Annotated in this window: 83 protein-coding genes (2 of these 83 only partly in view); 71 read left to right on the top strand and 12 right to left on the bottom strand. The window is 50.4% G+C overall.

The genetic code is table 11. The features are described 5' to 3' along the window. The 4 genes from BQ5591_RS20375 to BQ5591_RS20360 all read right to left on the bottom strand — a co-directional run. A protein-coding gene (locus BQ5591_RS20375; RefSeq protein WP_004303972.1) for a hypothetical protein crosses the window boundary here: on the bottom strand, positions 1-421 show its 5' portion. 284 nt of this gene lie to the left of the window's left edge; only the first 421 of its 705 coding nucleotides appear in the window; it begins with the start codon at positions 419-421; the stop codon falls past the left edge of the window. After that, complete coding sequence (locus BQ5591_RS20370) at positions 418-996, bottom strand: hypothetical protein (RefSeq protein WP_004303971.1); 579 nt, start codon at positions 994-996, stop codon at positions 418-420. Before BQ5591_RS20370 ends, BQ5591_RS20375 begins: the two co-directional genes overlap by 4 nt. Then, the gene (locus BQ5591_RS20365; protein WP_004303970.1) at positions 977-1,612 is read right to left on the bottom strand and encodes a phage minor head protein; all 636 of its coding nucleotides are present in this window, start codon (positions 1,610-1,612) and stop codon (positions 977-979) included. The genes BQ5591_RS20370 and BQ5591_RS20365 overlap by 20 nt, the downstream gene beginning before the upstream one ends. A gap of 224 nt (positions 1,613-1,836) precedes the next feature. Further along, the gene (locus BQ5591_RS20360) at positions 1,837-3,159 is read right to left on the bottom strand and encodes a phage portal protein family protein (RefSeq protein WP_004303969.1); all 1,323 of its coding nucleotides are present in this window, start codon (positions 3,157-3,159) and stop codon (positions 1,837-1,839) included. 288 nt (positions 3,160-3,447) lie between these two features. Between BQ5591_RS20360 and BQ5591_RS20355 the strand changes: the two genes are divergently transcribed. From BQ5591_RS20355 to BQ5591_RS20330, 6 genes are all read left to right on the top strand, one after another. Next, positions 3,448-3,900 carry a hypothetical protein gene (locus BQ5591_RS20355; protein WP_004293612.1) on the top strand — a complete coding sequence of 151 codons (453 nt, stop codon included), beginning with the start codon at positions 3,448-3,450 and terminating at the stop codon, positions 3,898-3,900. A 10-nt stretch (positions 3,901-3,910) separates the two neighbouring features. Beyond that, positions 3,911-4,249, top strand: coding sequence for a hypothetical protein (locus BQ5591_RS20350; protein ID WP_004303967.1), 339 nt, complete (start codon positions 3,911-3,913; stop codon positions 4,247-4,249). Then, positions 4,236-5,369: a phage antirepressor KilAC domain-containing protein gene (locus tag BQ5591_RS20345; RefSeq protein WP_004303966.1), complete on the top strand. Its 1,134-nt coding sequence runs from the start codon at positions 4,236-4,238 to the stop codon at positions 5,367-5,369. Before BQ5591_RS20350 ends, BQ5591_RS20345 begins: the two co-directional genes overlap by 14 nt. 2 nt (positions 5,370-5,371) lie before the next feature. Continuing rightward, positions 5,372-5,809, top strand: coding sequence for a hypothetical protein (locus tag BQ5591_RS20340; RefSeq protein WP_004293615.1), 438 nt, complete (start codon positions 5,372-5,374; stop codon positions 5,807-5,809). Positions 5,810-5,965: 156 nt separating this feature from the next. Beyond that, positions 5,966-6,205: a hypothetical protein gene (locus tag BQ5591_RS20335; RefSeq protein WP_004293616.1), complete on the top strand. Its 240-nt coding sequence runs from the start codon at positions 5,966-5,968 to the stop codon at positions 6,203-6,205. Further along, positions 6,192-6,635, top strand: coding sequence for a hypothetical protein (locus BQ5591_RS20330; RefSeq protein ID WP_004293617.1), 444 nt, complete (start codon positions 6,192-6,194; stop codon positions 6,633-6,635). The genes BQ5591_RS20335 and BQ5591_RS20330 overlap by 14 nt, the downstream gene beginning before the upstream one ends. A 151-nt stretch (positions 6,636-6,786) precedes the next feature. On the opposite strand, the gene BQ5591_RS20325 is transcribed toward BQ5591_RS20330, so the two are convergent. The 3 genes from BQ5591_RS20325 to BQ5591_RS20315 form a co-directional block, all read right to left on the bottom strand. Continuing rightward, complete coding sequence (locus tag BQ5591_RS20325) at positions 6,787-7,419, bottom strand: RloB family protein (protein WP_004293618.1); 633 nt, start codon at positions 7,417-7,419, stop codon at positions 6,787-6,789. Continuing rightward, positions 7,394-8,641 carry an AAA family ATPase gene (locus BQ5591_RS20320; protein WP_004293619.1) on the bottom strand — a complete coding sequence of 416 codons (1,248 nt, stop codon included), beginning with the start codon at positions 8,639-8,641 and terminating at the stop codon, positions 7,394-7,396. Before BQ5591_RS20320 ends, BQ5591_RS20325 begins: the two co-directional genes overlap by 26 nt. Before the next feature lie 534 nt (positions 8,642-9,175). Next, the gene (locus BQ5591_RS20315; protein WP_004303962.1) at positions 9,176-9,967 is read right to left on the bottom strand and encodes a hypothetical protein; all 792 of its coding nucleotides are present in this window, start codon (positions 9,965-9,967) and stop codon (positions 9,176-9,178) included. Positions 9,968-11,890: 1,923 nt separating this feature from the next. Here BQ5591_RS20315 and BQ5591_RS20305 point away from each other — a divergent pair. The 65 genes from BQ5591_RS20305 to BQ5591_RS19985 all read left to right on the top strand — a co-directional run bounded on the left by BQ5591_RS20305 (position 11,891) and on the right by BQ5591_RS19985 (position 51,045). Then, complete coding sequence (locus BQ5591_RS20305; protein WP_004293623.1) at positions 11,891-12,463, top strand: hypothetical protein; 573 nt, start codon at positions 11,891-11,893, stop codon at positions 12,461-12,463. Positions 12,464-12,528: 65 nt separating this feature from the next. After that, complete coding sequence (locus BQ5591_RS20300) at positions 12,529-12,900, top strand: hypothetical protein (protein WP_004293624.1); 372 nt, start codon at positions 12,529-12,531, stop codon at positions 12,898-12,900. A 270-nt stretch (positions 12,901-13,170) separates the two neighbouring features. Then, a complete protein-coding gene (locus BQ5591_RS20295; RefSeq protein ID WP_004303960.1) occupies positions 13,171-13,563 on the top strand; it encodes a hypothetical protein in 393 nt (130 codons plus the stop codon). 16 nt (positions 13,564-13,579) lie between these two features. After that, positions 13,580-13,837, top strand: a complete 258-nt coding sequence (locus tag BQ5591_RS20290) for a hypothetical protein (RefSeq protein WP_004303959.1) — start codon at positions 13,580-13,582, stop codon at positions 13,835-13,837. Between the two features lie 149 nt (positions 13,838-13,986). Continuing rightward, positions 13,987-14,199 (top strand): hypothetical protein, encoded by a 213-nt coding sequence (locus BQ5591_RS20285; RefSeq protein ID WP_004293628.1) that lies wholly within the window; start codon positions 13,987-13,989, stop codon positions 14,197-14,199. 4 nt (positions 14,200-14,203) lie between these two features. Beyond that, a complete protein-coding gene (locus BQ5591_RS20280; protein ID WP_004293629.1) occupies positions 14,204-14,443 on the top strand; it encodes a hypothetical protein in 240 nt (79 codons plus the stop codon). Positions 14,444-14,448: 5 nt separating this feature from the next. After that, positions 14,449-14,976 (top strand): hypothetical protein, encoded by a 528-nt coding sequence (locus tag BQ5591_RS20275; RefSeq protein ID WP_004293630.1) that lies wholly within the window; start codon positions 14,449-14,451, stop codon positions 14,974-14,976. 40 nt (positions 14,977-15,016) lie between these two features. Beyond that, positions 15,017-16,114 (top strand): hypothetical protein, encoded by a 1,098-nt coding sequence (locus BQ5591_RS20270; RefSeq protein WP_004293631.1) that lies wholly within the window; start codon positions 15,017-15,019, stop codon positions 16,112-16,114. 10 nt (positions 16,115-16,124) lie between these two features. Beyond that, positions 16,125-17,015 carry a hypothetical protein gene (locus BQ5591_RS20265; RefSeq protein WP_004293632.1) on the top strand — a complete coding sequence of 297 codons (891 nt, stop codon included), beginning with the start codon at positions 16,125-16,127 and terminating at the stop codon, positions 17,013-17,015. Beyond that, on the top strand, positions 17,012-17,470 hold the full coding sequence (locus tag BQ5591_RS20260) for a hypothetical protein (protein ID WP_004293633.1): 459 nt from the start codon (positions 17,012-17,014) through the stop codon (positions 17,468-17,470). Before BQ5591_RS20265 ends, BQ5591_RS20260 begins: the two co-directional genes overlap by 4 nt. Positions 17,471-17,485: 15 nt before the next feature. Further along, the gene (locus tag BQ5591_RS20255; RefSeq protein ID WP_004293634.1) at positions 17,486-17,761 is read left to right on the top strand and encodes a DUF3846 domain-containing protein; all 276 of its coding nucleotides are present in this window, start codon (positions 17,486-17,488) and stop codon (positions 17,759-17,761) included. A gap of 4 nt (positions 17,762-17,765) precedes the next feature. Continuing rightward, the gene (locus tag BQ5591_RS20250; RefSeq protein ID WP_004293635.1) at positions 17,766-18,245 is read left to right on the top strand and encodes a hypothetical protein; all 480 of its coding nucleotides are present in this window, start codon (positions 17,766-17,768) and stop codon (positions 18,243-18,245) included. Positions 18,246-18,250: 5 nt separating this feature from the next. Further along, complete coding sequence (locus BQ5591_RS20245) at positions 18,251-18,571, top strand: hypothetical protein (RefSeq protein WP_004303957.1); 321 nt, start codon at positions 18,251-18,253, stop codon at positions 18,569-18,571. 10 nt (positions 18,572-18,581) lie between these two features. Then, positions 18,582-18,761 (top strand): hypothetical protein, encoded by a 180-nt coding sequence (locus tag BQ5591_RS20240; protein ID WP_004293637.1) that lies wholly within the window; start codon positions 18,582-18,584, stop codon positions 18,759-18,761. Positions 18,762-18,773: 12 nt separating this feature from the next. After that, positions 18,774-19,019 (top strand): hypothetical protein, encoded by a 246-nt coding sequence (locus BQ5591_RS20235; RefSeq protein WP_004293638.1) that lies wholly within the window; start codon positions 18,774-18,776, stop codon positions 19,017-19,019. Positions 19,020-19,047: 28 nt separating this feature from the next. Then, the gene (locus BQ5591_RS20230) at positions 19,048-19,695 is read left to right on the top strand and encodes a hypothetical protein (protein ID WP_004293639.1); all 648 of its coding nucleotides are present in this window, start codon (positions 19,048-19,050) and stop codon (positions 19,693-19,695) included. A 43-nt stretch (positions 19,696-19,738) separates the two neighbouring features. After that, a complete protein-coding gene (locus BQ5591_RS20225; RefSeq protein WP_004303954.1) occupies positions 19,739-20,377 on the top strand; it encodes a hypothetical protein in 639 nt (212 codons plus the stop codon). After that, positions 20,370-21,632: an RNA-directed DNA polymerase gene (locus BQ5591_RS20220; protein WP_004303952.1), complete on the top strand. Its 1,263-nt coding sequence runs from the start codon at positions 20,370-20,372 to the stop codon at positions 21,630-21,632. The genes BQ5591_RS20225 and BQ5591_RS20220 overlap by 8 nt, the downstream gene beginning before the upstream one ends. 869 nt (positions 21,633-22,501) lie before the next feature. Then, complete coding sequence (locus BQ5591_RS20210; RefSeq protein WP_004293642.1) at positions 22,502-22,981, top strand: hypothetical protein; 480 nt, start codon at positions 22,502-22,504, stop codon at positions 22,979-22,981. Continuing rightward, entirely contained in the window at positions 22,978-24,066 is a 1,089-nt protein-coding gene (locus tag BQ5591_RS20205) for a hypothetical protein (protein WP_004293643.1), read from the top strand. The genes BQ5591_RS20210 and BQ5591_RS20205 overlap by 4 nt, the downstream gene beginning before the upstream one ends. Before the next feature lie 202 nt (positions 24,067-24,268). Continuing rightward, the gene (locus BQ5591_RS21020) at positions 24,269-24,454 is read left to right on the top strand and encodes a hypothetical protein (protein ID WP_074042456.1); all 186 of its coding nucleotides are present in this window, start codon (positions 24,269-24,271) and stop codon (positions 24,452-24,454) included. Continuing rightward, positions 24,429-24,608 (top strand): hypothetical protein, encoded by a 180-nt coding sequence (locus BQ5591_RS20200; protein ID WP_004293644.1) that lies wholly within the window; start codon positions 24,429-24,431, stop codon positions 24,606-24,608. Before BQ5591_RS21020 ends, BQ5591_RS20200 begins: the two co-directional genes overlap by 26 nt. A gap of 12 nt (positions 24,609-24,620) precedes the next feature. Further along, a complete protein-coding gene (locus BQ5591_RS20195; RefSeq protein WP_004293645.1) occupies positions 24,621-24,908 on the top strand; it encodes a hypothetical protein in 288 nt (95 codons plus the stop codon). A gap of 13 nt (positions 24,909-24,921) precedes the next feature. After that, positions 24,922-25,647: a hypothetical protein gene (locus tag BQ5591_RS20190; RefSeq protein WP_004293646.1), complete on the top strand. Its 726-nt coding sequence runs from the start codon at positions 24,922-24,924 to the stop codon at positions 25,645-25,647. Between the two features lie 11 nt (positions 25,648-25,658). Then, the gene (locus BQ5591_RS20185) at positions 25,659-26,243 is read left to right on the top strand and encodes a hypothetical protein (RefSeq protein WP_004303947.1); all 585 of its coding nucleotides are present in this window, start codon (positions 25,659-25,661) and stop codon (positions 26,241-26,243) included. 33 nt (positions 26,244-26,276) lie between these two features. Beyond that, positions 26,277-26,513 (top strand): hypothetical protein, encoded by a 237-nt coding sequence (locus BQ5591_RS20180; RefSeq protein WP_004293648.1) that lies wholly within the window; start codon positions 26,277-26,279, stop codon positions 26,511-26,513. Continuing rightward, complete coding sequence (locus BQ5591_RS20175) at positions 26,494-27,426, top strand: hypothetical protein (RefSeq protein WP_004293649.1); 933 nt, start codon at positions 26,494-26,496, stop codon at positions 27,424-27,426. The genes BQ5591_RS20180 and BQ5591_RS20175 overlap by 20 nt, the downstream gene beginning before the upstream one ends. Before the next feature lie 100 nt (positions 27,427-27,526). Beyond that, complete coding sequence (locus tag BQ5591_RS20170; RefSeq protein WP_225982485.1) at positions 27,527-27,772, top strand: hypothetical protein; 246 nt, start codon at positions 27,527-27,529, stop codon at positions 27,770-27,772. Between the two features lie 51 nt (positions 27,773-27,823). After that, positions 27,824-28,042 carry a hypothetical protein gene (locus BQ5591_RS20165; RefSeq protein WP_004293651.1) on the top strand — a complete coding sequence of 73 codons (219 nt, stop codon included), beginning with the start codon at positions 27,824-27,826 and terminating at the stop codon, positions 28,040-28,042. Between the two features lies 1 nt (position 28,043). After that, the gene (locus BQ5591_RS20160; RefSeq protein WP_004293652.1) at positions 28,044-28,253 is read left to right on the top strand and encodes a hypothetical protein; all 210 of its coding nucleotides are present in this window, start codon (positions 28,044-28,046) and stop codon (positions 28,251-28,253) included. Between the two features lie 59 nt (positions 28,254-28,312). Beyond that, a complete protein-coding gene (locus BQ5591_RS20155) occupies positions 28,313-29,335 on the top strand; it encodes a hypothetical protein (RefSeq protein ID WP_004293653.1) in 1,023 nt (340 codons plus the stop codon). 2 nt (positions 29,336-29,337) lie between these two features. Further along, positions 29,338-29,874 carry a hypothetical protein gene (locus tag BQ5591_RS20150; RefSeq protein ID WP_004293654.1) on the top strand — a complete coding sequence of 179 codons (537 nt, stop codon included), beginning with the start codon at positions 29,338-29,340 and terminating at the stop codon, positions 29,872-29,874. Between the two features lie 15 nt (positions 29,875-29,889). Next, positions 29,890-30,105: a hypothetical protein gene (locus BQ5591_RS20145; protein WP_004303944.1), complete on the top strand. Its 216-nt coding sequence runs from the start codon at positions 29,890-29,892 to the stop codon at positions 30,103-30,105. A 21-nt stretch (positions 30,106-30,126) separates the two neighbouring features. After that, on the top strand, positions 30,127-30,939 hold the full coding sequence (locus BQ5591_RS20140) for a hypothetical protein (protein WP_004293656.1): 813 nt from the start codon (positions 30,127-30,129) through the stop codon (positions 30,937-30,939). Beyond that, positions 30,918-31,703, top strand: coding sequence for a hypothetical protein (locus BQ5591_RS20135; protein ID WP_004293657.1), 786 nt, complete (start codon positions 30,918-30,920; stop codon positions 31,701-31,703). Before BQ5591_RS20140 ends, BQ5591_RS20135 begins: the two co-directional genes overlap by 22 nt. Before the next feature lie 69 nt (positions 31,704-31,772). Further along, positions 31,773-32,672 carry a DUF932 domain-containing protein gene (locus tag BQ5591_RS20130; RefSeq protein ID WP_004293658.1) on the top strand — a complete coding sequence of 300 codons (900 nt, stop codon included), beginning with the start codon at positions 31,773-31,775 and terminating at the stop codon, positions 32,670-32,672. An 11-nt stretch (positions 32,673-32,683) separates the two neighbouring features. Then, entirely contained in the window at positions 32,684-33,274 is a 591-nt protein-coding gene (locus tag BQ5591_RS20125) for a tyrosine-type recombinase/integrase (RefSeq protein ID WP_004293659.1), read from the top strand. 81 nt (positions 33,275-33,355) lie between these two features. Beyond that, the gene (locus BQ5591_RS20120) at positions 33,356-34,024 is read left to right on the top strand and encodes a hypothetical protein (RefSeq protein WP_004293660.1); all 669 of its coding nucleotides are present in this window, start codon (positions 33,356-33,358) and stop codon (positions 34,022-34,024) included. 130 nt (positions 34,025-34,154) lie between these two features. Then, positions 34,155-34,745: a hypothetical protein gene (locus BQ5591_RS20115; RefSeq protein WP_004293661.1), complete on the top strand. Its 591-nt coding sequence runs from the start codon at positions 34,155-34,157 to the stop codon at positions 34,743-34,745. Continuing rightward, positions 34,732-36,636: a hypothetical protein gene (locus BQ5591_RS20110; RefSeq protein ID WP_008143046.1), complete on the top strand. Its 1,905-nt coding sequence runs from the start codon at positions 34,732-34,734 to the stop codon at positions 36,634-36,636. The genes BQ5591_RS20115 and BQ5591_RS20110 overlap by 14 nt, the downstream gene beginning before the upstream one ends. Then, positions 36,633-37,505: a DpnD/PcfM family protein gene (locus tag BQ5591_RS20105; RefSeq protein ID WP_004293663.1), complete on the top strand. Its 873-nt coding sequence runs from the start codon at positions 36,633-36,635 to the stop codon at positions 37,503-37,505. The genes BQ5591_RS20110 and BQ5591_RS20105 overlap by 4 nt, the downstream gene beginning before the upstream one ends. A gap of 140 nt (positions 37,506-37,645) precedes the next feature. Continuing rightward, positions 37,646-38,317, top strand: a complete 672-nt coding sequence (locus BQ5591_RS20100; RefSeq protein WP_004293664.1) for a hypothetical protein — start codon at positions 37,646-37,648, stop codon at positions 38,315-38,317. Further along, a complete protein-coding gene (locus tag BQ5591_RS20095; protein ID WP_004293665.1) occupies positions 38,314-38,664 on the top strand; it encodes a hypothetical protein in 351 nt (116 codons plus the stop codon). Before BQ5591_RS20100 ends, BQ5591_RS20095 begins: the two co-directional genes overlap by 4 nt. Further along, on the top strand, positions 38,665-38,985 hold the full coding sequence (locus tag BQ5591_RS20090; RefSeq protein ID WP_004293666.1) for a hypothetical protein: 321 nt from the start codon (positions 38,665-38,667) through the stop codon (positions 38,983-38,985). A gap of 19 nt (positions 38,986-39,004) precedes the next feature. Further along, positions 39,005-39,424 carry a hypothetical protein gene (locus BQ5591_RS20085; RefSeq protein WP_004303935.1) on the top strand — a complete coding sequence of 140 codons (420 nt, stop codon included), beginning with the start codon at positions 39,005-39,007 and terminating at the stop codon, positions 39,422-39,424. A gap of 32 nt (positions 39,425-39,456) precedes the next feature. Then, on the top strand, positions 39,457-39,975 hold the full coding sequence (locus BQ5591_RS20080; protein ID WP_004293668.1) for a hypothetical protein: 519 nt from the start codon (positions 39,457-39,459) through the stop codon (positions 39,973-39,975). 34 nt (positions 39,976-40,009) lie between these two features. Further along, positions 40,010-40,189, top strand: coding sequence for a hypothetical protein (locus BQ5591_RS20075; RefSeq protein ID WP_004293669.1), 180 nt, complete (start codon positions 40,010-40,012; stop codon positions 40,187-40,189). Then, complete coding sequence (locus tag BQ5591_RS20070) at positions 40,170-40,433, top strand: hypothetical protein (RefSeq protein WP_004293670.1); 264 nt, start codon at positions 40,170-40,172, stop codon at positions 40,431-40,433. The genes BQ5591_RS20075 and BQ5591_RS20070 overlap by 20 nt, the downstream gene beginning before the upstream one ends. An 11-nt stretch (positions 40,434-40,444) precedes the next feature. Beyond that, a complete protein-coding gene (locus tag BQ5591_RS20065) occupies positions 40,445-40,948 on the top strand; it encodes a hypothetical protein (RefSeq protein WP_004293671.1) in 504 nt (167 codons plus the stop codon). A 17-nt stretch (positions 40,949-40,965) separates the two neighbouring features. Beyond that, entirely contained in the window at positions 40,966-41,670 is a 705-nt protein-coding gene (locus BQ5591_RS20060) for a radical SAM protein (protein ID WP_008672671.1), read from the top strand. Between the two features lie 20 nt (positions 41,671-41,690). Beyond that, positions 41,691-42,593, top strand: coding sequence for a hypothetical protein (locus BQ5591_RS20055; RefSeq protein WP_004293673.1), 903 nt, complete (start codon positions 41,691-41,693; stop codon positions 42,591-42,593). 101 nt (positions 42,594-42,694) lie between these two features. Next, on the top strand, positions 42,695-43,171 hold the full coding sequence (locus BQ5591_RS20050; RefSeq protein ID WP_008143055.1) for a MutS N-terminal domain-containing protein: 477 nt from the start codon (positions 42,695-42,697) through the stop codon (positions 43,169-43,171). Positions 43,172-43,209: 38 nt separating this feature from the next. Further along, positions 43,210-43,656: a hypothetical protein gene (locus BQ5591_RS20045; protein ID WP_004293675.1), complete on the top strand. Its 447-nt coding sequence runs from the start codon at positions 43,210-43,212 to the stop codon at positions 43,654-43,656. A 124-nt stretch (positions 43,657-43,780) separates the two neighbouring features. Continuing rightward, entirely contained in the window at positions 43,781-44,185 is a 405-nt protein-coding gene (locus BQ5591_RS20040; protein WP_229120435.1) for a hypothetical protein, read from the top strand. Positions 44,186-44,197: 12 nt separating this feature from the next. Beyond that, entirely contained in the window at positions 44,198-44,791 is a 594-nt protein-coding gene (locus BQ5591_RS20035; RefSeq protein ID WP_008143060.1) for a hypothetical protein, read from the top strand. Beyond that, complete coding sequence (locus tag BQ5591_RS20030) at positions 44,767-45,102, top strand: helix-turn-helix domain-containing protein (protein WP_004293678.1); 336 nt, start codon at positions 44,767-44,769, stop codon at positions 45,100-45,102. Before BQ5591_RS20035 ends, BQ5591_RS20030 begins: the two co-directional genes overlap by 25 nt. A 3-nt stretch (positions 45,103-45,105) precedes the next feature. Next, positions 45,106-45,762: a hypothetical protein gene (locus BQ5591_RS20025; protein WP_008143063.1), complete on the top strand. Its 657-nt coding sequence runs from the start codon at positions 45,106-45,108 to the stop codon at positions 45,760-45,762. Between the two features lie 22 nt (positions 45,763-45,784). After that, on the top strand, positions 45,785-46,093 hold the full coding sequence (locus BQ5591_RS20020) for an LPD28 domain-containing protein (RefSeq protein WP_008143065.1): 309 nt from the start codon (positions 45,785-45,787) through the stop codon (positions 46,091-46,093). A gap of 13 nt (positions 46,094-46,106) precedes the next feature. Beyond that, a complete protein-coding gene (locus BQ5591_RS20015; protein ID WP_008143066.1) occupies positions 46,107-46,517 on the top strand; it encodes a hypothetical protein in 411 nt (136 codons plus the stop codon). A gap of 154 nt (positions 46,518-46,671) precedes the next feature. After that, positions 46,672-46,995, top strand: a complete 324-nt coding sequence (locus tag BQ5591_RS20010; RefSeq protein ID WP_004293682.1) for a MutS N-terminal domain-containing protein — start codon at positions 46,672-46,674, stop codon at positions 46,993-46,995. Continuing rightward, on the top strand, positions 46,967-47,623 hold the full coding sequence (locus tag BQ5591_RS20005) for a hypothetical protein (protein WP_008143069.1): 657 nt from the start codon (positions 46,967-46,969) through the stop codon (positions 47,621-47,623). Before BQ5591_RS20010 ends, BQ5591_RS20005 begins: the two co-directional genes overlap by 29 nt. 162 nt (positions 47,624-47,785) lie before the next feature. Beyond that, positions 47,786-48,316 carry a hypothetical protein gene (locus tag BQ5591_RS20000; protein WP_004293684.1) on the top strand — a complete coding sequence of 177 codons (531 nt, stop codon included), beginning with the start codon at positions 47,786-47,788 and terminating at the stop codon, positions 48,314-48,316. Next, a complete protein-coding gene (locus tag BQ5591_RS19995; RefSeq protein WP_008143073.1) occupies positions 48,313-48,711 on the top strand; it encodes a ribonuclease H family protein in 399 nt (132 codons plus the stop codon). The genes BQ5591_RS20000 and BQ5591_RS19995 overlap by 4 nt, the downstream gene beginning before the upstream one ends. Before the next feature lie 10 nt (positions 48,712-48,721). After that, positions 48,722-48,925, top strand: coding sequence for a hypothetical protein (locus BQ5591_RS19990; protein WP_004303920.1), 204 nt, complete (start codon positions 48,722-48,724; stop codon positions 48,923-48,925). Positions 48,926-49,389: 464 nt separating this feature from the next. Beyond that, positions 49,390-51,045: an IS1182 family transposase gene (locus BQ5591_RS19985; RefSeq protein WP_071148211.1), complete on the top strand. Its 1,656-nt coding sequence runs from the start codon at positions 49,390-49,392 to the stop codon at positions 51,043-51,045. A 73-nt stretch (positions 51,046-51,118) separates the two neighbouring features. Here BQ5591_RS19985 and BQ5591_RS19980 read toward each other — a convergent pair whose 3' ends face one another. The 5 genes in view from BQ5591_RS19980 to BQ5591_RS19960 are tightly spaced (at most 56 nt apart) and all read right to left on the bottom strand, a layout consistent with a single transcriptional unit that may run on beyond the window. After that, entirely contained in the window at positions 51,119-51,466 is a 348-nt protein-coding gene (locus BQ5591_RS19980) for a hypothetical protein (RefSeq protein ID WP_007560866.1), read from the bottom strand. Further along, positions 51,466-51,771, bottom strand: coding sequence for a helix-turn-helix domain-containing protein (locus tag BQ5591_RS19975; protein ID WP_004326306.1), 306 nt, complete (start codon positions 51,769-51,771; stop codon positions 51,466-51,468). Before BQ5591_RS19975 ends, BQ5591_RS19980 begins: the two co-directional genes overlap by 1 nt. After that, on the bottom strand, positions 51,755-52,090 hold the full coding sequence (locus BQ5591_RS19970) for a type II toxin-antitoxin system RelE/ParE family toxin (RefSeq protein ID WP_071150669.1): 336 nt from the start codon (positions 52,088-52,090) through the stop codon (positions 51,755-51,757). Before BQ5591_RS19970 ends, BQ5591_RS19975 begins: the two co-directional genes overlap by 17 nt. Positions 52,091-52,146: 56 nt before the next feature. Beyond that, positions 52,147-52,905: a hypothetical protein gene (locus tag BQ5591_RS19965; RefSeq protein ID WP_071150668.1), complete on the bottom strand. Its 759-nt coding sequence runs from the start codon at positions 52,903-52,905 to the stop codon at positions 52,147-52,149. Positions 52,906-52,907: 2 nt separating this feature from the next. Further along, a protein-coding gene (locus tag BQ5591_RS19960) for a hypothetical protein (protein WP_071150667.1) crosses the window boundary here: on the bottom strand, positions 52,908-53,017 show its end. It continues 1,825 nt past the right edge of the window; 110 of the gene's 1,935 nt are visible here — the last part of the coding sequence; its start codon lies off the right edge, out of view; it ends in the stop codon at positions 52,908-52,910.

Below are 53,017 nucleotides of genomic sequence, written 5' to 3'. Positions count from 1 at the left end.
CCTGTATGGCTACATTGAGCCGCTGGAAGACCAGAAACGCCTCGCATTCCTTGTCTTCGTCCGCATTGTTGAGCGTATTCAGGATAAACCGCACGCGCATGGTGGCGCGTCCCTCACCGATACGCTGTTGCTGTACCAGGTACCTCACGTTGATAAAGTGGATGAACACGGCAGGGAACACAGTCTCATACTCCGTGTTATCGTCACGAACAATGCGGGCGAACTGGCCGTTGTCGATAGCGACGGTTTTGAACAGGGGCGGCGACAACGGGTCGTCCGGATTCTCCCGCAGGGTCAGGACAGCCCGCTTAACGGCCCGGTATATCTCCACGAAAGGGTTCGCGGAAACTTCTTCAGGCAGGCTCTCCGCCGGTGCCGACGGTTGTGCGGGCTGTGGTGCGGGGTGTTTGTCTTTTATCATAGCGGCTGGTGTGGAAATCCTTTAAAAATCATATCTATGAAATGGACGGCGATATAGTCGTCCGTTTTCGGTGAGAATCCGATGAACTGCCGGTGTACGGGACGGCGCGTGGAATACTGGTTTACCGTGTACAGCCCGAACTTCGGATCGGTATTGTGTATGGCGGCATAATGCCCGTAACGCTCCTTGCTGCGTCCCCGCTTGCCCTTGACTGGAAAGCTCTTTTCCGTAGTCCACATGCAATACCTGGCGCCTTTCCGGAAGATGCGCGTACGGTCCGAACGCCGTCCCACTATGTCTGTCCGGCCGGCTTCCGACTGTATGCTCCGGGCCAGAGTCCCCGTATCGTTCATGAGAGGATGGGTGAACCTCTTTCCCCATTTGGAGGTACGAGGCGCCCATTTGCTACCGTTGAATCCCCCCGAAGCGAATGAGGACAGGAACTGCTGCCTGGTATAGTCACCGGCAGCAGTTGCGAAGTCGAATACGTTGAACTCTAGCCGGCTGGCCATGACGCGCGTACTGGTCCTGCTTACCCAGTGGCTGCAAAACTCATCAAGCGTTATCTTGGGCATAGGCGAACTTTCCTTTAATGCGTTTCACAATATCATTCATGTAACCCGGAAGCGGGACGGAGAAATAGCGGTGCGCATCGGAAAAGATACGCCCGCCGGTTGCCAGGCTCTCCCGGAAGACCGGATCCACCTTTTCCAGATAGTCTCCCTTATCCGGCAAAGCCGCCCGGACAGCGGCGAACCCCTCCGCGACCAGAAAGCAGCGGCATCCCCATTCGATCGGCGGTATCAGTTCCGGAGGAAACTCGGATTTGCGGAAGGAAATCCCTTCCAATGAAAGATGCCAGGCACGTACCCGTTCATCGCCTTGTGTCATGTAGGTAAGCACGGTATCCATATCCACCGCCATCCACCATGCGGCCATCGAGGCCGCGAAGAATACCTGGTTGTTCTCTTCCTCCGCATGGACGAGGTTATACCTGCGGCATATCTTTTCGTGTGCTTCCATGTCCTGTTCATCCGCTGTCTCGGGCAGTTCCCCGAGCATGGAATACTCCTCTGCCGCGGCAAAATCCACCAGGTTGTCTATGGCTGCAATCAGGATGTCACGCTGCTGCCGTTCCCTCTCTGTTGTAAAGGAGTTGTGATTTTTCAGTATCTCCAATGCCCGGTCCATGTCGATTCGCAGACCTGTCAGCGCACGGTCTATGAGGAAAGAGGCACGCAGGGTGATGATGTCCTCTATAATGTCGAGACGTTCCGCGCTGTTCTCCCAATAGAGGATCAGCCTGCGGAATGCATCGAAAATGACACGATACTCCTTTTCCGTATCGGATTCCGTGGTTGCAGATGCCCTGACAGCTCTGAACGGAGCGTTGTCCGGGAGCGGAAGACGGGCTTCTATTCCGCTCCCCGCAGAAAATTTCCGACCTTCGCCCCCCGGGGGCGTCCGTAACGCCGGAAATACTCCTCGTCCGACATGATGCCCCGGTCGTTGTGGCTGAGACCGGATGAGCCGCCTTCGGCTCCGAAACCTAATCCCGGGATAACATTGAGCTGCCGGCCCACATTGATACCGAACTCTTTCTCGATCTCATCGGCCGCCACTTCATATTTGTCCGTGATCAGCGAATAGAGCTTGATGCGGTCCTCGTTGCTCATCTCTATCCGGTTCGAATACCGGAACTCCAATCCTCCGGGGATATACCCGATAGCCACCAGGCGGGGGATTATCTCCTCGTTCATGATGTTTTCGATATACCGACGGTAGACTTCGATACGGTCGCGGAAAATGTCCTGGTGTGCTTTCGTGGAACCCACGTACGACTGCATCCCTCCGGCCATCGACTCGGAGCCGAGCACGAGGTTGGCAACTTCCTTGTTCACAAACTCGATAAGCCCGGTATATATCTTTTCCGAGTTGGACATGGTGAATGTCTTGATATCGACCTCGTCCTCAATGCCGGTAACCACCACCTTGTTCTGTGCCGCGTTGGCTATCTCGTTAGCCAGCCTCTTGCGGTCGGCGTTGCTCTCGCTGACCGTCTTTCCGTGGATAATCGGCTGTCCGTAAGTATGGGAAAAGTTCACATAGTTGGCCACCGTGAATTTCTTGGCCAGTATCAAAGGGGTCGTGGCGGAAAAAAGTCCCAAGTCGCCGGAGTTTACCAGTACATAACAACGGTAATATGCCGGGTCATGTAAATCCCAATGCGGCTCCCACAGTCCCTGCCGCTTCAGTACCGTTTTCTGGTCCGGTAACACATTACGCCGTTCGATGATGTTGACTTCCGCCAGCCTGCCCGTTCTGGGGTCAGTATGCGGCATGATTTCAAGCAGGGTGTACCCGTAGAGTTTGGATTCCACTATGCCCTTGATTATCTTGTCGAACTGCGAACCCTGTATCTTCAGGGAGTTCGCCACGTCCTTGATGTATTTTCCCTTTTCGTTTACACGGGCAAGCATATAGCGGTCGCCGAGAATCTGGCTTTCCAGTGTCTCGACAACGGAACGTATATGAGCGTCCTGTTGCAGGCAGGCTTCATACAGGTCAATGAGCCGGGCGCGGTCATCGAGAATATATCCCGAACCGGTATCCTGACGACATGAACGGTAGCGGTTGTTGCGCTCGATTTCGCGAACATACTCCTGAATTGTCTTTTTGGAGGTCTTAAAAATACTCTCCAAGAGTTCCCCGTTAAATGATTTGTCCGATGTAGCCATAATTTTTTTGTTTCTTGTTCAAAGAGTAGAGACAATCCTCAAGAGAGGTTTTTACGGCTAAAAGAATATATGGAGAACGGGACTCTTAATGCTTGATTTACAAACCGAAATATGCAACTTAAATATATAGATATTTCGGTTTTATTTGCGTTGTAAATATCTTATTATCAGTAATTAACAATTTATTAAAAGTGTAATTTATGTATATATTTATAGTGTATTTCATATTAAAAAGATATATCTTTGCACCACGTTAGATACAAATCCAAGAACAATGAAAAAGAGAACATGAAAGAAGAAAAGATTCCCTGCCGGATAATCCGGTACAGGGAGTTCCCCGATCTGCTTTTCGGAACGTTACGGGAAGACGGACCGGTCTATTTCGACGCGACACGCTTCATCCAGGCCAAAGGAGATGCACGCCGGCATAATGTCCGTGATTTCCGTGTCGCTTTCCATCACTGGGCAACGGCGTTGGCAGACGCCTACGGAATAGACAGGGAAAAGATGATCATCCGTGACGAGGCGTCGGGACACCTGTTAATTGATGAATGTCTGGCTCTATTATTTGTCGTTTACATCGATCCCGCGTTCGGTGTCTACCTTCTGGAGCGCGTGGACGAACTGCTGTCCGGTGGATTTACGGTTTCAGACACTTGGCTGGTACAGGCTGCCGGTCTTAGATTTACAAAGGAGGAATTAACGCAAATTTTAGAACAACATGAGACGCAGCACATTTAAACGACCCAAGATGGTGCTCATCTTCAACGGGGCACAGGTTCTTGTAGCGGTCACGCGCTCGCTGCACAGCGCGGCGGAATTGACAAAAGGCAACTTGCAGGCTATCTCATTCTGTTGCACGGGCAAGTATGTATGCAGCGGCGGACTCTATTTCAGGCATCTGCATCCGGATGTGGAAATCGAGCTGGCCGACCTCGGCACACTGATGCTGAAAGATTATGACGCCCTTTGCGGCGAGAAACGCACGTACTATCCGGTGCGCAAGATGGCACATAAGAGAGCCTTGCTTGAAAACAAACGTAAGTCTGATAACCAAAAGAAAGGAGGAAATACCTATGAGGGAAAATAGGAATGTTCCGTTCCGGGACTGGAACATAAGGGTTTCCCGGAACCATAACGGCCAGCTCCATATCTGCGCCGTGGATATATGCGATATACTCAAGCGGGACGAACTGCTTGAAAACGGCGCCATCGCCCGTGTTTGCCCGACGGCATTGAAAATCAGTTTCCGGAAAAACGGCAGGGAACAGTGGGGTTTCCGTCCCATCGATATGCGTCGGCTTTTACAACTGGTACGCAAGGAGACTATTATACCCCGTGACCTGCTTGATGAATTGGAAGTGTGGGGCAACAAGCTTCTGGAACTGGAAGCCGGGGAGCTGCACGCCGTCCCGCAGGACGACATCGTCATGCACTTCGAGGAAGGGTTCCCCGTCACGTTCCGGCGTGTCGGCGACAAGCTGATGGTCAACGCCACGCAGATCACGATGCACTTCGGGAAAATCCCGTCTGAATGGCTACGCATCGCTTCCACGGATATGCTCCGCAGGGAAATGGCCGGCAACGGACATACCGGGAAATACGAGTCGCAAGTCTTCACCACACGGGGGCGGGGGCACGGTGCGACCTGGTTGGAATCACCGCTTGTCATACCGTTGGCCAGATGGATCGCCCCTGACCTGTCTTTGGCGGAATGGTTGGGCGAGGCTATCGGCAAACTCTCCGTGAAACGAGGGAAGACAATCGTACGCGAACGCCCCAGGGTGGCGGCACCCGGTCTGCCCTGTATGGATTGTCCCATGCCGCAGGATATGGAATCGGCGACGAGACTGATTCTGGAACTGCGGAAGGTGGTGAGTGAATCCCTGCCGAAAATCGTATTCTACGAGGAGTTTATCGAGAACAGGGACTGGTTCAAGAGCACGCGCATCGCTGACGAACTCGGCATATCGCCGCGACAGTTGCACCAGTTCCTTGCCGAAGAGGGCATCTGCAAGTACGAGAAGCGGCAATGGGTGGTCTTTCCTTCCTGCCGGGCCTGGCAATGCGATGTGCCTTACACGTGGGAGAACAGCCGGGGCAAGGTATATACTTTCGGATCCACCAAACGATGGACACAGGCCGGACGGGAGTGTATCATAGAACTGTGGCGCAAGAGGAACCCTGAATACTGCCCACCGGGTGCATAGCGATGGAAACGGCATTACAGCGGATCATCCGCAAGACAGGAAGACGGCCGGTAGAGTGCCGTTGCCGTCTGTGCAGGCAGCAATGCCGGATACCGTGCCTCGGTACGCCGGAAGACATCCTCCGGTTGCTGAAAGCCGGATACAGGGAGCGTCTTGCACCCACTCGGTGGGCGGTAGGCCTGCTGTTGGGAAAAATCCCGTATATCGTGCCGATGGTACAGGCGAAACAGGAAGCAGGCGGGTGCACGTTCTTTCAGGACGGACTGTGTGAACTGCACGCGGCAGGGCTCAAGCCCACTGAAGGCAGGTTGTCGCACCATACCATCACCATGGAGAACCTGAAGTTCGGAATGTCGCTCTCGTGGAACGTGGCCAAAGAATGGCTGGACGAGCGGAACTTCGACACGATACGGGAGATTGTCCGGATAATGGGAAAATAGATGAGGGACGGTTTCATGAATGAAGTATCAGTATAACCGGTTGATTCCTCCTTTGCCGATTTCATGGAACCGCCTCTTATTAATTCATACCATTTGCAAACAGTTCGTATTAGTCGCGGCTATCCTTTATCAGGAAAACATTTAAACGCGAATGATATGAAACTGAAAAGCAGAATGACCGTCGGGGAGATGTCGGAACACCTGACGGAACATACCGGCAAGTTCGCCAACCGCGTATCCGTGGGGCGTTACGCCAAAAAACTGGGATACGCCGTGTATAAACCGATGATAAACGGCAGGATATGCCAGTTCTATGTCAATCCGTCGATTAAGGATGACGGGGAAGCGGAAACATTACGGACGAACGAACGCGAAAACGGACATGAAAGGGAATGACGACAAAAGGCAACACGTGATACCGTTTATGAAATGCTTCACCGGGCTGGTCGGCGCGTTCACCCCGGAAGAGGTCATCTTCATGCTGTACATGGCAGACCGTACACGCCTGCGTGAAAAAGGTTACGACACCTTGCGCAGCAAGCGGTACTACATGGAGAACATGGAGATGGGTTCGCGGATTTTCGACAAGTGCGTGGAAAAGACAACGCGTATGGGATTGCTTGAACGGGTGCCGGTCAGCGGGATGTACGATTACCTGTGGCACATGGATTCCTACAACCGGCTTGTAGGGATATTGGCGGAACTTGGAAATCCTTTTTCTACCAGGGCATTCTGTCATCGGATGTTCGATGTGGAAAAAAGGACCGTGGCATCCGTCTCTGACGAAGAGGTCAGCCAATGGAAAGAGAGACACCGAAAAGTTTGAGCGTATCTGTCCACGGAACGTAAATGAATAAAAACAGACGGCATCGTTGTGATTTGCCGTCTGTTTTTGTGTTTTTGCGACATAAAATCCGATAAAACCGGAAGGAGGTGGTAGCCGGGTACAATATTATCCGGGCAAACGACAGAATATGCTAAATATACTTATTCAGTTCTTCCACAAGAAGATGCACCGTTGTCGAAGATTCCGCTTGTGCCGGCGGTATTCCCTCCATTCGGCGCAATACGGCTTTTGCGTTCGTGATGGCCTGAGCCTGTTTACCGCCCAGCTCCCTGAAAACACGACCGCCTGTACCGGCTTCCTTGTTGTAGGAGAAGCCCAACAAGCCGGATAGCTTTGTTTCATATTGATTTCTGTGCATCGGGCCTTGTACCAGGTTATAGTGCAGCAAGAACCAATACTCGAAAGCCTGGTTGCTGTATGCCACCCTCATGCCACCGGCTTCCGCCATACCGATAGCCCGGTTGAAATCCCGATCGGGAAAGTCATCCTTGTCAAATACCACCCAGCACTGGTCATACTCGCGTCCTTTCTTCCGCTCTTCTTCTTTCATCCGTAAAGCCTTTTGGACAAGACCTACCGTATTGAGTCCCTGGCCTACCGCTTTAATATTGGCGGAGGTCAGGCGAAACGCATTGAAATAATCCGGTTCCGTATTTACCCCCTCGCAGATGATCAGGAAGGATTGTTTGACCTCACGGACAAAACTGATACGCCTGAGTGTCCGTGCCGCGCGTGGATCACGCTTGTTCGTCCGTGCTGCCATATTCTTCCTCCCTCAGGTCAAATAACCGTTCAAACTGGCCGATGACAGGGATACCGCCATATTTCCCCATCAGGTACTCCTTTTCGAAAGGTGCACTGTTGCGAACCTTGTATTCCGCCAACGAATAGAGTTCCGAGGCTCCAAACGAATCTTTCTGTGTAAACCAGATCTGATCCCTGCGGAACAGGCTTGCATTAAGCAGGTTGGTGTCATGTGTCGTGAAAATCAACTGTGCATTCCTGGGATTTGTCACTCTGGAATTGAACAGCCCGATGATGCGACTGGTCAACAGAGGGTGCATTTTCGAGTCGAACTCGTCGACAACCAGCCTTTTGCCATGATCCAACGCGTCGATTATAGGATAAGCCAGCGAGAAGTATTTGATCGTACCCTCCGACTCGTTTACGCGGAACGGGAAAGTGACCGTCTTCGTGGCGTTGCCCTCCTCGTCATATTGCTGGTGTGAACTGATGACTGTATTGTCAACCTTGCGTATGTCGTCGATTCCGAAGTCTGCAAACCGGGCAAACTCCACAATACGCCTTTTCATGGACGGATCATCGATCTGGGCTATCGCCATTTCCCAAATCCGCTCGTCGCTGCTGCCAAGAACAATCGTGGTGTTGGCCAACCATCCCATGATTTCCACCGAGACGCTTTCGTTGAACTGTGCTGCCACGGAAAGAAGCAGCGCATTGTCGCGCACCATTTTTTTGGCGACAACCTCTTTGCCGACCGAAAATTTGGGATGCAGTTCATACTCATCGCCGTCACGCAGGAACAGTTCCACCTCCTTTGCCTTGCGCTTGTTGCCCTTTTGATAAAGCCACTCCCGGTGTACACGTTTTTCATCGACTTCAAACCCATAGCGGTATTGGACCGTTTCGTCGGCAAAGACCGCCTCAAAATAACTGGGCTCCTGTTCCGTCCTCCGGTTGAGACGGAAACTTTCCACCCGTATGCTTTCGCCGGACTGCACGCCTTTGGAGGAATTGATGACAAACCATTTGAAGAAATCGAGCGCTTTGACTAGATTCGATTTCCCGCTGGCATTGGCCCCGTAGATGACCGCACTCTTCAGCAAAGAGAGGTTCGTACCTTCAAGCTCAAAAACAATCTCATCGGACCGGGTCTGTTTTTCTTTCAGCGCGGAAGCAGCCAAAGACAAGGTCGCCGGCTCCTTGAACGAAAGGAAATTTTCGACTGTGAACTGAATAATCATATTATATCGCAGTTATATGTAAATTTTATGCAAATATAGGGGATATTTTTCATATATAGATGTTTTATCGGATCTCTTTTTGCGGTTATTTTCCTGCACGTGAAAATCAGACCGTTTTCGTTCTTGCAATGCTGCCCTGCAAAAGGCGACTGCAATTTTCCGAAGCGGCAACATCGGCTTGCGATTCATGCTCCCGATAGTGGAATTTGGGTGGAAAGACGCGAAATTCGCCACATCTTTCCCCTCAATGTGGTACAAATGTACCGTGTATCTGACAGGAGGGGTGTTACAAATGTAGCAACAATACTATAAGTAGTATTATACAAGAAGAAAGAAGAAAGATGTACTTTTTTCTTTGACGCAAAGAAAAAAGATACCAAAAAAGAAACAAATCATGACAGACGGCACGCCGTCTGTTTTTTTGTTTTTTTGAATCGGAAAGTGTTGAAAACGGATAAGATGAGGATTAAAGGACCACTTCCTCCCCAGATACAAGAGAGAGAAACAGAACGAATACCTTATACCGTCACCCTCTTACCGTCTGGCATCCTTGTCGCGGTTCAGCCTTACGACAGAGCGCACGCAGTCACGTACCAGTTCGGCATCCCTCCGCTCCATGAAATAGTTCCCGCATTCCAACCGTTTCCTGTCCGCCGGCCTGTTGTTGTCCCTGCATTCACGGATTTCCAGTATGTCATTCAGGTAATAGTACTTGTCACCGCGTCTGACACGTGTTGCCAGCCGTTCGAGTTCCTTCAGCCGTCCGTTCCATGCAAGCCCTTTCTGGCGTAGAGCATCGGAAAGCCTGCTACGGCCACTGGTTCCGATAGGCAGTATCTGGAGATTCACCGCGTACCCGACTGTTTCATGCAGGGAATAGCGCAGGCTCCCGTCTTCGTCCAGCAGGCAATACAGCACAACACGTCCTTTTGCGTCGATTTCCTTGAAAGCCCCCAGTATTACATGCTCATCCAGGATACTGAGTTTTACCAACTGTCCGTCTTTGGGAGCATAGAGAGATTCCGAACATACACCCCGGCGCTTGTCCCATGCAAGATGGCCTTCGTTCAGCAGGCGTTGGAGGGCAATCTTTTGCTCTGCGCTCGCTTCCCGGCAATCATTCAGAAACATGACCGCGTCATCGGTAACGAGTTCTTTGCCCGCAGTCATCCTTACCGGAACCGACACGCAATTACCCGTGACATCTCCCACAAGTCCGGTTTCCGATGTCCCACCGTTGAAGACGACCATTCCCTTGCGAATGGACGACCCACCCGTGCTGTCTTTCGGAATACTCCCGATTTTCTTCTTATGATATGATTCCATTCTTTCGATTCTTTATCCAGATATTTCCTGTAACAGCAAAATGCCATACTTCATACATAAGTGGATACAATACGGCAAATATACGTATAATTCACCAAAAAGGCAGGTAACTGAACCCCATTTCTTCTGCATTTCCACGGTTTCCTGTATAAAGTCACAAAAACCGTACAAATAAGTCGGAATCCATGTGGATAGCTTCGTTCTGTATATTCTATATGATTAAGGAACAAAACATTACAAGATTGTCCGATTGTGAAAAGCATATCCGAACATACTGAATGACAGGAATACACATCCTCCTTTTCCGTCGTCCAATCCGGTTAAGAACAGTCAATATACCGACGTGTCTCTATATATTTTTTGATACGTTTTCAGCGTATCTAAAAAACAGCTTCAAGCCGGAACCCGGAAATCGTGCAGAAAGTCTGTACACCCGTGAAAATTGAAAGGACAGGCATCCACAAATGAGAATATTTCAAAAATATGGGACATGGTGAACACCAGCACCTTAAGCAACCATGATAAATACAAGTACTTTACTGTATATTTTTTGATACCTGCTTACAGTTTCAATCCGAAAGCCGCATTTTGAGCCGTTTTGGAAAACCGGACTTGAAAAAACGGCCCGAGGACAGAGACCGAATCCGCACCCGAGGGTACACCCTCCCCAATCTTTTTATTTTTATTACACCATTGAATATCAATAATTTATTAGGTTTACTTTTGTATAAAGTAAGCCTAAAAACGTCTTTTACATTATCTTTGCTTACAAATTGAAAGTAAAAAAATCTTTTCAGTCCTATTTTATCCATTTTAAGCAGCTAATAATCTGATAATCAATAGACAAAACTGATTTTGATTTTATACATACGTTGAAACGGGGCTTTTTTGATTTTTGCAAAGGAAAAATTTTTTTCAAAGAAAATCATTTTTTCTATTTTATTGATATTCAACTATTTACAAATTCACTTCGCGCGCGTGCGTTCCATATTCGCAAAAAGGCTGTTTTTGGAACGTTCCAAATTTTTTTTCTCAAAAAGTTTTGCAGTTCTGAAAAACGGTTTTATAATAGTCATGTACTCGAAAGCCAAACAAACGGCAAACAAGTACGGAGAAAAACGAATAAAAAAATAGATAGTAAAAAACAGAATTAAAAAACAGAAAAGCAAAGACCGCCGAGAGCGAGAAACAAAAACGGCGTTTACACGAAAGTGAGTTGTTGAGCCGTCAAAGGGTAACACCCGAAACAACACCGTGTGCGTTTAGGTACGCTTAAAGAGTGCGTTAAATAACCACGCTTCGCACGGGGCAATAATACCAGTATTGCCAACCTACGAAAGTAGGGAAATTTATGGAACGGGATAAATCGTATTTATTCCGAGTGCCGGAAATACGTCAAGACTTTTGCAAGTCGCTGGGAGTATTGAGAATACCGCCACTGAAAAGGACGTGCAAGAATAATGCCATAATTGCGCCCTTGTGCGCACGGAGATAAAATGCACGGTAGCGGAAAAACAGTCCGCACGGAGCTTGAGAAAAGAGCATTGCCAATGTTATGCCCATAATCACCAGCCGCCCACCGCCTTACTGTTAGCTGTCGGATTGGAAAAGATCCGGAACGTGCCAGAGAAGCGTCTTGCCGAAATTGGAGTAAAGCAGCGCAGAGCCACGACACGATGAGTAGAACTCGTGCAAAGATACGATATGCCGAAAATGCGCTCATTTGGATAGCTCTGCTATGGGGTACGTTTTAAGTGCGACAAAGTTACGAAAAATTTTGCCGTGCAGGGTGAAATGCACGGCAAATTTTTGGGCGCGTGGCAGGAAATGCCACACTTTGCGCTATGGTGCAAAGTTCGGGGTTCGACTCCCCGAGTGCCCGCAATGCGTGATTTTGCGCAGTGTTTCTAAAATTTTATCATTATGGCAACTTCTAAATTGAACAAGGAACAGTATGCAAACATCGGTTCGTTTGCAGGTATCATGTTGGTTTACAACTCTACCAACAAGGACGGTGAACTCGTGCAGACGGCACAGCACTTTTTCGGTGCGGACTTTGAGCCTGCCGACAAGTCGGACAACGAGATTTTCCGTGTGATTAAAAACATGGTCGCAACTATGTGGCACACCATTGCGGAGGAAAAGAAACTGCGTGCCGATGCCGACGGCATACGCTCGAAATTCCGTGCCACAACCCCTGCGGAAATCATCATCTGCGAGAAGTCGGGAAATCGTATCAAGAAGTACGACCTTACCGACAGCGTTTGGGCGCGTATCGGTCTTGTGCCGACCAAAGTAGACCTCGAGAAGTCAAACCGTGATTTCCAAAAGACAATCCATGCCGCTGCAAAGGCTATCCGCAACGCCATGGATTTCGCCCCGAACCTCGCCAGCCTCGAAAAGCCAACCGAGAAAACGACCAAGACCGGCAAGGCTGAAAAGGTGGCGGAACAGCCTGCCGGAACGGTTGCCGACGAAAGCAAAAAGGCGGCATAAGGGCAACGGAGTAACTGAAACCTGCCCGAAAAAGGCAAAAGGACGGCAGGCAGCCCGCTGAACGTGTGGGACTGCCTGCCCTTTTCGTATCTGCCGTCGTAAGCGCGTGTTCTTGTGACGTATGCCACGGATACGCGCTTTTCATTTCGGGCGAAAGCAACTGTAACGTGATAGGCGAAAAGAATTTCCCGGCAAAAAACGGTGCCGGGACTGTACCTCCGCCGCAGGACGGGGAGTACACCGTGGACGACCTGAAGACCGCTCTGGAAGAGTCCGAGCGGTCGCTGCATGATGCCGTCTTCATAGCCCGCCAAGTGTGGGAGAAGGACTGCGATGCCGTGAAGTTCGACATCGACGACCTTGTGCAGATAGAATCGGCATTGCAGGAGATATGCAACATCACCGCAGGAATTGACAGCGGGGACGATGGCGAGTGACATGACGCGCACACGTGCTGCGGAAACTGCGGGGCGTGCGCGCTTTTTCGGGCATTGATATACACTGTGTCAGGATTGCACCCTGAAATGCCCGCACTTTTCTAAAATTCCCTCCGATATGACTTCCTTGCGCCGTGAGGCGTTGTGCCTACCTTGTATATAACACGGTTAAGCACGGTCTGGCGTTCTGCGGAACCGCCTGCCGTGCTTCCGCTGTTATCCTGTGCGGGGAAGCGGAGAACGGATGTGCCAATAATAAAACGAATAAATATGATAGAAGTGTTTGACGCAAAGCGCACCCGCAGTTACGGGTGCTTTGCCAGTTTCAAGGCTGCCACCGATACGCTTGACAGCCTTGCCGCGACGGGACAGCTCGGAAGTGTGCCCGCTGTCAGCGTGGCGGCGTATTGCAGCGGCGTGTTACAACGGGAATATGAAGCGGTGTTTGTCGGTGGGAAATGGCGTGTGCCGAAATCTCCGAAAAGGCGGATGCCGGAAACGAGACCTGCCCGTGGGAGACGTCGGCGGAAATGGTGCAAGGAGTACGCTACGGCGGAGCTGATGTTCCGAGAAGGGTTTCCCGACCATTTGAACCGCAGTTATCCGCTCTCGGCGGACAGCCTGAGACGGTGCAACCGGAAATGCAGAATTTATATGCAATAATAAAAACGCAATGAGTATGAAAACATTAGCAGACGTGAAACGGAAAATGACGCTTGGCTCGAAGTGGCGGTGTGTCCGGCTGTTCGAGGGCGGAAAAGACCTCGGCGTGCGTGAGGTCGGGAAAGTGCAGGGTAATGCCGTGGCATTCCTCAAACCCGACGGGAAACTCTCGTGGCTATGGTGGCCAAAGGCAAAGGACGTGCAGGTGGAAGAAAACGCCTTCACCGTGCTCCAGAACGGAGTGCCCAAGCTCAAGTACATCTATGCCGGATAGGTGTTCCGGAAAAAATCATGCAAAATAATATGAATTAATAACAACTATGGGGGCGGAATGCCCCTATGCTTTTATAAACGGATAAAGAAAATGACAGAAATAACGAGAAAGCAGATATCTGGTCTGCGGGTAAAGATGTATTAACGGCTATGGGAGAGGAACATAGAATCAACGAGATAAAAGGTGTCATCATCAGCCGTGCCCTGCTCAAGGAATACGGGTATGATGGCGATATGCCCACCGACAAACAGATGCAGGTCATCGGCAACGGGTTACTTGAATACTGGGGCGTAAGCGACGGTTTCAAGGAAGCCCTCGCCAGTACAATGGAGAACATGTTCGGTGTAAAAGCAAAAGATTAGGTCTATGGAAACGAAAGAACTTACTACCCACCAGCGTGGTGTTATTCTACGCGGCATCTGCGGCGGGGCTGCATTGAAAGACAAGTCGCCGCAAATATCTGAAAACAATACCGTCATAACCTGCGCCGGAGGGTTGGAGATTTGGGACATCTGCTGCATCAGCAGTGATGCCGAAGCCTTCGGCCTGAAACCGTCCTTCGGTTATGACGGGCACACGAGAATCACTTTCACCCCCAAAGAATAAGCGGAATGAAATCATATTACTACTTGGACTACCTGCACCGTGAAATCTTCCTTGAAGAGGAGGATATTCAGACCGTTCCGGAATCAGGCAGGGCGGACGATGCCTGTTCCGCCATTGCCGAAAAGCCGTATGTCGTGGAGCAGTTCATGGCGGACTCTTTCCGGACACTCAAAGATGTGGCCAGCCGCCTGTGCGATTCCCCTGATATTAAAAGCCGCCACGATGCGCTGATGTATATCGTGTGGAGGGTGGCACTGGACATCAAGGAGTGGCGGACTCTGAGCCATAGCGAAGCCGCCGTCAAGGTAACCCGTGAGGACGGTTTCGTGTGGCTGCTTGTATCGGCGGAAAATGCCCGGAAGCTATGGGAGGCAGACGTATTCTCCCTGTACAGGCTTTATGCCGATGATTCGGAATCCCTGATCGAAAGCGAGGCGGAGCTGGAATCGACCATCAAGGGCGGATACCAGATAGGTATCGAGGTGGGGTTCGCCTCTGTAATGGACCATGCCGCCCGGATGAAGCAACAATAAAAATCGGAAACAATCAAATAACGAAATCAAGAAGAAAGGTATGGAAACAACATTATTGACAAAGGAAAATGCCCATCGTGTGACCATGGTGCGGCGTGTGGATGCCCCGGAAAGCGAACCGGTAGCGTTTCTTTTCAGGGGAAAGAGACACGGGTATTGCAGCTATTCCCATCTTGTAGGGAATCCGGGCAAGGAAGAAATCCTCGCCCCGGCGGACTTCAAGGACTGGGAAGTTGTGGAAGTGGCGCACCCGGGCTATCTGGAAGAATATTTCAAGCAGGCGTGCAGCTCCTACAACCTCACCTCCTTCTCACCCGACGAGCGGGGTGAGTCAGACATCGCCTCGCACGAAAAGGAACTGCACGAGGATTTGCAGTCGATGCCCGAGCAGCAGCGGGAACGTTACATGGAAAACTACAAACGCTATTTCTCTGCCATGATCGCCGCCAACAGCCGTTGTGCCAGCGCGATGATTACGGGACCTGCACGCTTCAACACGGGCCGCAACGAAAAGGCCTGCAACAGCCACGCCAAGAGCGTCACGGCGTTCCGGGAATGGCGAGAACGTGCACTCGAAGCGATTCGCAAGGCTACCGAAGCGGCCAAGCCCGAAGAACAGCGTCTCGAGGAGGAGTGGCAGAAGGTCAAAGCCTTTATCGACGATGCCGCCTCGACCATTCACGGTATCGATACGGGTACGGCACGAGGCTATAGCCGGGCTCTCTTCGTCAGCAACCTCGCCGGGCGACTCTCCACCTATGTCAACCATGGCAACGTGGAAATCATCGACCGTGCCGTCGCTCGTCTGCGAGAGTGGAACGACAAAGTCAAGAAACCTGTCGTCACGGCACGCCATTCAATCTTCAAGTATCCCGAACTCGTCCGCAAGGTGCGGGAAAAGCAGCAGGAACGGGCAAGCCGTGAAAATCGTGAGATTCCGTTCGATGGCGGCAAGGTGGTCTACAACTTCGAAGAAGACCGCCTGCAAATCCTCTTCGACAAAATACCCGATACCGATATGCGTACGACCTTGAAGCGTAACGCTTTCAAGTGGGCGCCACGCAACCAGGCATGGCAGCGCCAGCTCACCCGCAATGCCGAATATGCCGCCGGTCAGGTGTTGAAAATAACCATTTAATCCAGTGCCCATGAGATACATCATCGATTCACGTTATTTCGACGGGACATGCCTCACGTCGATGTCGGATGACATGCACAGCGACTACGGCGGCGAGACGCTGGAAGCACTGCGCGAAAGGGAGAAGAACCCGTACCTGGTCGCTGTATCACCGGTACGCATGACACTGCTTGTGAAGCGTTATACCCGGGCACTTTGCAAGCCCTTCCATGAAATTACGGAGGAACGTTATTACGAACTGCTGGAATGCCTGCCTCCGGCCCGCATGCAGAGCGACTGGTTCTTTGTCGGGGAACCGTATTACCGAAACCTGTACGCGCTCTGTTTCGAGTCGGACGGCAGGTATTTCCGGGCGGAACGTCCCGTACGTCTTTCCAATGTGGAAATCTACCGCCAGATTCGGGAACACATGGAGAAAGTAAACCTGCATCCCGCCATCGTCAAGAAGGCTTCCTTTGTCAAATATGTCAATTGGTACAAAAAGACGGTCACCTACATACCGTACTATTTCGAGTATGGAGGTAAAATATATTTCCTGAAGAACCTCGCCACTCGGACGGGATCCGAATTTGGCGACCGCCGGGAACGGAACGAGATGGCGGCATTGCTGAGGAACCTGCGCGGAAACCGCTACGAATACTGTACTTTCTACTCCCAAAAGAAGGACATCTTCGAGTTTTTTGACTGGCTACGGAAGAACAAATACACGCTGGAAATCCAGGGCGACTTGTTCGACTTTGCGGATGACCGCTCCCACGTGGACTTTCACGGCAATGTATGCGAGTATTCGGCTGTGTTCCATTACCGCATCTATTCACGCAAGCTTTTTGGCCATATCATTAACCAGCTACGCACCGTGAAACGGTATCACGCGTGGCATAAAAGGAGGGAAATACGATGAAAATCTCAAATGAACCTACCCCATACCTCCTGCTCAAGGCAGGAACTGACAGTGCATGGGATTGCTGCGACTTTGCAATCGTGTACCTGTCAAAAGAGTGGAGACAGACACAGTCCGGCAGGCTGGAAGCCGTCAAGCCATTCAAGGATGACATCAGTTTCCAGTCTTTGAACTTTTATGACATATCGGTTGGTTTTTACCAGCCGGACGAGGACGGGATACTGGGCAGCGAGGACTTGCCGGAAGACAATAACTGGTGCTTCGTGGAACTGACCGAAACGGAACTGGAAAGGTTGGTTCCGCCGGACAATGTGCTGGTCAGCCATATCTTGGCGGTATTTGCAAACGGGGAAGCCAGATACCGGGCGTACGGCAAACATACCGACGAGCGATTCTGGACTGAAAAATTCCCTTTGCAACAGATTTTGGATATACTGGCGAGTCATGAATCTTAAAATTTCAAAGCAACTATGACAGAAATCATCAAAACGGACGGAACACGCCAACCCGTGCAGCCAGCCAATGGCTCAGACTTCACGCTGGAGGAGATGCAGGCGATTGTCGGCGGCTACATCGAACTGGTGGAACTGGACGGGAACACGACAATGGTCGTCAACGAGGAAGGCAAATTTATCCCTCTGTCCCTCAATCTTGAAGCGAGCAGGATATTCCGTGCTCATCACCCGGCGTCGAAAGACTTCATCGTTGGGGACGTACTTGTGTGCAATAACAATCAAATCAGATAAAATTATGGATAAAGAGAAAGCAAAAGCGCTCAGCAAGACCCTCGCATGCTACAAAGAATTACAAGAGAATAACAGTGTAAACCTGATCGAGTTCCATACCGCTGACGGGCAGAAACACGGTATCGGCAACCCGGAAGCCATCAAGCTGTTGCTTTCGGTGGCCGTCATCGAACTGGAACGCCAGCTCCGGACCGCACAGTTCGGTGATATTCCGGAAAGCCTGGAGAACAGCCGCGAGTACAAGGCGGCCAAACAGCTGGAATACGCCATGAACGATTTGGGATTCAAGTCCGAACGTTTCGCCCAGGCTCTTCCTTATTTCCACAAGACACTGGAACAGACATTCTTCAGAACGGTAAAGGCTTCCATTACCGCTATGGCAGGGCGTGATTCACGCTGCATTGACGACCGCAACCGTGCTTCATACGAGATGTGTCAAATGCTGGCCTCCATGCTGGAAGATACCCGTCTGCCCTTTATCTAAATGCCATGTTCATAGACGAGAGGACACAAAACCGCCTCCATGCCGTGCCGGGAGAGAGTATCTCCCACGGCACGATGCGCACGCAGGACCTGATTCCGGCGTTCTTGGACGTTATCCGTGACACACCGGAGTACGTGCAGGTGATGAATGCCATCCCCGCCCATGCCATGGAGGACAAAGAAGCAGACTGGTGGAACAGCGATGACGCGGCGGGATTGCTGGAATCGCTGTTCGACACGCTCGATAGTTACTCACCGGAGGGGTACTATTTCGGTGCTCATCTCGGTGACGGGTCCGATTACGGATTTTGGAAAATGGACAAGTGAATGTCGGAACATGGTACGGATTACAAAAGACAAGCGGCATGACATTCTCAAAGACGGGATTCGTATCGGGCAAATCTATCTTGCCCGTGCCGAAAGCAGGAAATTAAGATACTGGGCAATCTCTTGCATGAGTGGAATCGGCTTCAACACTTTCAATGAAGCCCGCAGTTATGCCAAGGATTTCCTTTAATAAAAGAATCGCATGAAAAATTGGATACAACAGATGCTTTTGTGGCGTAAAAAGACGGACAAGGGCAGAATGACACTCGGAAAGGTGCAGAAAGAGTATCGCGAGAATGACGTATGCATGGGAGAACTCCTTGATGCCCTTCCCGCCGACGGCCTTTCCATAGAGGAAGCTTTCGAGCTGGCTATCACCGCCAAGAAGTGGGCGGACGGAGACCGTTTCTACCGGAGTATCAACGATGGAGAACCGGAAGAATTGTAAGGTAAATAACAATAAACAATAATGACAAATGAGCAGATATGATTTTATAAGATTCGGCGGCTTTGTCAACTGGGCGGACGAGGACACGGACACGTTCCGGAAAATGAAAGTCTGCCTGCCGGTAAAGGAGCCTGTCGAAGATGACACGAAAATAGGACTGATTTCCACGGACGAGGACAATCCGGAAGAAATCGCGGTTTCCTATTCCGTCAGGGCAGCCGAACTCATCCCTTGGACGGACTCATTCCAGGAAGGATACTGGAAAGCCCTGATAGTGGCAGAGGCAAACGGAGCAGGCACGGACGTATTGCTGCCCATGCTCAAAGATGCCGGACTATGCCTGATGGAATGTGTCTTCCTGATGCTCCGGAGCGATGCCTGCAAACTGTTTCCGGTCCTGTGCCGGCTGTTCCCGGAAGTGGAGGAAATGTTTGAGATTATCACATGGAATGACAGGGAATATTTTGTCAGGGAACTGACGCTGTTCCGTGGAACGGGCGGGGAATACAAAACCCTGGTCTCTGTAACGGGTCTGCAAGACGTGCTGGTCGGCAAAGACGGCGCACCCATATCGGACGAGGCGGAGGCCGTGGACCGGAAAATCTGCTATTACTTCACGGACGAGGAGTTCCTGCTGCCGGAAGAGCGGCTTGTGGCCCTTGCGGAGGATGCGTGAGAAATCATAATGTATGTACAAAGACCAGAAAATGAATAAAAGAATGAACAAACAGCAAACCACTCCCGTTACCGACACTTTTAAGGGGATGCTACTTATGTCAATGGGTGTCCCTGTAGGAAACATCCGTCCCTACCGTTTGAAGTCGGCACCTTCCTGCCTCGGCGGTTTCGAGCGCATGAGCGTAGCGGCAGCACGAGCCTCGGGAATGGATATCCCGGAGACGGAGAAAGAGAACGATGAAGTTTACATATGCCGCTTGGGACCCGCCGTCTTCCATAAATGGATGCCTGTCTGGATGTTCGAAACCGCTTTCGAACCGGTTCCCGAGCAGAGACGCGGTGACCGCATCCGAACACTTACGGAAGAGATGAACAACCATCACGTGGCGGAGAAAGCCCTGAATGAAAAATGTTACGCCCTGTCCGTGAAGCTGCTTTCCGAGTGTGGCGGCAGCCTTGATGACAACGGTGAACAATCCTCGACCTATCTCCATGTTGTGGACCGTGACCCCGTGGAACTGGTCATCACGAACGCGTCGCTCCGGAAAGACGGGAAAATCTTCATCATGGGTTACAGTTACTACACGGGCGAGGAGTACGAGCAGGAATGTGACGTAGAATCCGGCATGGACATACTGAATTTTATCCTTTCCCAAAAAAGTTTTGAGTGCCATGAATGAAGACAAGATATTGCAAATGTTCTTCGACATAGGCCGGTGGACGAAGGCCATTGAGAAAGGCGTGCTGAAAGACATTAGGAAAGACCAACTTATTCGGCTGACCGACGAGCATACCCGTATGGCGATGGCCTATGCCATGCGCCGGGGAAAGTACGAGATTTCCCCTCCCCACACGGCGCAGATACCCAAGGACAACGGTGAGTTCCGCACAGTGTACGTAAACGAGCCGATGGACCGCGTAGTACTGGGTATCGCCAACGACCTGCTCTTCGAGTTGATGCCGGAGATGCTGCACTCTTCGTGCAAGTCCTACCAGACCGGTATAGGGTGCGGCAAGGTAGTTACGGAAGTCAGCCACCGGATGACAGAAACCGGCAATAGCGGCTGTCTGGGCTGGAAGTCCGACCTTTCCAAATACTTCGACAGTGTTCCGATACGGTTCATCGACGAGGCGTTCGACAAGGTGGAGGCCAAACACGGCCAGTCTGCCCTGATAGACGTACTTAGGAAATATTACCACTCGGACCTCTATTTCGATGAAGATAACCGGTTGCAAAGCAAGTATCAATCCTTGAAACAGGGTTGTGCTGTGGCTAGCTGGCTGGCGGATGTACTGCTCTACGACCTAGACAGGGAACTGTCACAAATGAACGGCTACTACGTCCGGTATTCCGACGATATGCTTTTTATCGGCAAGGATTATGAAAAAGCGATGGACACACTCCAAAAACGCCTGGAAGATAAATCCATGAAGCTAAATCCCAAGAAAGTGGAATACCTGGCAGCCGATGTCTGGTTCAAGTTCTTAGGATTCAGTATCAAGGGCGGCATGGTCTCGCTCTCGTCATCACGCATCAAGACCTTCCAGCACGAGATCGAGCGGCGGACAATCCGCTGCCGGGACACGACACTGGCAAAAGCCGTGGACGCCGTGAACCGTTACCTGTACAAGGGCGAGTTCAGCTGGGCGATACAGGTATTGCCGGTCTGTAATGTGAAGAGTGACCTCAACGAGCTGAACAAGTTCGTGATGGACTGCTTTAGAGCCGTTCAGACGGGCAGGTGCAAGATCGGCGGTCTGGGATATGTCCGAACCAAACCGGATGGCTGCATCGTCCGGGGACGGGGACGCAACGTGAAGGCCAACCGCGATAAAACAGACCGGGACATACCGGGTTACCTGACTGTCGGCTGCATGCGTAACGCCCTTCTGACCAGCCGGGCGGTGTACAACACGCTGGTGGCATCGCTATAAGTTACGCCGGGCACACGGCAGAACGGGTGGACGGGCAGGCTATTCAACGTTACAGGCTTATAACCAGAATCCATATCGAGATTAACCGGTCTAACACCCGGTTAATCCCATCTCGATTCTGGCTGCGCCTGTAATGTATCGGGAAATTAAAGTCATGTGCCGTCTGTCCCGTACCCGTTACCGGAGCACACCGGGAAAGTTCAAGGAATAGGTTTGGGCATCCCGCGTACCAACGTCTTCTTTCCGAGTCTGAAGGCGGCTGACCGTCGCCTTCGGACTCCGCAGAAGACCCATACGCGGGATACATCGGAAGCATAAAGCCATGTGCCGGTATTATGAGAACTTTCAGTCTTTTCCAGCACGGGAACGTGCGGTTCGGGGGAATGGATTCAGCCTGCTGTCCCCGATAAGCCCGTCTCGCGCCGTCGTATCCCTAACGTTATACGACGGCGCCATTCCGGCTTCCGCCACAGCAGACATCGGACCTGTAAAGGAACGTGCCGGCATTCCGGGAACCGCAAAAAGAACAGCACAGGGCAAAGGGGGCAAGGCCGGGATTTCAACAGAGCCGCAATTCACACGGCTGGAGCCTGTGTTATCTCCTGCTAACACGACAGATGACACAGGTTCCAGCTGTACTCGCGGCCCGTATCAGGTTTTTAAAGGGATGTACCGTCCGGATGAGTCCCCTGAACAGAAGGTAGCGCGACCGCATATGCACGAGGGACCCAAATTCAAGATACAGTATTCAAGCTTGGTCCTGAGCCAGGCAACTACCTGGTTCAGGACCGAAGTCCTACTGTATTTATCAGGACTATAAAGATACGCGCCAGGGGTTTGAGTGCCATTAATTGTAAACAGGTGAGAAAATGGAAGATATTTACCGAGAAACCGTCACCGCCATAGAGAACGGCGCAAATTTCCGGATTGATTTCCAGTCCAGAAGTTTAAAAGTAAACGGGAGACACATGATACGGAACGGCAGGTATGATGGCGCTCCGTGGTTGCCGGAGTACGGCTGCGGGGATTTTTTCACGGATGTGGAGGAGCTGTACCGCCGCTATAAACATTCGATACCATCGGAGCGCAGCCAGAGCAAGTCCCGCCGGTATTTCATGGCATTGCCCGAAAGTGACCTCGAGGACGGGGACATGCTGTACGGGCAACACCGGGATACCGCGCAATTCGAGCTGGAATTCTATATCCTCTGCCGGATTATAGGCGGGTTCACATGGAATCCCGAAACGATGGGCAAATGGTTCTGGCAAAGCGAAAAAGACAAGGACCTGGTGATACTCAGAAAATGGGTGGAACCCGGAAGTAATCAATTATTAACAAATTCACAATGAGTAGAAAGAAACAAGAAACAAAAGTCCTGTGCCCCGGATGCGGCACGGAATTCGCCATCGCGGACAAGGAATTTGCCGCCACGGGCACCGTTATCGGCAAGAATTCGGATTTGGGCACCGTCTATCCGGTGGTGGCCGGCCATAATTCTCCTGCCGGACTTCCCAAAGGGGCGCGGGAGCGTATCGAGGCACTCCGCGGTGCCGGTGTGGACGTGAGCTGCCTGTTCGCCATGCAGGGAGCCGAGGGCGGCGAGTATATCGCCTCCAACAAAGACGGGAAACTTACCATCCTGGATGACAACGACCCGATATTCGGCAGCATCATGGCACAGGGTACCGTTCCCAACAACCGACTCTTCCGCCGGTGGGTCATGGCACAAATGTTCCATATGATGTCATACACGCATTACCGTGAAAAAGAGCCGGCAGGGGTGACCGAGATGATTCACCGGAAAGGCTATGATTACCAGTGGAAAATGCTCTTGAACGAGCTGCACGCCCAGATGAAGATGGAACACAAGGACATCACGGGTTTTGCCGAGAGAAACCGCTGGTTCAACCGTGATGTGGTTTTGGCCATCGCGAGCGACTATGTCAACGCGCTGAAAAAACACGTGGGCAACCTGGAAACAAGAAAATGCAAGGGAGTTCCCTACAAGCGTATACACGGCCGTAATATTTTCGTGGAGGACCTGCAATCCAAACTGTACTACCCGCTTTCCATCGCGATAACCCACATCAGGCACGCGTTGGACGCCACACAGCTTTACAACGCGGTCAGACAGTTCAATGACCGTCGTATCCGGCTGCCATGGGGCACTCCTCAAAGCAAGGCATGGATGGATGCCTATAAGGGAGCCGGGGCGTTCTTTACCATGCAGAACCTGATTCGTTTCCACGGTTGCACGGCTGTCAATGACCGGGGTCGGCGTCTGGACAAGTACCAGTCACTGACGTTCCTGTCAGCCAAGGCGGAAGAGTATAAAAACGGAGAAGGCTGGCGGTTGCTGGCAGTCCTGAAAAAAATGCTGGCGGACAACAATATCAACATCAAAAAGAAGATGGCGGCATGGCGTAAGAAATAGGCCGTCATCACCATCCGCCCGGTAGGCGGCGCGGTGTGGCGGGTCAGAATAAATTAGTACTCCCTCCATTGAAATGATGCTCATCCCTGTTAACACAAGATGAGCATCTTTCAATGGAGGCATTACATCGAAAACGTAAAGAGATGCCCCTGTTTGACGACCACACCGCTATTCTAATCAAAACGACATAATCCTTTATACGATGAGCAAGAAACAACTACGACGCAGGGCCTACCTGCTGTACCGGTTACGAAAACAGGGTATCCGATGCCTGACACGTTGCCGGACCATCTTCTACCTTTACGGGGAGGATCCTAAATCAGTACCGCAGATTTGCAGCCTGATAAGCGAATTCCATTTCCATGTCCAGTTTGAAATACCCGCCTGACATGAAACCGGGAGACATTGCAACGCTGAAAGTGCCCTACAAGGGCTATCGCCGTATAGAACTGTTGGAACGGCTCCAATACACCTGGCTGGTACGCATCTGCGAGAGCAGGAAGGAGATCGAGGTCTATGAAGACGAGTTCGAAACGGATTAAAGGCACGGAACAATGAAAGGAGAACAACAGGAAGAACGCGTACCGAACTTCATCGGCAATGCCGTCATTATCCTCACGGCCAGCCATCTGGGCTGCGAGGTGGAGATGCTCGCCACCGCACAGGAGGTGTGGCGGACGAAACGCCTGCCCGAGGCGGTACTGCTGGGCATGTACGAAAAGGCCGCACGCGATGCCGTGTCGGCTGTCCGGAAGAGAGGTCTGGCGGAACAGGCTGACCGTCTCGGAGAGATATTTTACAGGACGGGGGAATTTCCCCCGCCGGAAGAAGACAATACATAAAAAGGAGTAACAAATGAAAACAAGGACTTTTCAGGAAATATATGATTTCTGCCGTACGGACGATACCTACCGGAGCTATTTCGAGGCATCGGACGAGTCCCGCATTACCGGAGCAAGGGCAAGAAAGTACTATTACGGCGACATCCGCCGAGGCCAGTGCCGCGTGGGGACATTCATCTACCGCCAGTCGATGCGGCAGCTTGAAAGGTTCCTCGGGGGCGCAAGGCAGGACCACTACATCCATGTTGACCCGCCGGCCTGCCGGGGAGTGAGCCTCAAGGACGATATGTTCCCCGGCCAGACCGCCTATATCGTGGTACATGTCAGGAGGCAGGGTGTGCAGATTGAAATCGAACACCCGTTGCATGGTGGATGGGTGCATTTCACGGCACGCTCCCACCGTCCCTTCACCAGGGAGGGAATCATAGCCGAGGCGAAGTCCTACATTGACAGCCACATCCTGCTGGCACCGGGAAGATACCGGGACTTGCAGCTGGAAAATATGGTTTCCAAGGAACAGTTCCCCGCATGGTACAGGCTGTATAAAATGAGGCTGCACGACCGGGCGGAAGCCGAACATCGGGACATGGTGGACAGATACAGGCACAGGAACGACCTTACCTACGGGGAAGCCCGTGACATGCTCGCGGCTTCGGGTATATTCTTCGACCTGAACTGCGACGAGTTCGAGCGGGACGAGATTACGGAACAATTTGTAAGACTTTGTAACAAGACATAATACCCAGGCAAATGAATCTATATAATCAAATCAAATATAACGGGTACCGCATCAACATCTATTATGATGATGACGCCCGAAGCCCGCGTGAAGCATATGACAATCTCGGTACGCTTTATACGGCACATCGTCGCTACCGCCCGGAGAAGGAGTTTGATGACCACTTCGATATCGACAAGGTTTTTGAAGGGCATATCGGAAATTTCCGGGAATCGTTCCTGAAGGAATATATCGCCCTGCCGGTCTACCTCTACGACCATGGCGGCATTACAATATCCACCTCGCCGTTCAGCTGCCCGTGGGATTCCGGATTTTTCGGAATCATCGCGGTACCGTTGGACAAGGTGCGCCGGGAATACGGGTGGAAGAACATCACCGCGAAACGCAGGAAGCGGATCGAGGGATACCTGCAAGACGAAATCAGTACCCTTGACAACTACTATACCGGGGAAGTTTTCGGGTATCGCATCATGCCGGAAAGTGACGATGACAATGAACTGGACAGTTGTTGGGGATTCTATGGTACGGAATGTATGAAAGAACTGGAAGCCGAATGCAGGCATATTATCGACGGGCAGAACAAAGCGGTAGCATAAAATAGAAAAATACGCATAATAACTGGAAATACAATGAAGACATCATACGGACTTGAATTTGACACGGTAACAGAAATCAATCCTGAATGGAGCGGCTATGACAAGACGATAGCAGGATGTCACCTGGCCAATGCCAGGGTGGTCATCGTGGATACGGAATACGGGCAACCGATAGACAATGAGCATGACCTTGAAGAAATCTACCGGATTCTCGAAAAGAAAAAGACAGGCCATACTAAAAATGAACGACATGGAAGAAAAACGAGATAACAAGGAAATCAGGGTACGCCTGCACCATATCGACCGTGGAAACTGCACGGAAGTGTGGGAGGTGCAGACAGAGAAGGGTAAGCCCAAACGCTATCTGGGACGTGACGACGGTTATGGACCGAAGGAGTGGTACACGCTCTGCGATGCTCCCTACGGCTATTGCGAACGCGACTGCCATGTGAGGGAGGACCTCACCCTCATTGTCTGCGACAAAGATTGGAACGAGGTGTTGCGAGACGGAACGGACAGGGAACGCTTTCCTGAAAGTTTCCCTTCACTGGATGAAGCCTGCAACGAGGCATGGAGCAAGGTCGTGAAAGTGCTTCCGCATGTCACGCACAAAGGTTTCGGGCAGTGGATCACCAAACAGTCATTCCTCCCGCTCAGCCAGACCGAAGAATTGAATTGGCGGGATAGCTACTATGAGGAAGAAGCGAGTGAGATACTCTCACGTTTTACATGGATCGGTGAAGAGTATGCCATATTCAAGGTTACCCAGAGGCACACCAAGTGCGACGCCCAATGGTACGAGTATTACGCGGGGAAGACAAACCGGCAGGAACACGAGTGGTATACCCGTTTCTTCGGTTACGAGTACCATGACCGGCATATCAGCGACGTACTCCGGACACTCGGAAGGCGGTGCGACGACATCATCCGTACTGCGGTGGAAACCCGCACGGACCACTATTACGGGCGTACGGTTTCCTGTTTCATGGACGAGTTCATCGGTTACGACCTGTCCCATGAACAGGTCCGTGACGCCAAGGAATGCAGATTGCGCAAGGCACGGGAAGACTACGACGAAGCGAACGCCTACTATTACAAACTGAAAGAGAATGAGGAAAGCATCCGTGGTATCGAATTGATGCTGCACTGCATAAGACAACAAATCCGAAAAATGAAAAGATAATGGCCAGAAACTACATGTAGCCAGAGTTTGGCAAATCGAATACAAATATCCGGGTATGTATGGCGGGGGCGGTCAGGATATCTTTTATGATATCCTGACAATGTTCGAAGTTGATAACTCCGCAGAAGACGCCTATACCGATGACTTCGAAATAGCCCGTTCGGGTCTGCAGCAGCTAAGAAAACATATCTCAGAACAGGATGAAACCTTCCGGCAGAATGCCGAAGAATTTTATTCCTGCCTGGCAAAGGCCGGGATGGACCGGGAAAAGTTTATCGAAGTACTTGATTGTCTAATCAACGGCAGTGACCAAAGCGATGCCTATGTGCATGTCTCATGGTTTTAATGATATGCCATGAAGGCGTTTCGAGCAAACCTGCCGTAACATCAAACCTGTATGAAACCTAAAGATAACGGGCTGGCCAACCTTCATGACCGGAAACGTGAGGAACGCGGTTTCTGCTGCATGCAACTGATCATATTCCTTACAGACAATGGAGTGAAGAGCTGGGATGAATGGCACCGGGCGCATACCGACGCGGCCCGGGGCGAATGCAGATACCGCAAGCGGTGCCCGGTTTATGGACGTAGCAAACATTTAATGAACAATAAATAATATGGTACTTAATATTGTAAAAAACGACCTGCCTGCCTCATGCATTGCAGAATATGTAAGATGCGTGTTTGACAATGCCAAAGTAAACATCAAAGATGAAAATGCAGTATCCGTCGACATCGAAGTGACCGGAAAGAACGAGCTGCACTCTTTGGAAGGATTAAAAGAGTTGGAATACTATTTTAAAGATTATGACATAAGAATATGGTGACCGCCATGCAACGGGCGGCAAACCGGAAATTGTTCAACTACAGATAAAAAACAAGCAACATGGAACAGGAAAAACCTACAAAGCCGGAAACAGACAGAACCTTTCCGGAAGACGATGACACACTTTACCGTGAAATGACAGTGCACATGCCCCGCTGCTATTTTCCGACTTCGCTAGGCGAGAACAGTATCCTCAAATTTGCCGGAGAGGAATTCCGCCGCGTCAAGAATATTGTCTGCCGGCGCTACAACTTTAACGAGGACAAATATATCCGGGAGAACGCCGGCGTATCCCCTTTCGACTCTGTTCGAGGCAACTTCGAGCAGGAAGTGTACAGACGTCTCCGTAAGGATTATGCGCACCTCAGTATCATCTCCATCAGAAGATCACTTATGGAGAAAATCCGCGACGCCGTGAAGAAGGAGAACAACATCATCGGCACGTTCTACCGCAACTGCGGCGTACATTACCGGGAGGCGGAATCAGCGGAGTATGAAACCTCCCCGATAGTGGTGGTCCACAATTCCGCTTTTTACGGATACGGCGGTTATGAAAGTGCGACCGTTTATGAACTTTTCATCGACGGGAACGGCAAACTGCTCTGCACGCTCAACGGCGAAGCCGGCGAGGATTTCGATGAGCCCATCGGACAGGTACAGACCGAGGGATTGCTTGAGATTGCCCACTGGCTGGAAGAACACGGGTTCATCTCCGCTGATGTCAATGACGACGAGATTGTCGTATGCGAGGGGTGCGGTTCAGACAATATACAGACCCAGGCATGGGTGGATCCGAATGCCCGTACATTCATCGGTACCACGGGTATAGACCGCTATGATAACTGGTGCGACGAATGCGAGGACCATCAGCCATTCTGTACTTTAAAAGAGTTCAAAGAACGCATGGAGGAATGGTGGAACTCGTTGGACGCAAATCAAATGGAACAGATCACGGGTTGCCGTCAGGACAAGTGTCCGGCCGGAGACAACCATCAGGGGTTTGCCGAAACCTGCAATGAATGGTGGGAAAACAAGGGCTATGACGAGAAACGTAAAATCTGGAAAGAACATAATGACTGCTGATTATGATTTACAATCTTCTTAAACGCATACAGAACCTGTTGGCTTCCAAGCCGTCCGGGACAAAGGAGGAACAGGAAATCCTGAGTCTGGTCAGCCAGGCGCTTCCTGCAATGCTCAATGGGCATGATACGGAAACACTTGCCGCCAATGAGCTGCTGGTACGGATATGCCCCGACACCAAACGGCCGGTCCTCGTATGCCATAACGGCAACGGGCAGTGCCTGTGCCTGCACAATGGGACGACGGAAGAGGATGCCGTCGACGTGGACTTATGGCTGCGTTCCAACGGTAGAGAGTGTAACGGCTACAACAAGTTGCAGGAGGCTGTCGTGGACCTTGCCTACAATGCCGGGGCGGACAACCTGTGGGAGGACAGGGACTCCCGTGCCGTCAATGCCGAGATCGTCCAGTGGGCGGAAGAATTCGAGACTGAGCATGCGGGCACTGATTGGGATGCGGAGGACTACTTCCTTGCCATCGACAGGTTTTACAAGGAAAAGACAAAACAAATGAATCCGGTTACAATACCGGCGAACTGAAAAAATGGCAACCGAATGGACAAGGAAATTGCAGAAGAAATCATCCGGGAAAACCGTTATCCGTCCGGATATGACATACAAGACTATCTGTTTGACAATGAGGATACTGTGCTTTCTCTGGAGGACGGAACGGAGCTGCTTGATGACTTCGACCTCTGGAAAGAACGTTCCGACCTCGAACTTGAAAAAATCATGGACCGGAACTACTGGTCCTCGACTGGTGGATATTAGATTAAAAACAGGAATATAATTATGGTAAGAGAACTTTATCAACGGCTCAGGGAATATTTCAACAACTTACCCGAACCGACAGAAGAGGAAAGACAATTTATCCGGGAGCTGAACGCCGGGTATTTCCCTATCACGTCCGTCCACCGCGATGACCTGGAAGGACAAGGTTTCGATGTGGAAAAGATCAGCGATGACGACATGCAGAATCTGGCGGAAAAGATGGCCGACGATTACTGCGAACAGTTGTTCTGGCCCAGCATGGAAATCATTGCCGGAGAAATCCTGAGTTTCCCGAAAGTAAAAACAAAAGACATTATCTGTCCGAAATGCAATTCGGAAAATATCCGTTATGATATTCACGAAAGTCGGTTCCACTGCGGCGAGTGTTCCCTGGCATGGGATGACAAGTTATATGCACTCGTGGAATTTCCCGAGGAAAGTGCTCCTTTCGAGGAAGAAGGAACCGGTTATCCGGCATGGGGAAGCGGGGAGAACGGGGCGCTTTACGTGCCCGAGGAAGACTATATACGCCATACCGGCAAATCTCCCGAACGGGACAAGTGTTACCGTGCCGTGTGTTGGCCGGACTCCCAGAAATACATGGGAACGAAAGGTTGTGAACCCATACAGGATGAAAACGGGATACGGGATTTCGGCACATCGGCATACTGGGTGCCGCTGCTTCTGACGGAAGAAGCGGCAGAGCGACGAATGGACAAGAAAAAGGTACCGGTATGCCCCGAATGTGGGGGCACAGATATTGACATTCTGAGTGACGAGGGCGTGGCCGTATGCAATGACTGCTGCCTTGAATGGCCTTACGCGGAGGATTGAGAATGGAAACGGTAGATGTTTATACGGAACGAGGCGACCTGGTCACCTGTTCCGATTGCGGCAAGGTGATGCTCCTGCCGTATGGAGCGGATAAATGTCCCGCCTGCAAGAAAGAAGGTTGCCTGGTATGGACGGACGAAAGCTTGCGGGAAGCCGACATCGACTCCCTGCTCGAGAGGCACTGTAACCTGCACCAGAAGAGCGAACTGCAACCGGAGGAGTATCTTTCACTTTCCATACTGGTGACCGAGTATATTCCATATCTGGCCGATAAACCGCAGACAGCGCGTGAAACCCTGTTCCTACTCCTTGAAACCGGCTCTCTTTTCGAGAAATACTGGCGGGATACAAGATGCTTCCAATCCGAAAATATCTACACGCCCGCCATCAAGACACTGCTTGACAAACTGGACGTGAAACTGCGAGAGGGCGACACGATTCCGGTAGAATACCAGGATTGCCGCTCCCTGGAGGACTTCTTCAGGGTCGTTGCCGGCGAGCGTCCGGCAAAGGAAGAGGTATCGTTTTCTTCAGATAAGGAGGGAAACTATTATTTCAACGGACGCAAGGTCAAGGTGGAAAATTCTGACGAGTACGCCTACCGCCTGCTGAAAACCAAAATACAGACGAGCTACCGGCGTCCGGTAGATTTTTACTTCCGCTTCCTTGCCCGTTTCGGACCATACGGAACTTATGGCAACGTGTATTACCCGAGTATCACGGACCTGATATGCAGGCGTTACCTGCCTGAAACCGCAAAATGAATTCCGGAAAGGCGATGGACAACGGTTCACCGCCTTTCTTATTGTATAACTTTTTTAATATCAATCATTATGGCAACAGCATTAGCAACAACGGCCGCCCCCGTGCAGTTCGATTTCCAGAACAACAACGTCGAGGTGATGACGCTCGACACGCTCCGGCGCACACACAAGGAAAATGACATCTATGGCAACCCGCTCAAGGGAATCTACCATTACGAGGTGATAGAGCGCATGGCGGACATCTGCCAGAAACACAACCTGAATTACGAGGTGGAGGAAATCTTCGCCGCCCAGAACAAGAACAAGGCACAGCCCGGCGTGGTCGTCCTGCCCCAGGTGGAACAAAAGTACGGGGCGATGGCCGTCGAGGCGCATATCCTGCGCCGCGTTTATACGACCATCCGCATTAAGGAATGGGAAACGGACGAGCTGACCACGACGCTTGTCATCGCCTTCCATCAGGACGGCATCCAGGCGGCCATCGGCCCGTGCGTCAGGGTGTGCCACAACCAGTGCATCCTCTCCCCCGAACGCAGTGTGTCGAACTACGGGAAAGACAAAGTCACCACCGAAGAGCTTTTCGGTCGTGTAGACGAGTGGCTCTCGAACTTCGAGGTACAGATGAACGAGGACAGGGAACGCATCCGCCGCCTGAAAGCGAAAGTAATTACCCCGGTGGAGATGTACGCCTACATCGGATTGCTGACAGCATTGCGCGTATCGCATGACAGTTCCGACAAGCGTCTTTCGTCCAAGGTGGAGACCTATCCCCTGAACCAGTCCCAGATTTCCATCTTCACCGAGGACCTGCTCAAACTCACCGAAGAGAAGAAGACGCTCACGGCGTGGGATATCTATAACGTGGCAACCGAAATCTACAAGCCCGGACGTACGGACATTCCGGCCATGATTCCCCAGAACGGGGCGCTGGCCGAGCTGATGCTCTCGGAAGGGTTGCCGGAATCTTAAAAGGCTGCCACGTGACAAGAATCAAGGGACAACTGACGACAGCCGACTACCTGCCCATAGCGGAATATAACAGGCTGGTCCGCGGGCTTGAGAAGGACGGCGAGTACCTGTGGGAGACCTACTGCTGGCTGTCGTTCTGCACGGCATGCAGGGCCTCCGACGTGAGGACCCTGCGCTGGAAAGACATCTTAGGAAAAAGCACCATGACCCGCATCGAGCAGAAAACAAAGAAAAACCGCCTGATCAAGTTCAACAGGGACGTGCAGGAGAAGAACCGTTTCCTGTACGAGATGCTCGGACAACCCGCCCCCGAACAGTACATCTTTCTCAGCCCGCGTACCGGGAAACCTTACTCGCTGGAATACATCAACAGGCTGCTCAAGGTATTCAAGGTAAGGTACAGGCTGCCGATCAGGGCATTCTCCACACATACCTTCCGCAAGACTTTCGGGCGCTATGTCTACGAGCTGATGGGACGCTCGGCCGAGGGCCTGATCCTGCTCAACCAGATATTCCGCCATTCCAACCTGGAAACCACCCGGCGCTACATCGGGCTGGCGCAGGAGGACATCGACAAAGTGTTCGATTCCATACGTCTATGAGAATATTTTCAACGATGCCCGGAACCCGAGCGGGAGGTTCCGGGCTATGCTTTATATAACATATCAAAATCAGAACTGTAAATGGACACACCGATATATATCGACACATACTTCCGCGTCGAGTCCGGCTATGACGGCGGTCGCATGCCGGAAGAGAAAGCCGGACGCTTCTTCGACGAGGTAAAGCGCCTTTTCACGGAAACAGGGTTCAGCATCAAGGAAAACAAATACAAAGACGGTTGTCCCGAGGTGTATCTCGGAAAGACATGCCTGTACTGTCATCCCCAATCGTTATCGGGCCCTGTTCTTAAAGAGCACATGGAGCTTATCGAGAAGATTCTGGCACAAGGAACGACCTTCCGGTACCTACGTACTGACACTTACGGCGAGATTCTCGACCTGACGGAGGAGGAAGAACTCGCGTATTACCACAAGACTCATGACATGACTATCGGGGGTGTCTTTCTCGACGCCTTCCGCACCAAGCGCCGGAACCTGTACAAGAGCCGGGAGCAGGTGCTGGAAATACTCGTCGAAAAGCTGCGTGTCAAGACACTCCGTGGGAAGTCCGTTTATTCGAACACCTCCCCGGCATACCGTTATATCAGGGAAATGTACGGGAAAATGGTGTCTGAAGGACGGCTCGTCGAGGGATGCAAGCAAACCGCTTCCGGGAAACTGCCGCTCTGCCGCACGGCAACCGGCAGGGAACTGAAAATGAAAAGACGGGAAGACGACAGGACGGAATGACACGCGGTTCCGTACCGGACATGGCCGGATACCAGTCCGAAGACTTCTGTAAATCATAATTTTCAAGCCGGACTGTCAATCGAAAGAAGGACGACCCGGCTATACTTCAACAACAAGAGATAGCACTATTATGAGCATACAAATCGGAAAACTGTTGCCGGACGGCAGTGTCCGGCACATCAAGGCGCTCCATGAGACGCTTTCAAAAGACCTTGTGAGGAAACTCCGGGTGTTCTATCCCAATGACAGACGGGTAGATGCCCTGCTGTCGCTGGGCGACATACAAAAACTGGGACCGTCACCCTATGGAAAATGGACAGGAACCGGCGATACCGTCCACTGTTTTTCAAAGATCCGTGACGGACGGGAAACACCGCGGCAATCCGCATCACGCATCGCGGACAACGCAGACATTTTCGGCCGCATGGAGGACACGTGCCTCCTGTTCGATAACGGCAGATGGCATGTCATGGACAAGGGAGAATACTGTGAACAGCCGCTCTTCGTCGAAGATACGCCCTCCCATGACAGCATGAAACCGATCACGGTATATGTGAACAACCATGTCCGACTCGAAAAGATAAATACACCGCAGCACTGGCAGGGACTTGAGGAACTCGCCGAACGGGAATCCAGGATACTCTATGTCTACCGGGGGTGCCGCCTTGTGAGAATCGTCCGTTCGTCCAACCTTAAAAAGAAACTGTATGCGGCACAATAACATCGTATCGGCCATAGAATGGCTGCCGGAACACCTGTTCACGGAAGAGATCGTGGAAGCAGCCGTCGAAAGCAAGGAAATAGAGGTGCTGAGCCATATTCCGGGACGTTTCCTCACACCCGGACGTATAGAACGAATCATCGCGGGCAGCACGGAGAGCTGGCACAGCTTCGAGCTGCGCAATATTCCGGAGGCGTACCGTTCGGGAGCAGTCTGTGACTACGCCATGCGCAAAAAACCGAAGAATATCACGGCCGTTCCCGAAGCAATGGTTACCCGAGAAATGGCAGAAGCGGTCATCCGAAACGGACGCGGGGATTTCGACATTCTCGCCTTCATACCTGAACGCCTTTGGGATGCGCAACTGGCATACCTGGCCTTGCGCAGCTATATTTACGACCCGTATTACACGGACAGCAGGACAGACGCCGTCATGAAAACGGGGCTTATCCTCGGATATGTCCCCGTTGAGGTAAAGACTCAAGAGTTCTATTACGGGATGCTCGACGGGATGAAAATATTGAGCACGGTTACCGATGCCGTCGTGCCGTCCCGTTTCAAGACTGCGGCATACTACCGCAAGATGGCGGAACATGACCTCTCGCTTGTTCCCGCCCGGTTCTATTCCTATGAGATTCTCCATGCGGCTGTCTGTTCGACCGAAGGAAAAAACTTCATCACAGACCCCCAGTTTTTCAAGCCGTTGTCGGTATATCTGGACGACATGCTGGCGGACCGGCTGATGGAGAAACACCCTTACATGTTCGGGGAGTTGCCGAAGCGGTTCAAGACACCGGAAAGACTGGTCATTGCCATCGATAACAGCAAACGGGAGACGAACTGCTATATCGACGAGGAAACTGAACAATCCCTGCTCTCGGTGGAAGTGTGCAAGGCATTCATCCGAAGAAACGGCAACTGTCCCGAATTTCCTGAAAATGTATGGACGCGGGAATTTGTCGACTACTGCATGGAGCACGGGACGAGTTTCCGCTGGTTCCGCCAGATGCCCAAAAAGTTCCAGAGCTCCGCGAACACGCAGGCGGCGTATGATTACGGTCATTACCATATCTGTGACTTTGCCAAACGGTTCATCACTCCGCAAATGGCGAAGGAGTGCTACCAGGAGCGCAGTTATGCACATGCCATCCCCGGACATTTCCTCACGGAGTTCTGCCGACAGACCGGACTGCCCGAGAAGTTCTACGGCGGGGAAACCACGATGCTGTCGCTGAAAAACAGCCGTGACGACTATACTTACTGCAAAGTCGGCAATACCTGTCTGGCCTTTTACCTGAAAGAACAATACGAGCCGTCCTCGGCACATCTGATGATGACGCGGTCGGATTCAAAATACTGCACGCCGGAGAAGGTGTTCGACGTGCCTGTCGGAACCTTCCACCGCACGTGGCTGGAAAAGATCGTGGCGGAAAACGACCCCCGCTTTGTCAAACCCCGTGTGGACAAAGCGTTGAAAGCCGTACAGGCGGTCTGCTATTACGGTGTCGAGAAGTTGAAGGACCTGAACCGTACGGAAATCTTCCGCAACACCTTCATGGGTGAGACCATCGGTTACTGCGCCCGCCGCAGGGACCTGACCTACCACAGCGACAACTGCGGGACCCTTATCGAGGGCTTGAAGTTCAAGATCCGGGGAATGGCTGTCCCCGTAACCTTGGCGGAAGACATGACTCCTTATACGGCCGACATGCTGCACCGGAAGTTCGGCTTCTGCTATATCGGAATGACGGCATTCGCCACGGACTACGGCCTGGACATGGAGAAGGCATACACCTTTGCACAGATGCGCCAGATCGTAAGGGAGAAAGGGCACAAGCCGTCATTGAGAAACTACAAACGTGAACTGAAACAAATAAACATCATACAATGAAAAAATACCGGATAGCTATCGAAGAGACGCTCCGTAAGGTCGTGGAGATCGAGGCAGAAACGCCCGGTCTGGCCGTCTGCAGGGCGGAAGACGAATACAATGAAGAGAAACACGTGCTGTCAGCCGACAATTTCGCAGGAGCTGACATCGCGCTCTCGACTGATGACAGCACGGTCATGGAGACTCTGGAAGACGTGGATTTCATCGGATACGTGCAACGCCGTTTCGAGGAATGCCGGGAGTCCATATCCGTCGAAGACAAAGTCCGGCTGGCATTCGGAAGTTTCGACAACGCCCTGTATGAGTTCGGCGAATACCGTAAGGAGGCGGCCCGGAACCGCCCGCAGGTCTACCTGCTGTACCGGAGCGATGCCTGGCACAACCGTTCTTCCATGGAGCTCATAGCCCCGTTCTCCTCCCTCGAAAACATGATGGAGTACCTGCGGCGTAAGAAGAAGGAATTCCGCCTGACGGAAAGTGATCTGGAAGAGTTCAAGAACAACCGGCAGACGAAGGGGCGCGACGAAAACTACCTGTACGAGTCGGATTATTTGGATGTGCTGCCGGAACAGGAACCCGAACTGCCGCCGAAAGATGACGCTTTCTATGACAAGGTTTTCACCTGCGGGCAATCCGAGCTGTCACGCAGGGAGTTGGAATCTCTGCCGGAGCCGTTCGATACCTACCATGTTACGGACGAAGAAATGGAACAGATTGTGTACGAAACGGAAATGGAGACACGGGACCGGCTGCGGCTCGGTAAAAGAAAGCCCATAGATTTTGACAATGACCGCCATAGTGAAATCTGGTGGGAAGAAATGGAAAAAGCAGTGGTAAGGCACGGCGTACCGTACTACGAGGCCGAATAACGAAAATAGAACCTGTTCATCACATGCCATAATGATGACGGGCCGTCGCGGCTACGGCTGCGGCGGTCTTTTTTTTCAAAACGAGGTGAGTATTCCACCCCTTATACAAAACGATTACCTACTCTTAAAAAAACGGATTTATGAAACAGACAAGACAGGATTTCTTCACGGCGAACGGGGAAGGAATCAAAATCATGACATTTACGGAGTTCGCCCGGCATATCCTGCGTATGGAATGCGGGGAAAGTCTGGAACTGTATGCCGTTGTGAACCGGCAGACACGGGAATGCTCCCGGCCGCTCTCTGTCAGAAAGGAACAATGGAACGGTACGCCCTTTTACCTGCTCGGCGGGCACGGGCAGGAAGTCCGTACCATCAATTTTGCGGGTCGTCCGAAAGAGGAGTTTGAAACGACCTGCCATGATGTCTTGGACAGCTACGATGCCGTGGAAAGTATCGGGGCGGTCGTGTCAAGACTGCGTGAATTATCTCCTGAAGAACTGCATAAGCGGATTGCGGAAGAGATGAAGACCGGCTGTAAATACCTGTTGGTCTACCGCAGCGAGGAGGAGATGACGGCCGCACTCGACGGCAAGATATACGCCATCAGCGATACGGACGGCAAATTCCTTTGCGACCTGTATCAGCCGGATTATCTCCATCTGGAAAACGGGGGCGATATTGTGGACACCGCATCCATTCCGGACATGCATTTCCATTCCGATTGGGCAATCGCCAACCCCACGGTACGCGACAAGGTGCTCTCCTCCCGGATGGTGATTATATATACCCACGAAACGGTAACGCTATGATAGAGATTGGCAACAGGATAGAAACGCCGGAAGGTGTGTTCTATGAACTGGAATACGGAGGGGAAGGAAACATCTACAAGAACGAGGATGCCTTTCTCAACCGCCCCGATGAAGTGTGCTATGTACCTGAATACGCGGCAGAAGACCGTGAGGACTGGCGTGTGTCGGAGAGCAGTGACGGCTGTTTCACGCATAACTCACTGCTCGCCCTGTGCAAGGGTAATGAAGAGGTGTGCCAGGATCTGTTTTACAGCCTTGAATGGACGTACCCGACCACCTTGCTGGAAGAATGGGACTCGAACGGCTATTTCGATGAGATCGAGGGCTGGTATGACAGTAACGATTAAATGGAACGGCATATCATGGACAGGAAATACAAAATCACATACTCGGGAAAAATCACGGGCAAGACCCCGAACTACATATTGAGCCTGCGGGCGCATCTGAAAGGCATCTTCCCTGAAATGGAACGGTATGGTAAGGAAGAATTCGACCACGTGCTTCATTGCATCAGCTCGTTCATTGATGATTTTACCTTCAAGGTACGCAATTCCCGATACCGGGGAGACATCCTGAAAAGGACTATCAGTAACGACTGCCTGAAAGTGTTCAACCTGGGTGACGAGAAAGTGATACTGACCGTCTCCTTCACCCCGCTGGAAACATGAAACCAACAATATGACAGATATGGATAAAATACAGAAAGACAATGCGGAGCCGGGCAAAGCCCCGGACAAAATGAGCGCCGACAAGCTGCATCTGTTCGCCACCCAGTACGCCTTTATCGACGGACGGCTGCACGAGGCCGAGCAAGCCATGCTGAAATTCATGCTGGAGTTCCTGGCACAATATGGCCGCGTATCACTCGGCCTTACAGAAGAGGAGGAACTCGATGACAACAACTTCCCCGTCACGACAACCTTGTACGGGAAGCACGACACGCCCCGTATCAAGCTTACCGATGTCTACCTGACGGATGACGGGGAATATCTCCTTGCTGACGGAATAGATGCGGAGACCGGGGAAAAACGGGACGGATTCTATATCTACAGCGAACAATACGCCGATATCTTCCAGTTCGTCGGCCACGCTTCGGAGATGAACTGACGAATGAGGAACAACCATAAAACGAAATATCAATGGACTGTATCAAAGATTTACAAGACGCCATCCGCAACATTCTCGTGAACAACGGCCTTACGGAACTCTGTCTGGGAGAGCCTGACGAACTGGACGATCCCACCTATATCATCTGGTATGACAGGCACTGTGAGCCTCACGAAGACCCGGTATTGAAGGTTTACCTTGAAAATGAGGGCATTGCCGTTGAGGTCGAAGCCCGCAGTTTCGGGAACACGATAACCGTCTACGATTATGACATAGACCGTATTGAATGGTGGAAAGGCATTCATGCCAATATTCTGGAAGTGCTGGAGCGTGACGGCAAGCGCCGGTGTCCGGCCTGTGGCAGGACGGTCAAGGGGAAGCAGCGGTATTGCGGTGCCGGATGCCGTGATTTCATGACTCCCGGACCGACAGTGGAGCAGGTCGCGGAAAAAGCCAACCGGAATATCCGCAAACTGGCAAGCCTTGCCGCCGGAAAAGACAAGGCGTACCGGAAGCGGCTGATAGAGAAATATACCGTCGGTCCGTCATAAGCCGGCTTTGTTACACTAAAAAATGTATGATATTATGGCAACAAGAACCATTTACCTGACCGTACGGCTCGATATCGACAACCCGAAGGCTGATGAAATAACGGACGAAGAGGTTGACGAAATTATCAGCGAAGTGGACTATGAATTCAAAAATTACGGGGACTATGAAATCGACACGGAAATCTGCGGGAAAAATGACGAAGGTGGTCTTTAGACGCTATCCCGACGGACAGGTCATCGCCCTGTTCCCGGACATACCGTGGAGCGGACGGCGGGGTGAAATAACCTCCTACATGCATGTCGGCCAGCATGGCGCAGCCGACTATGCGGGCGTGATCGCCATGACACGGCCAGCCCATGAAAAGGAGTACCGCAACCCGCTTTCCGAACTGAGAGCCATCGGTTACGATGACCTACACATCATGCGGCGTGCAAGACCGAAATTCATAAACAGCTAAAAACAAATCTTATGTCTCATAAACCGAATGCCGTTCCTGTCTTGCAGGAGGGAACGGTCTATACAATTATACTTGACAACGGACGAAAGGTCCACGACGTAATCTATCATGCCTGTGTCGCCTCCGGCAAGTCGTATTTCGCCAAAGGCGATAAGACCTATCCCGCCGAAAAGGTGCGGAACCATTCAATCACCGGACATGCCGCATCGGACGGCTCTAGAAGGAACGGCACACCCAATCCCGACCGCTTCGCCATCACGGATGAAGTGTGCGAGGTCGTTGATGTAGTTACCACGCCGGAAACCAATCCGGAAATGTTCCGGTGTCGTGTCAAATGCCTGATGTATTCAGGCCTGTCACAAGCCGAGGCTGAGAAAGTCATCGCTTCAACGCCACTAAAGCTGGAACTCTTCTACGACGTAGGCCGTGGCAGTTTCGCTATTGACGCCGAGGCAGTTGGCAACACACCGCTGTATAATCCTTACACGGGAAAGGAAATCCCGGATGAAACCTAAGCCGAACTACATCGAATATGAGAGAACTATATATCAAGAATCTCTGCATCGAGATTACCCGACGTTGCAACATGCGCTGTACCCATTGCATGCGGGGAGATGCCGAATCCGTGGATATCCCTTTGAAACATATAAGCAACCTGCTGCGGCATGTCAGGCATATTCACCATTTCAACATCACGGGCGGCGAGCCGTCGCTTAACGTCCGGGCCATCCGCCATATCCTCGAACGGGTACGCGCCTACGGTATTACTGTCAATGACTTTTATATCGTAACCAACGGCTCTGCCACATCCCGTTCGGAGGAATTCATAGAAGCCTGCGCCGCACTGTACGAGTACCAGGAGGAAAAGGAACAGGACTCCGGCCACATGCTCGAAATGAGCGACGACCGCTTCCATGATCCGGCAGAGCATGCCGCCACGCTCGCGGCACTTTCCCCGTATCCCTTTTTCGGAGTCCGGGGACAGGCCGAGCGTATCTTCCTTTTCCGGGAAGGCCGCAGCACGGAGGGGTTTCCGAACCCTGTTCATGGGATTTATCTTACGGAGGAGAACTACGTTTACGGCGACCTCTGTCTCAATGCTGAAGGCATGGTTCTCTCCAACGGGGACCTGAGTTATGCCCGCCAACGGGAACATGCCCTGTGTCCCTGCGGGAAACTGATGCAATATCTCCGGATGACCTTGAAAAAGCGTCAAAAAGAAAGATTGTACGAATAAATACACAAATCAAAAAACTTATGTCAATCGTATGCAGTATCTGCGGCGGCACTGGAGTGAAATGTACCGCCGTCATCGACCCGAACACCAGACAGTTCCTCGAATTTACCCGCAACGCCTTGTCGGACGGCCGGTGCAGCCAGTGCGGCAACGTTGCCCTGACCGACCCTGACGAAGTAAAAGCCGGGCTGGACAAGCTTTGGACGGAATATACGGCGCGGCATCGTGCCGCCCCCAACTACACCTGCTGCGACATTGTCCGGCATGGTGATTACGACGGGTGTGAAAAGGCGTATATCCGCATCGGAGGCCCGTCAGACGTGGTCGAGAAGTATCCGGTCGTGGCCGTGTGCCGCGACCTCGAAGAGCTCAAATCACTTGCGCTCCCTGACCCGACGCGAGAATTTACCCTCATGGGAATTCAAGGGTTCGAGTTCCACGACGTGTTGGAAAACAAGACCTACGAGATCGGGGTGGACGACCTGAAAATTCCCGTCACGACGAAAGAGGTGCTGGACTTTTACCCGGCGGAACATCGGCTGAAAGAAACGGACATCGAACAATATGCCGCGGCTTACACGGCCCGTATCAAGGCGTACAGGGAGTATACCCGTCAGCTCGACGCCACACTCGTGCGGCGGCTTCTCGACAAAGAGCGGCTGATGAAAGTCGGCGAGAGCGACGGTTTCCGCTTGAAACTCCATTTCGACTGGTTTGTCATTTTAAAGCGGGAGAACGAAAGGATGTACGCGCCTTTCAAATACGCTGTAAATGCTTATTGTCTGGATAATATCCAAACTTTCGACCGTCGTTATGTCACGCTCGAAGATGCCTTGCTCCACTGCCTGAACGGTTTCAACGAGAACGCGAACATTCCTAACCGTTACAAGTCCATCGGGCATTACCTGTCGGGGAAATCCTGACGACGGGCAGTGTATCGACGGGTTACCGGAGGCCACGGGTGCTTTCCCCTTGACCGGAATACCGTCGGAACAAGTAACAATGTAACCAAAGAATAAAAAATATGATGAATGATTATAAAATCAAGAACATTCTCGAATCCCTGAAAGAGGAGGTCGAGAACGGGAAGGTATCCCTGCGGGAAGCTGCTGTCGAACTTCATAAAGCCGGCTGGACGAATTTCATCGACATCGACGCCACGAGGAACCTACTGAAGACCCGGAATGTAACGGGGAACGGAAATGTCCCGGGAGTTTCCGACATGATGGGAAAATACCGCGAGATGAAAGCGGCGCACCCGGATGCCCTGTACATTTTCCGAAACGGGGAATCTTGTGAATTGTATGAGGATGATGCCATCGCCGCTTCCGGCATTTTGGGCATTGCCACCGCCGAACGCGTCGACGGGCAAGGGAAAGGCGTCAAGGAACTGCGGTTTTCTTTTCGTGACCTGGACGTGTATCTCCCCAAACTGATACGCGCCGGAAACCGGGTGGCTGTCTGCGAACCGAATCAAACCGGTTCGGGCAAACGAGTTTGATAACCATTAAATAACAAATATTCAAAACCCAAAGACACATGATAAAGATAACAACGATTTTCGGCGAGGACGCCGTACGGGAATATGAAGAGAACAATGAACTGCCTTCTGAAGAATGGCTGGCGGATAACGGGGGCGTCGTGGACGAGAAAGAGTTCGAGACTGAGGCGGAGTACAATGCCTACATCGCCGGGGTAAACGATGCCGACGGATGGAGTGATTATCATATCATACGCCACCGGTCGGAAGAGGCGGACACCTCGAGAGAGGAAAATCTCTGGCTACGTCTCGGAATTAGCGTCCGGGGCAGCCGGGAGGACATCGAAAGGATTCTAAACGGGGACACCGAAACCCTTCGGAAACTGCTCGATGCCGGACGTTATGGGATTGGCGGAGAGACCTATGTCCCTGGTTCGACCGTCGAGGGGTACAACGAGGACCACGACACGGAGTTCGAGGAGGAAGACGTGGAGTTCCATTTATAATAAAACCACACCATCTGCAATAATGATAACAGTAAAAGTTCTACTCGGTAAGGATACTGTAAGCATATACAGGAAAACCGGGGATATCTCGTCGGTGGAGAGCACGGCCGAATCCGGGGGATATGTGATAACCAGACATTTCGAGACCGAAGCTGAATACAAAGCCTACGCAATGGCTGTGGAAGACCTGGACGGACATGAAGACTGGCAGATGCTGGCTCCTGCCGTTACGCCGGAAGCTCCGTTCCGCAAAGGGGAATTTGTCCGGCTGACAGACGATGCAATTAAGCGGATACGTGAAAGTTTCGGGGACGGACCGGCTGACTACAGAAAGGAAATGATTTTGGAGGTGATTGCCTGGTGCCGCTATGAAGGCACATGGATCATTGAAGTCCGAGATATCCGTGAAGACGATACTCAGGAGTTCGATGCCGTTTTTCTGCGCCCCTTGACGGCACGGGATCTCGTGGCTATTTCCGCACCCCGACACCCGCTATCCACTGCGATATATCCTATTCACATCCGATAACTTAAATGATGCATGATGGAAAATATATTCATACTGCCCGGAAACGAACAGGAACTGTTTAACCGGTATTTAGATAACAACGAATACGGCCCTCTGAAAGAACGGCTGGAACTGGTCAGGAAAGCCTTGAGCAACAAGCTTTCCCCGGATGAACGCAATAAGCACGGGCTGAACGTGGGTGTGCATGAACTGTCCATGGAACGTAAGGAACTGGAAAGAAAGATATTCCAAATGGCACTCAAATCCTTTGCAGAACGGGTTTGTGACGAGCAACGCGCTCTTTGCGAACAGGGGTTCTGGCAGGCACCGTGCGGCAAAGAGGCGGAATATATCTCCTCCGCTCCGGTTCCGGACCTTGTAACGGACGTGAAGCAGTACAAGACCATTTGCCGCTGGTGGGAGAAGCTGTCCGATACCAGGAGGCTGAAGGTAGCGGCGATGTTTGCAAACGAACTGGGACCGATATACGGGCACGACACCGAAACGCTGGAACGGATTTATAGCCGCTGGTTTCTACTCTCCTTAGATGGCAAACAACGCATCTACCATTCATGGACCACAAACGAAAAACAGACTTCACTATGCCATACAAAAGCTCGGGAATAATCATCAGCGGGACACAATATGACCGCAGGCAGAAGCTCACTCCTTTTCAGAAGGCTGAAATTTTCCACCGTTACATGACAGAAGCTGTCAGCCAGCGCCAGCTTGCCCGGGAATACGGTGTCAGCCGCAGGCTGATAACCTTCATTGTGAACCCAGAAAGCGAAGAGCGGAACAAGGAACTGCTGAGAGAGAACAAGGCAAAAGGCTTGTATAAATATGACCGGAAGAAACATACCGAAAATATACGCAACCACCGTCGTTACAAACAGAGATTATTTCAAGAAGGTAAAATCATACTAAAAGATGGATAGACAATGAGAATACAGGAGAAACAAAAAGCGTTGGAACAGGAAGTTATAGCCAACCTGTGTGCGATACCGAAAATGCCGGAAAATATGTTGCCCCATACGGTATATGTCGAGGAGGAAGGGGAAGACGGGTATGGGCACGGGATACCGGTATACACCATGTACCGGTTGGAGGAGATACGCACGGACGGAAGCTGCACGCTTTACAACGCGGAAAGCCGGGAGCGTTTCACCTGCCGCCACCTGCATGAGATTAACATGGACTGGCTGGTGACAGTCTGGGAACGTTATCTGGAACTCTGTGTCGAGCAGGATATCTGGAAAGGGAATGCCGTTGCATTCCTGAAAGACCGTACCGGCAAACCGGAAGAGGAAATCATTTCATTCGTGGAAACCTCGTGGGACAAATGCCAGGCTTATACAGACAACCTCAAGGCGTTTCTTGGGGAAGATAAAGACCGGGAAATATGGATATTCTCTTTCCCGCTGGACGAATTTGAACGTGACGTTCCGGCCGGGAAAATCATCGTTGATTACGAAAATAACCCCGCAACGCGGGTTGAGAAGATGATACCGCTGGAATTTACGGCCAACATCAATGATGAATGTTTTGATGACCGGAACAATTGGGTAAGAGCCATTGAACTTCCCAAGCAGGAATAATAAACTATTTGAATCAATAAATATGATTACAAAAGAAAACATTGGCAACGAGACCTTTGAGTCTATGACCATCAATGACACGCCTGCATTGTTTACGGATATGCGGATTGACCGGAATGCCGTTCCGGAGGGACTGTACGCATACGATATCCGGGAGTCGGATGACGGGGACCGTCTGGCGACCATCGAACCGACGGTGATGGTAAATCATGGCGGAACCATCCTGACCAGGAAAGAGTTTATCACGGAAAAGGACGGCTATGTACAGATTGACGAATACGGTTTCGAGGACTCCATGACACTGGAAGAGTGGCTTGAGGAAAACAATTAAATGTATAAAGGATATGGATATTAAGGAACTGACAGAAAGATATCGGGATCGTTTCGATGCCCATTACCTGCAAGACGATAACGGAACCGGCAGAAAAGGTCGGAAACGGAAAAAGGAAGTTGAGACCCCGAATTTTCTCAAGGATGTCATCCGGCCGATCCTGGACACTTTGCCGGACTTGTTGCCGGAGTACGGGTTCACCAAAACTACGGATGATTACGCCATGTACGGCGAGTATTACCGTATCAAGGCGGGTATCGTCCTCGTGGGAGGTTTTTCCATCGATGAGGATTTTAACCTGTACTTCACGCCATTGTTCCATGGCAAAGCCTGCGGTAAGAGTCAAAAAATCGACAGCATCGGACAACTCGTTGAAATCATCCGCGAACAATTTGAAAGAAGGGAGGTGAAGATGAAAGGATAGTTTCATGCAATAGACATGGGTCGTTCCGTAATTTATTGTATATTTGTCAGATGAAGAAAGTCTGTATATGTATTTCGGACGAAAGCCCGGCAGTTGAACGGATTACAGGCACTTTCATGTTTGGCTGACATCAAACCTAATATATCTATTTGATATGAAAAAGGAAGAGATTATTCGCCGCTGTTACGGCGGCATGAAGGAAAGGCATGGCGTGGAAACCATCATCCTTTTCCATGTCGGAGATTCATTCGAGGCGTATTTTGATGATGCCGAAACGATTACCCGGATCACGGAAGTGCCCCGGTTCAAGATGACGGCGGCGGGTATACCTGCCATCAGGATTTCCGACGCCGCCTTGGAAGAATGTAGAAACCGGTTGCTGGATGCAGGATGCAAGGTATGCGTGTCCGAGGTCCGGGGGGTATCCGGCCGCCACATTCTCAAAATCAATGAAACAAATACGGAAACGGGCCGATGAATTGGTATTGATAGCGGCAGCAATAGGTCCTTGGACACTGTTGGTGGTAGCGGTATTAATCATCGGAACGCTGAAATGCTGTCTGACCACGGACTCGGACAGCATTGACGAAAGTATCAACAAATCACCGGGGATAGTCGCGCATGTCATGGTACTGGACAGTACGGATAATGGTTTTCGGGTGGTTTATGCGACGGCTGAGCCGGTAACGGATGAAAGGTTTGCCGAGATATGCGACAGGCCGGGTATTCTGGAGGGGTTCGAGAACCTGAAACGGAAAGCTCCCGAACACTTTGGCGGCAACCTGCTGGAAACCGACATCTGTGACTTCGCGTTGTACGCCTACCGGTTTCCTATCGATAAGGACGTACGGATACACAATATCTTTGTCGCCGGTAAAGAGAAAATGGACTTCTATGTCCGGAACAACCCGGACCTGCCCGGGTGCGCTACATGGATGCACCACGGTACGGAACAAGGGAACCAATATCTGAATGCTGACGATATAAATCACTGTATACCCAACGGAAGGCGGATTTACCGTTATTGGAAATGCCGTTATCTACTGCAAACTTCTGATACTGACGAGCGTTTCAGTCATTTTACAGAGGAGGAAAGGCTGTACTGAATGCAGCCTTTTCTCTATATATATTACACATAACCATCTGAAAATTAATAACTAAAACGTTTTGTTGGCGTGAAAAATTGGCATATATTTGTATGGAAAAGTGACCCATTGAAAACAGATTGTCAATTGAAAGCAATAGATTGAATATGAAAGAACAGTAATATGACATCGGAAAAATCGCAACTGAAGTTTGCGAGATCGGAAGAGACGGGCGAACTGATAGGGTTCGTTTCGCGCCATTCCAAGACACGTAAATTGATGGGAGTCCGTGAAGACTCAAGATTCGGCAAGCAGATTTGTGTCCTTTCGGAAGACCTGAAAGGAACTCTCGAGCCAAACATACTATACTCGGTAGAGTTGAAACCCATGCACAAAGCCAACGGGTATGTAGTCGTTGCCGCTACCCCCGTGTTATTTCAGGCGCATGTGGAAACAGTGATCGTCCCGAAGACATTGTATCAAGTAACTGTGACGTTCGGCAACAAAAAGATTTTCTTCGACCCGAAAGACGGCAAGAGCGTAATGAGCCGCACAATAGACGGTGTGCTGGAAATCCTCAAGGGACGCAAGGATATCAAGTACAAGGAAGGTGTCATCACCGACTATCTGAATCAGGCGCGTGCTCTGGTACGACGTATGGAATCCGACGGGTTCATCTATACGGGAGACAGACATCAGGGAGGAATTCAATGAAAGAAAAACCGGTCGTGGGTATTGCGACCGACGGTGCCCATTCTGCAAAAGAGAGGTTGACACGCTTCCGGGCTGTCGACCTCTCTTCAGGAAAAGAACTCTTTTCCAAAGCTATCGGTAACTGGACGAACAATATCGGGGAGTTTCTCGGCATTGTCGAGGCGGTCAGATATGTCATGGAACATCCGGAAAGTCCGCGAACAATCTACTCGGACAGCATTACAGCCATCACGTGGTATTGTAACAAACAGACAGCCTCTTCACGCAGATGCCCGGCATTGCAGAAAGCGGAGATATTCCTCAAAGTGATGGAGGCAAGAATCAAGGACATCGAAGTGCTGCACTGGGACAACCGCCTGTGGGGTGAGATTCCTGCCGACTTCGGAAACAAATAACAACATCAATATGGCAAAATTAAAATCACAGTCACAGAAATATGTTGAGCTGAAGGAGGAAGACTACCTGCTGCTCATCGAGAATACCATCAAGATGGAAGCCCTGAAGATTGCCGGTATCGAAAAGATGCCCATATACAAGGCTATGGAACATATCCTTGAACACGAGCACATCGACCTGCTCGTCAAACCCGTTTCAAGGAGATATTCTTGATTTTTTTAGGTGGACAATAATACACCCCACAAGCAAAATCAATGCTTATCAGTACCAAATGATAGTATATAATAACAATTAATGTAAATCAATGCAAATCAGATGATTAAGAAAGTGGCGCATGTACGGAATTATCTATACCATACATGCGCCACTTTGCTCTATACACTTTTTGATTTCCTTGATTGATAAAAGAAGGTTCTTTTCCAGTGTTTTACAATCCGACTTTTTTATATACTTTTGTCTTCAGTATCAGTTGGTTATTGAAACCCTCTATGTATGCTTATAAGTAGAGATTAGCTTTTTTAAGCGAAACTAACTACTGGTTATCAATCAATTATCAAACAAAAAAAGTTTGCCAAAAAGCACACCTTCTTTTTTTAGCACAAAGCCCCGACTTTCACAAGCTGGGGCTTTGTTATTACCTAAAGATTTTGTATCTTTAAGCATAAAGATTTATACATATGGCAAAGATACATTTTCGTCCATACACTCCCAACCAAACGGTACTTTTTCCGCAAAGAATCGATGAAGATATTGCAGAAAACGATCCTGTACGCATGGTTGACGCTTTGGTTGAAAGCCTGAATCTTGAAAGTTTCAGGAAGTTATACAAAGAATGCGGCCGTAGTCCTTACCATCCCAAGATGATGCTAAAGGTTATCTTGTATGCCTATATGAACAATATATACTCCTGCCGGAAAATAGAAAAGCTTCTTCATCGTGATATCCATTACATTTGGTTAGCCGGTTATGAGAAACCGGACTTCATTACTATCAACCGTTTCCGTAATCGGGTGAAGAAGGAGATTAACGAAGTGTTTACCCAAACCGTACTTCTGCTTTCATCCAAAGGCTTCATCAGTCTGAATGTGGAATATATTGACGGAACAAAGATTGAGTCCAAGGCCAACAAATATACTTTTGTATGGCGGAAGAGCGTTGAGCGAAACCGTGAACGACTGATGAAGAAAATCAGGGTTCTGTTAAGCCAAATAGATGACGTCATCGCTCAGGAAAAAGCTTCGGAAAACAACGATGGAATTGAGTTTACCCCTTCCATATTGACAGAAATGGCTGGGGAATTACGCAATGCCCTTGAACAGACTGCAGAGCCTTCCACGAAAGAGCAGAAATCAGAGCTGAAAAAGAAACACAAACAGCTGAAAGAACTGGAAGCTCACAGGGATAAGCTTCAGGAATACAACACCCATTTGGACAATCTTCAGGACCGTAACTCTTATTCCAAGACAGACAAAGAAGCCACCTTTATGAGAATGAAAGAGGATGCCATGCGTAACGGTCAGACAAAACCCGGATATAATCTTCAGATTGCTACGGAAAATCAATTCATTATCGATTATTCTCTTTTCCCGAATCCGACTGACACCTTGACGATGATTCCCTTTCTGAAGTCCTTTGCCGACAGATACGGGCAGTTGGCTCATACGGTGGTTGCTGATTCCGGTTACGGATCAGAAGAGAATTACCACTTTATGTCGGAAAACGGGATGGAAGCATACGTCAAATACAATTATTTCCACATGGAGCAGCGGCCAAGATTTAAACCGGATCCTTTTAAGGCCGAAAACTTTTTCTACAATGAAGAACAGGATTACTGCGTCTGTCCAATGGGGCAAAAGATGCAGAGGGTAGGTACCAGGCATACGAAAACCGAATCCGGATATGTAGTCGAATATGTCAGGTATAGGGCTGTCAGATGCGAAGGATGTCCGTTAAGATGTCTGTGTTTTAAAGCTAAAGGAAACAGGACGATAGAACTGAATCACCGACTCAGGATATACAAACAGAAAGCCCGGGAACTTCTCTGTTCCGAAGAAGGGTTGAAATACAGAGGGCAAAGGTGTATAGAGCCGGAAGCTGTATTTGGACAGATAAAATTCAACATGAACTACAAGCGCTTCCGTCATTTTGGGAAGGACAAGGTTCTTATGGACTTTTCCTTCCTGGCCATCGCCTTCAATATAAAAAAGATGTGTACCAAGATGAATAAAGAGGGTATAAATTGGCCAATTAAACACCTTTACGGCCTTATTACCGCTCTTTTAGGCTATTGGGAACAAAATAATCGAGATTATCTTCAGAATATCGCTGCCTGAAAGAGTTAACTATGCTCTTATCGCTGATAAAGAAAAGAGGGTGAATCGCGTATTACGACACACCCTCGTCTTGTTATAATATCCTGTCTAAAAAAAGTGACAGGGGATAAATGAACCGATTATACTGTTTCAGAGCATCCATATCCAGCTTCATGTTTTTGTAAGGATTTGAATCGTCTGTATAGAAATAGATGTCTGTTGTCTGGTTACCATTTTTTATAATTTTCCCGTTCAATGGTATCGCGTCCACATCCTCGAACTTTTCAAGGGGAAGGCCTTCAATAGAACCGGTTTCCTGTTTGCCGAGACTATTTGTATAGTGATTGAACAGTACAAATCCTTTTCGGGCATAATCAATGTGAATGCCGTATGGACGGTTGCGGTAAAAGTTTTCTCTGGCTTTTTCCTGATAATTTTCCATTATAATACCGGTTTGACAATTTCAATCTTCAATCCGAGTGCATCAATGATACGGCAGAACGTACTGATACCCGGATCTACAATACCTTTTTCTATTCTGGAGATATAGGACTTGTTGGTCCCGATTTTTTCAGCCAGTTCGGACTGGGTCATCTTTTCCTTCTTTCTGGCATCGCATATAATCTGTCCCATGCAGTAGGCGTATGCCTCCTTACGGAACTCCTCACGTTCAGGTGTTCCCGGCTTGCCGAATTCCGCATCCATGATAGCATCGATGCTGGTCAGGTTTTCATTTCTTGCTTTCATAATACTCCTCCTTTATCTTTAATGCCTTTTCTATTTCAGAAGGCGGTGTCTTCTTTGTCTTTTTCTGAAATCCGTTGAACAGGATTACGATGTTCCCGTCATCAAATATGAAGAATACCCGGAAGATGTTGCCTCCATATTCAGCACGGATTTCATAGAGCTCTTCGCGCAGATACTTTACGAACTTGCTGCTTACCCTTTCCTGTACTTTCAGCATATCAAGAATGTAGTATATCTTACGGGCTTCCTCTTTTCTGAGAGATGAGATAAAGTCCATGAAATAATTCTTGTAGGCTGATATGGTCCTTTCCTGTTTCATGCTGCAAATATATATAAAGTTTACATATCAGGCAACTTTGAAAAGATGAAAATAAATTATTCCTCATTTTCCAAGTTGGTAAAGTTAAAACATTCCGTAACGATGAAGTCTTCTCCTCCGTATTCTGCCAACGCCATGAAATCGGACAGGCTGTCGCAATAGAAGAAGATGGTATCATCATGCTCTTCCGGAATGTTTTCGAGTGCTATGGAAACTTCCGTTTCTTTCATATCATCTTTCCAGATGATACGGCATAAGGCCAGTTGCGGTTCGGTATTGTAAGTCTCTGTAAACTCTTTATATTTCTGAGATATTCCCTTCTTTACTTCAGATGTGTCGCTTATGACTACTCCGGTTTTACAGTTGTCGCACCACCCATACTGAAAAGAGTCATCTGTATAGTGGTCAAAGTCCTTTGTATTGGGATTTATCATCGCTTCACAGGTTACGTTTGTACTTCCGCATTTGCAGCATATAACATTATCTTCTTTTATATGGAAGATGTTTGTTATGGCTTCCAGAATATCGTTAAGCCATACCGGATTGGCCAGAGCCGCCTCATGGCGGCTTGTTACCTTATAATTTTCTCCGGTTATCTTATCATGGACTTCAAGTGTGATTCCTTTTCCGACAGCAGTTACCTTGTGTACGGAACATTCGCACGGATCACCCATCTTGTCAAACCAGATTACGTAAACCGGATTGTCATTGTCTGTCAGTATTACTTCGGAAACCGAGTTTACCTTCATCAGTGCAAGTATCCTGCCGATGATTTCATCGCACAGGTTTTCAATTCTTTTTTGGAGAATATTCATATTCAGATAAGATTTAGATGTTGGACTTCTTTTTTGTATTTCTCCAGTGAAGGCTTGTATCCCTGTTCATGGATAACGTCCTTCAGCTCTTTCAGGGTATAGGTCCGGGCTA

The organism is Bacteroides ndongoniae, from assembly GCF_900108345.1.
Classification (GTDB): Bacteria; Bacteroidota; Bacteroidia; order Bacteroidales; family Bacteroidaceae; genus Bacteroides; species Bacteroides ndongoniae.
Note: the sequence above shows the minus strand (reverse complement) of the source record. Positions and strands in the feature narration are given on the sequence as shown.

Coding starts and splice junctions, on each gene's coding strand:
- BQ5591_RS20090 (WP_004293666.1), top strand. CDS start 38,665: ATGGAACGGCATATCATGGACAGGAAATACAAAATCACATACTCGGGA.
- BQ5591_RS19965 (WP_071150668.1), bottom strand. CDS start 52,905: ATGAATATTCTCCAAAAAAGAATTGAAAACCTGTGCGATGAAATCATC.
- BQ5591_RS20175 (WP_004293649.1), top strand. CDS start 26,494: ATGGAAGAAAAACGAGATAACAAGGAAATCAGGGTACGCCTGCACCAT.
- BQ5591_RS20370 (WP_004303971.1), bottom strand. CDS start 996: ATGCCCAAGATAACGCTTGATGAGTTTTGCAGCCACTGGGTAAGCAGG.
- BQ5591_RS20305 (WP_004293623.1), top strand. CDS start 11,891: ATGGCAACTTCTAAATTGAACAAGGAACAGTATGCAAACATCGGTTCG.
- BQ5591_RS20320 (WP_004293619.1), bottom strand. CDS start 8,641: ATGATTATTCAGTTCACAGTCGAAAATTTCCTTTCGTTCAAGGAGCCG.
- BQ5591_RS20210 (WP_004293642.1), top strand. CDS start 22,502: ATGGAAGATATTTACCGAGAAACCGTCACCGCCATAGAGAACGGCGCA.
- BQ5591_RS20355 (WP_004293612.1), top strand. CDS start 3,448: ATGAAAGAAGAAAAGATTCCCTGCCGGATAATCCGGTACAGGGAGTTC.
- BQ5591_RS20160 (WP_004293652.1), top strand. CDS start 28,044: ATGGTACTTAATATTGTAAAAAACGACCTGCCTGCCTCATGCATTGCA.
- BQ5591_RS20000 (WP_004293684.1), top strand. CDS start 47,786: ATGACATCGGAAAAATCGCAACTGAAGTTTGCGAGATCGGAAGAGACG.
- BQ5591_RS20255 (WP_004293634.1), top strand. CDS start 17,486: ATGACAGAAATCATCAAAACGGACGGAACACGCCAACCCGTGCAGCCA.
- BQ5591_RS20020 (WP_008143065.1), top strand. CDS start 45,785: ATGATTACAAAAGAAAACATTGGCAACGAGACCTTTGAGTCTATGACC.
- BQ5591_RS20120 (WP_004293660.1), top strand. CDS start 33,356: ATGGACACACCGATATATATCGACACATACTTCCGCGTCGAGTCCGGC.
- BQ5591_RS20340 (WP_004293615.1), top strand. CDS start 5,372: ATGGAAACGGCATTACAGCGGATCATCCGCAAGACAGGAAGACGGCCG.
- BQ5591_RS20150 (WP_004293654.1), top strand. CDS start 29,338: ATGATTTACAATCTTCTTAAACGCATACAGAACCTGTTGGCTTCCAAG.
- BQ5591_RS20145 (WP_004303944.1), top strand. CDS start 29,890: ATGGACAAGGAAATTGCAGAAGAAATCATCCGGGAAAACCGTTATCCG.
- BQ5591_RS20045 (WP_004293675.1), top strand. CDS start 43,210: ATGATAAAGATAACAACGATTTTCGGCGAGGACGCCGTACGGGAATAT.
- BQ5591_RS20295 (WP_004303960.1), top strand. CDS start 13,171: ATGATAGAAGTGTTTGACGCAAAGCGCACCCGCAGTTACGGGTGCTTT.
- BQ5591_RS20240 (WP_004293637.1), top strand. CDS start 18,582: ATGGTACGGATTACAAAAGACAAGCGGCATGACATTCTCAAAGACGGG.
- BQ5591_RS20330 (WP_004293617.1), top strand. CDS start 6,192: ATGAAAGGGAATGACGACAAAAGGCAACACGTGATACCGTTTATGAAA.
- BQ5591_RS20220 (WP_004303952.1), top strand. CDS start 20,370: ATGAATGAAGACAAGATATTGCAAATGTTCTTCGACATAGGCCGGTGG.
- BQ5591_RS20030 (WP_004293678.1), top strand. CDS start 44,767: ATGCCATACAAAAGCTCGGGAATAATCATCAGCGGGACACAATATGAC.
- BQ5591_RS20345 (WP_004303966.1), top strand. CDS start 4,236: ATGAGGGAAAATAGGAATGTTCCGTTCCGGGACTGGAACATAAGGGTT.
- BQ5591_RS20070 (WP_004293670.1), top strand. CDS start 40,170: ATGACGAAGGTGGTCTTTAGACGCTATCCCGACGGACAGGTCATCGCC.
- BQ5591_RS20195 (WP_004293645.1), top strand. CDS start 24,621: ATGAAAGGAGAACAACAGGAAGAACGCGTACCGAACTTCATCGGCAAT.
- BQ5591_RS20325 (WP_004293618.1), bottom strand. CDS start 7,419: ATGGCAGCACGGACGAACAAGCGTGATCCACGCGCGGCACGGACACTC.
- BQ5591_RS20185 (WP_004303947.1), top strand. CDS start 25,659: ATGAATCTATATAATCAAATCAAATATAACGGGTACCGCATCAACATC.
- BQ5591_RS21020 (WP_074042456.1), top strand. CDS start 24,269: ATGAGCAAGAAACAACTACGACGCAGGGCCTACCTGCTGTACCGGTTA.
- BQ5591_RS20025 (WP_008143063.1), top strand. CDS start 45,106: ATGAGAATACAGGAGAAACAAAAAGCGTTGGAACAGGAAGTTATAGCC.
- BQ5591_RS20245 (WP_004303957.1), top strand. CDS start 18,251: ATGTTCATAGACGAGAGGACACAAAACCGCCTCCATGCCGTGCCGGGA.
- BQ5591_RS20170 (WP_225982485.1), top strand. CDS start 27,527: ATGTTCGAAGTTGATAACTCCGCAGAAGACGCCTATACCGATGACTTC.
- BQ5591_RS20075 (WP_004293669.1), top strand. CDS start 40,010: ATGGCAACAAGAACCATTTACCTGACCGTACGGCTCGATATCGACAAC.
- BQ5591_RS20140 (WP_004293656.1), top strand. CDS start 30,127: ATGGTAAGAGAACTTTATCAACGGCTCAGGGAATATTTCAACAACTTA.
- BQ5591_RS20065 (WP_004293671.1), top strand. CDS start 40,445: ATGTCTCATAAACCGAATGCCGTTCCTGTCTTGCAGGAGGGAACGGTC.
- BQ5591_RS20190 (WP_004293646.1), top strand. CDS start 24,922: ATGAAAACAAGGACTTTTCAGGAAATATATGATTTCTGCCGTACGGAC.
- BQ5591_RS19985 (WP_071148211.1), top strand. CDS start 49,390: ATGGCAAAGATACATTTTCGTCCATACACTCCCAACCAAACGGTACTT.
- BQ5591_RS19995 (WP_008143073.1), top strand. CDS start 48,313: ATGAAAGAAAAACCGGTCGTGGGTATTGCGACCGACGGTGCCCATTCT.
- BQ5591_RS20055 (WP_004293673.1), top strand. CDS start 41,691: ATGTCAATCGTATGCAGTATCTGCGGCGGCACTGGAGTGAAATGTACC.
- BQ5591_RS20250 (WP_004293635.1), top strand. CDS start 17,766: ATGGATAAAGAGAAAGCAAAAGCGCTCAGCAAGACCCTCGCATGCTAC.
- BQ5591_RS20115 (WP_004293661.1), top strand. CDS start 34,155: ATGAGCATACAAATCGGAAAACTGTTGCCGGACGGCAGTGTCCGGCAC.
- BQ5591_RS20050 (WP_008143055.1), top strand. CDS start 42,695: ATGATGAATGATTATAAAATCAAGAACATTCTCGAATCCCTGAAAGAG.
- BQ5591_RS20270 (WP_004293631.1), top strand. CDS start 15,017: ATGGAAACAACATTATTGACAAAGGAAAATGCCCATCGTGTGACCATG.
- BQ5591_RS20285 (WP_004293628.1), top strand. CDS start 13,987: ATGGGAGAGGAACATAGAATCAACGAGATAAAAGGTGTCATCATCAGC.
- BQ5591_RS20275 (WP_004293630.1), top strand. CDS start 14,449: ATGAAATCATATTACTACTTGGACTACCTGCACCGTGAAATCTTCCTT.
- BQ5591_RS20225 (WP_004303954.1), top strand. CDS start 19,739: ATGAACAAACAGCAAACCACTCCCGTTACCGACACTTTTAAGGGGATG.
- BQ5591_RS20360 (WP_004303969.1), bottom strand. CDS start 3,159: ATGGCTACATCGGACAAATCATTTAACGGGGAACTCTTGGAGAGTATT.
- BQ5591_RS20280 (WP_004293629.1), top strand. CDS start 14,204: ATGGAAACGAAAGAACTTACTACCCACCAGCGTGGTGTTATTCTACGC.
- BQ5591_RS20110 (WP_008143046.1), top strand. CDS start 34,732: ATGCGGCACAATAACATCGTATCGGCCATAGAATGGCTGCCGGAACAC.
- BQ5591_RS20095 (WP_004293665.1), top strand. CDS start 38,314: ATGATAGAGATTGGCAACAGGATAGAAACGCCGGAAGGTGTGTTCTAT.
- BQ5591_RS19990 (WP_004303920.1), top strand. CDS start 48,722: ATGGCAAAATTAAAATCACAGTCACAGAAATATGTTGAGCTGAAGGAG.
- BQ5591_RS20080 (WP_004293668.1), top strand. CDS start 39,457: ATGGACTGTATCAAAGATTTACAAGACGCCATCCGCAACATTCTCGTG.
- BQ5591_RS20005 (WP_008143069.1), top strand. CDS start 46,967: ATGAAACAAATACGGAAACGGGCCGATGAATTGGTATTGATAGCGGCA.
- BQ5591_RS20165 (WP_004293651.1), top strand. CDS start 27,824: ATGAAACCTAAAGATAACGGGCTGGCCAACCTTCATGACCGGAAACGT.
- BQ5591_RS20085 (WP_004303935.1), top strand. CDS start 39,005: ATGGATAAAATACAGAAAGACAATGCGGAGCCGGGCAAAGCCCCGGAC.
- BQ5591_RS20105 (WP_004293663.1), top strand. CDS start 36,633: ATGAAAAAATACCGGATAGCTATCGAAGAGACGCTCCGTAAGGTCGTG.
- BQ5591_RS20265 (WP_004293632.1), top strand. CDS start 16,125: ATGAGATACATCATCGATTCACGTTATTTCGACGGGACATGCCTCACG.
- BQ5591_RS20230 (WP_004293639.1), top strand. CDS start 19,048: ATGAGCAGATATGATTTTATAAGATTCGGCGGCTTTGTCAACTGGGCG.
- BQ5591_RS20035 (WP_008143060.1), top strand. CDS start 44,198: ATGATGGAAAATATATTCATACTGCCCGGAAACGAACAGGAACTGTTT.
- BQ5591_RS20060 (WP_008672671.1), top strand. CDS start 40,966: ATGAGAGAACTATATATCAAGAATCTCTGCATCGAGATTACCCGACGT.
- BQ5591_RS20290 (WP_004303959.1), top strand. CDS start 13,580: ATGAAAACATTAGCAGACGTGAAACGGAAAATGACGCTTGGCTCGAAG.
- BQ5591_RS20260 (WP_004293633.1), top strand. CDS start 17,012: ATGAAAATCTCAAATGAACCTACCCCATACCTCCTGCTCAAGGCAGGA.
- BQ5591_RS20235 (WP_004293638.1), top strand. CDS start 18,774: ATGAAAAATTGGATACAACAGATGCTTTTGTGGCGTAAAAAGACGGAC.
- BQ5591_RS20350 (WP_004303967.1), top strand. CDS start 3,911: ATGGTGCTCATCTTCAACGGGGCACAGGTTCTTGTAGCGGTCACGCGC.
- BQ5591_RS20180 (WP_004293648.1), top strand. CDS start 26,277: ATGAAGACATCATACGGACTTGAATTTGACACGGTAACAGAAATCAAT.
- BQ5591_RS20100 (WP_004293664.1), top strand. CDS start 37,646: ATGAAACAGACAAGACAGGATTTCTTCACGGCGAACGGGGAAGGAATC.
- BQ5591_RS20205 (WP_004293643.1), top strand. CDS start 22,978: ATGAGTAGAAAGAAACAAGAAACAAAAGTCCTGTGCCCCGGATGCGGC.
- BQ5591_RS20200 (WP_004293644.1), top strand. CDS start 24,429: ATGTCCAGTTTGAAATACCCGCCTGACATGAAACCGGGAGACATTGCA.
- BQ5591_RS20135 (WP_004293657.1), top strand. CDS start 30,918: ATGGCCTTACGCGGAGGATTGAGAATGGAAACGGTAGATGTTTATACG.
- BQ5591_RS19980 (WP_007560866.1), bottom strand. CDS start 51,466: ATGGAAAATTATCAGGAAAAAGCCAGAGAAAACTTTTACCGCAACCGT.
- BQ5591_RS20130 (WP_004293658.1), top strand. CDS start 31,773: ATGGCAACAGCATTAGCAACAACGGCCGCCCCCGTGCAGTTCGATTTC.
- BQ5591_RS20155 (WP_004293653.1), top strand. CDS start 28,313: ATGGAACAGGAAAAACCTACAAAGCCGGAAACAGACAGAACCTTTCCG.
- BQ5591_RS20335 (WP_004293616.1), top strand. CDS start 5,966: ATGAAACTGAAAAGCAGAATGACCGTCGGGGAGATGTCGGAACACCTG.
- BQ5591_RS20010 (WP_004293682.1), top strand. CDS start 46,672: ATGAAAAAGGAAGAGATTATTCGCCGCTGTTACGGCGGCATGAAGGAA.
- BQ5591_RS20015 (WP_008143066.1), top strand. CDS start 46,107: ATGGATATTAAGGAACTGACAGAAAGATATCGGGATCGTTTCGATGCC.
- BQ5591_RS20365 (WP_004303970.1), bottom strand. CDS start 1,612: ATGGACCGGGCATTGGAGATACTGAAAAATCACAACTCCTTTACAACA.
- BQ5591_RS20315 (WP_004303962.1), bottom strand. CDS start 9,967: ATGGAATCATATCATAAGAAGAAAATCGGGAGTATTCCGAAAGACAGC.
- BQ5591_RS19970 (WP_071150669.1), bottom strand. CDS start 52,090: ATGAAACAGGAAAGGACCATATCAGCCTACAAGAATTATTTCATGGAC.
- BQ5591_RS19975 (WP_004326306.1), bottom strand. CDS start 51,771: ATGAAAGCAAGAAATGAAAACCTGACCAGCATCGATGCTATCATGGAT.